This is a genomic window from Meiothermus sp. CFH 77666, from assembly GCF_017497985.1.
Classification (GTDB): domain Bacteria; phylum Deinococcota; class Deinococci; order Deinococcales; family Thermaceae; genus Meiothermus.
In genome coordinates, this window is record NZ_JAGDFV010000021.1 from 1 (window position 1) to 52,183 (window position 52,183).

Consider the following 52,183-nt stretch of genomic DNA (forward strand, 5'->3'; position numbering starts at 1 on the left):
CTGCAGGGTTCTGTAGCTGACAGCCCTGCTGGTTTTGCGGATTTGGGTCGTAGTTGTTCGATTAGCTCACGGATCCCTTCCTCATCATTACGATATTCAACCTCCACCTCCTTCGTCTCATACCTCATGGCTACTGCCAAGCTCCCCTTGCTCACATCTATCCCCACCCCCAACAGTCTTCCCTGCTGCTCCTTTCCCTGTTGCTCGCTGTTTCTCTTCATTTGGAGTCATCAGACCCTTGGCCGTACCAGTTTTAGCGGGGCTCCGCAAAGCATAAAGAGGAGGGACGGGTTGCATTGCGAGTGGCTTCTAGCCTTTGACGACTTCGTCTCTCCTCCTCTTTATTTTCCACCCCTTTCGGGGCTTTCCCTTTATATGACGGCTGCCACCTGAAAGATTGGTTGGCAAGCGCTCGAGCCAACGTTCGCCAGAGTGTACAGGCTCCTTTACGACGCTGTACTAACTGCAGAGTCGTATAAATACCCGTACAAAGTGTCCATTGCAGCACGAACTATGCAGTACGCTCTTGCAAAAGCCGTAGCAGAAACCTTTTCGTTCCACCCCTACCGTGTGGGGGAGGTTAGGTGGGGTTGCTGAGCAGCGACTTTGCGCACTCGGGCGGTTGAGGGCCTCACCCAATACCCTCCCCCACCCTCCCTAAGTGGTAGGGAGGGGGCTCTATTTCAATCCCTCCCGGAAACCCGGAGGTGTACGGACATCTCTACGACGATGTACTAACTGAGGGTGATGATTGTTATATCCAAATGGAATAGTCGGATGGTGAGGCGATGAAACCACGTTTAGCAAGCAAGGTTGACACCTCGAAAGCGAGCCAAAGGTTTGCTGATCTGTTGACGTGTATACCCTGGGGTAGTATAAAAGTAAAGGTACTGCAAAACCGCGCGTGCGTTATGATTCGGTTTTTTTATGCGACAGCAATGGTGGCTTTGATGATGGTCAAAGCCCAGGGGGTGGACTTTGACCGCTGGTATCCCTACGCCCAGGCCAGCCAATATGCCCAATCGTATGGGCGCATCCTGATGGTCTATTTCTGGGGCGAGACCTGCCCCTACTGCGACCAGATGAACACCCATGTCTTTTCCGATGCGGCGGTCTCGAGAACCCTCCTTCACCGCTTTGTGGTGGCCAGTGTGGATAGCCAGAGCCTCGAGGGCCGCGCTCTAAGCGCCCAGATGCGGGCTTTTGGCACCCCCAGTTTGGTTTTCTTCGTACCCCAGGGGGGTACGTGGAAAGAAGTGGGGCGGCTGTTTGGCAGCCGTACCCGCGCGCAGTTTCTGAAAGAGCTTCAGCAAATCTGTGCGAAAGCAGGAGGTGAAGGTTGTGGATAGAAGGACTTTTTTGAAAGCGTCGGCAGGGGCCGTCGCCGGAACGATGCTGGCCAACCAGCTGACTTCTGCGCTGGCTCAAACCCAGGCACCAGCAGCCCTCGAGGGCCAGGATCTGGCCAACTTAGAGAAGGGTTTGCAACAGGTGCTGGGCAAAGGCTTCAAAGACATGACCGTATCACAGCAGGTCAAGCTGGTCGCCCCCACCATCGCCGAGTCGGGCGCCAACGTGCCGGTGGAGATTGAAGCCAGCCTGCCCGCCGATCAGGTCAAGGCCATTCACTGCTTCAGCGACAAGAACGCCAACCCGCTGCTCTTCACGGTGATTCTCAATGGGGTTCTGCCCTACTACGCAACCCGCGTGCGGGTAGCCGAAACCGCGCCCGTACGGGCCATTGTTGAGACCAAAGACGGCAAGTTCTTGATGGCTTCGCAGTCGGTACGGGTCACCGTGGGTGGCTGCGGTTAGGAGGTGCGCAATGCCGATTAATTTACTGGTTCGTTTTAGTCCTGCTAAGCCCAAGGCGGGCGAGGAAGTGCGTATACAGATTGTCGCCCAGCACGCTATGGAACCCGGCACCCGTCGGGATGCCAGCGGTAAGGTGATTCCCGCCGACCACATCACCGAACTTAACGTTCTGATGGACAATCAACTTATTGCCCAGGTCAAGCCCGGCCCTGGCACCAGCGCCAACCCGCTGTTTGCCTTCAAGATGAAGGCCAGCAAAGCAGGTCAGATCAAGGTCACCTGCAAGGATCTCACAGGCCAAACCGGCGAGAAAACCGCAGACCTCACCCTGGCATAGGAGGTTTGCATGGGTCGCTTCTGGCGTTTGGTAGGGGCGGCAGTTCTGGCCCTCTTTAGTCTGGTGGTACTGGCCCAGGAAGAGGACGATCCGGTCAAGGAGGCCGAGAAGCAAAAGAAGCAGCTTCTGGAGCAGAGCGGGGGCATTCTGCCCAGTGACCTGTACGTAGAGCAAGGAGAGCAGCTTTTCAAGGCCAGGCGCGGCCCCAAAAACGCTTCCCTCGAGGCCTGCGACTTTGGTCGGGGGCCGGGGAAGCTTGAAGGGGTGGTAGGCCGGCTGCCCCGCTACTTCTTCGATACCCGTAAGGTAGAAGACCTCGACTCGCGCATCCGCACCTGCATGATTCGGCTCCAGGGCTTCCAGCCGCAGGACATCCGGCGCAGCGATGTGGTCGCGATTGCCTTCTACATAGCCTCCTTGTCGAACGAGCAACCCGTAACGGTGCGGCCCCTGATGCCCCAGGAGAAAAAGCTCTACGAACTTGGGGAGCAGCTTTTCTACCTGCGGGCCGGCCCCCGGGATATGGGCTGTGCGACCTGCCACGTCACCTACGTGGGTAAGCGGGCGGGGGTGCTTCCCTACTCGGACATCCTCAAGGACAAACGCGCCGCCAGCCACTGGCCGGCCTTCCGCTACTCCAACGACCAGGCCTGGACCATGGCCGACCGCATCCGAGCTTGCTACGCCAACCTGGGCATGCCGGCCCCCGACTTCTACTCCGAGCCCATCATCGCTCTGACCCTCTTCATGAACACCCAGGCCAGAGGGGCGCGGATGGACTTGCCCGGTTTCATACGCTAGGGAGGTCTTGTGCGGCGATTTTATCTACCCACCTTGCTGCTTATGCTCCTGGGCCTGGCCAGCGGTCAAACCAACCCGTCGTACATTAACGCCGAGCTCCAACGGCTAATCCAGGCCGGAGGCCAGAACTACGCCAACACGCTCCTCCGGCAGGCCCCCGATCAGGCGCTCTGCTCCATTCATCGCAACAAGCTACCCGCCGAGGTGCTGGGCCCCTTCATCGAAGAGCAGCGCAGGAGCATCAAGTACCCTGCCGATGGAAAGCTGATGGGCGACTGGAAGCAGGGCGAGCCCATCTTCAACACCCTGGCGCGGGGCAACTGCTTCTCCTGCCATGTGGGCTCGCCCCTCAACATTGGGGGGAATGTGGGGCCCAGCCTGGAGAAGTACGGCCAGCGGGGCACCTCTGAGGCCATGCAGAAATACACCTACGAGGTGATCTACAACACCTGGGCCTACTTCCCCTGCACGGTGATGTACCGCTTCGGACACAACGGCCTGCTCAAGCCGGAGGAGATCGCCCACGTGGTGGCCTACCTGCTCGACCCGGCCTCGGACTTCAACACCAAACCGGCGCTGAAGCGCTAACTTCTCGAATCTTATCGCTCCCCGGCGGGTATCTGGGCCTGGGAACGGAGGTGTTATGACCCGACGTGAACTGGTACAACTCTTGCTGGCTCTGGGCATGACCTCCCCCAAAGCCTTTGCCCAGGCTATGGAGCGTCCCGAGCAGTTGTACGACCTTCCCCCCTTTGGCAACGTTACCCTGCTCTTCAACACCGACCTGCACGCTCAACTACGGCCCCACTACTTTATGGAGCCGCCCAACCTACTGGCCGCCAAGGCGCTGGAGGGCAAACCCGGCTACCTGACCGGCGAGGCCTTTTTGCGCTATTACGGCCTCCGGCGGGGTAGCCTCGAGGCCTACGCATTCTCCTCGGTAGATTTTGCGACGCTGGCCCAGCGCTTTGGGCCCATGGGGGGTGGGGCTTATATCGGGGCCCTTATCAAGCAGCAAAAAGCCCAGGCGGGCGAGAAGCGCACCCTGGTACTGGATGGCGGCGACACCTGGACCAACTCCGGCATCTCGCTGCGCACCAGAGGGCAGGTGGTGGTGGACTGGATGAACCGGGTGGGCTTCGACCACATGGTCTTCCACTGGGAGTACACCCTGGGCCGGGAGCGCGTGGAGGAGCTGGTCAAGGAGCTAAAAGCCCGGGTGGTCAGCTTCAATATAGTGGACGACCTCTTTGGCGACCCCATCTACCCGCCCTATGCCATCCACGAGATCGGGGGCTACAGCCTGGGCATCATCGGCTCGAGCTTCCCCTATGTAAAGGTCTCGCACCCGGAGGAGTTCTCCGAGGGGCTTTCTTTTGGTGTTAGGGAAAACGAGCTGCAAAAATACGTGAACGAACTGCGCGGCAAGGGCGTGGATGCAGTGGTGATGCTCTCGCACAACGGCGTGCCACTGGATCTGGCGCTGGCAGCCCGCATCAAGGGGATTGACCTGATCCTCACCGGCCACACCCACGACTTCACCCCCGCCCCCATCCGGGTGGGCAACACCTGGCTGGTAGCCGGGGGGTCGGCCGGCAAGGCGGTGGTGCGGGTGGACTTGCAGATGAAGAAAGGCGGGATTGCCGACCTGCGAGCCCGCACCCTGCCGGTAGCCACCAACCTGATCAAGCCCGACCCGGCGCTCGAGGCCTTCATCCGCGAGACCTACGCACCACACCTGGATTACCTGGATCAGGTGCTGGGCACCACCGAGACCCTGCTCTACAAGCGCGACTCCACCTACTCCACCCTCGACGAGCTGGCCTGCCGGGCCGTGCAGGCAGCCTACCCCGAGGTCGAGGTGGCTTTCAGCACCGGCACCCGCTGGGGTACGGCCATCCTGCCGGGCCAGCCCATCACCATGGACAAAGTCCTGGCCTACACCGGCTACACCTACCCTGAGGTGTACGTGTTCCGGCTCAAGGGGGAGCGCTTGCAGGCGGTTCTCGAGGATGTGGCCGCCAACACCTTCAACCCCGACCCCTTCTATCAGCAGGGCGGGGACATGAGCCGGGTCTTCGGGCTCTCCTACGACCTGGCGGTAAATGCCCCCACCGGCCAGCGCGTCCGCAACGTAGCCATCCGGGGCCGCCGTCTCGACCCCAACCGGGAGTACACCCTGGCTTCGTTTGGCGGGCGCTTGCAGCGCAGCGGCACCCTGGTGGAAAAATACACCCCCCGGCCTATCTACGACATCATCGCCGAGTATCTGAAGCAGGTCAAAACCGTCAACATCCCCCCGCGCCCCAGCATGCGGGTATTGGATCAACGCTATGTGTTACCTGGATAAGAAGGAGGTCTATAGGTGAAAAGCAGACATTTGGTTGGTTTACTGGCCGTACTTCTGATGGGGCTTACCCTGTCTCAGCAGGGATCCTTCCAGCAGCGGGTTCAGCAGGCCATCAACAGCGGTGGCAGCAAGTTTGCCGAAACCATGAAACAAGACCCCGATCAAGCGCTTTGCTCACAGTACCGCGACAAAATACCCCCCGAGCTGGTAGGGGCCTTCCTCGAGCGTCAGCGCGCTCTTATCAAATACCCCGCCAACGGCAAGCTGATGGGCGACTGGAAACAGGGCGAGGCCCTGTTCACCAACCCCCGCAAGGGCAACTGCTACGCCTGCCACACCGGCGACCCCAGAGAGGCCGGAGCCGGGCGCATGGGGCCGGGGCTGGTGGGCTATGGGCAGCGCGGCACCAGCGAACCGGTGGTCAAGTACACCTACGACAAGATTTACAACGCCTGGGCCTCCATGCCCTGCTCGCTCATGTACCGGGCGGGCCACCACGGCATCCTTACCCCCGAAGAAACCGCCCACGTAACCGCTTTCCTGCTCGACCCGGCCTCGCCGGTGAACGCCAAGAGGTGATGCCATGCGCGACCGCAGCCTGTGGATTGGATTTTTGTTGGCGCTGGGGTTGGGCCTCGGTATTGCCCTCACCCAGCAGCAAGAGGTAGACCCCTACAAGGAAGCCGAGCGGCAGCGGGAGCTGTTCCGCCAGACCGCCGGCATCTTGCCCGGCGAGCTGTATGCCGCCCAGGGCGAGGAGCTTTTTGCCCAGAAGCGGGGCCCCAAGAATGTCTCCCTCGAGGCCTGCGATTTCGGCTTGGGGCCGGGGAAGCTCGAGGGGGCTCTGACCCAGCTGCCCCGCTACTTTGCCGATACCCGCAGGGTGGAAGACCTCGAGACCCGCATCGTGAGCTGCATGGTCAACCTTCAGGGCTTCCGCCCACAGGACATCAAGCGCGACGACGTGAAGGCCCTCACCGCTTTCGTGGCCTCCAAGTCCACCGAGATGCCCATCAACGTGGTGCCCAAAACCTCTCAGGAAATTGCCATGTACAACCTGGGCCGGGAGCTATGGTTCCACCGGGCGGGCGACCGCGACATGAACTGCGCCATCTGCCATGACAGCTACGCCGGGGGCAAGGTGCGGCTCTCGCCGGTGCGCAGCCCGCGCCAGGGCCTTTCCAACGAGTGGCCCGCCTACCGCTTCGAGGCCGACAAGCTCTACACCCTGCAAGACCGCATTGCATTCTGCTACGAGTCGGTGGGCATCCATCCGCCCGAGTACTACTCTGAACCCTACATCGCCCTTTCCATCTACATGCTGGCCGAGGCCACCAAGGGCAAGAACAAGTTCACCGAGTTGCCGGGTTTCACCCGCTAAAGGAGGAACACATGCGTAGAGTCTGGCCTGTGCTGATGCTGCTGGGCAGCCTGGGGTTCGCCCAGGAGATGACCCCAGGAGCCCTTCTACAGATGGGCAGCTTCCTCAAGAAAATCAACCCGGCCAGCTACCTGCTCTACGCCGCCGAAGCCCGGGATTTCGTAGAGGTCTTTGAGCCGTTCATCCTGGATGTGCGCACCAACGAGGAGCGGGCCAGGGGCTTCATACCGGGCTCAGTGCAAATCCACATCAGTCAGCTCCCCGACCGCCTGAGCGAACTTCCCAAACAAAAGGACAAGCCCATCCTGGTGTACTGTGGCACCGGGCACGTGAGCGCGGTAGCCGCAGCCTACCTGCGGGCCCTGGGCTACCGCGAAGTCAAAAATCTGAGTGGGGGGTTTAGAAGCTGGCTCGAGCTCAACCTGCCGGTGCAGAGACCCTGAAGGAGGGTTATGAAGAACAAATGGATCTTTATCGTAGGCTTTATCCTGTCGCTTTCAGCCCTGGCCCAATCGCTGGAAACCACCCTGCGCGGGGTCAGCGTGGCCGACGCCCAGGCCCGCGTCGAAGCGGCGGTGAACGCCCAAGGCCTTAAGGTAGCCCGCACCCTCAATCTGGGGGGGCAGGTCAAGAACTTCAAGTCTGACTTCCCGGACTACCTGCTGATGGTACTGGAGCCCGAAGCAGGCGTGCTGGCCGCTGTGCAGGAGAACTTCATGACCGCCATCATCCTGCCGCCGACCATCTATGTACACGCCGCTCGGCCCGGTGTGACCACTGTGGGCACCTTCGACCCCGATCTGATGTTTGGCATGCTGGGGGTCAAGAATACTAAAAGCCGCTTGCTGGGGGCCAAGCTCAAAGCAGTCATTGCCAGCCTGGGCCTGCCCCGCAAGATAGCCCCGGCCATGATGCCCGACCCCAGCTCCGGCATGATGCCTGCCCTGATGTACATGGTTGAGGGCGGCAATGCAGACGAGCTGACCCTGCTGATTGAGAGTGAGTTGGGTAATAACGGGCTCAATGTGCTGCCCTCGGTCAAAATGGGTAATGTGGTGGGTATTCAGCCCTGCAAGAGCGAGTGGGCCTATCAGATGTTCAAGACCCAACCCGCCGGGGGCTTTGCAGCACCCTGCCGGTTCTTTGTGGTGCCCATGCAGGGCGGTGTCCTGGTGGGGGCCATTGAGCCGATGTTAATGGGCATTATGCCTGGGGTTGCCCAGAGCCAAGCCACCATGGGTATGCTCCAGGAAGCCCGGCGGGTCATGAGCCAGATTCTGGAAGGGGTCGGGGGTCAACCATATCGCCCACAGCAATAAAGGACATAACCGCTGGTTATAGCTTTTGTGAGCTTGGACAAAATCTGATAATCTCATGGTCAAGCCCAAGCACACTAGTGCGACCGGAGGAGCACCCTCTGGAGTGGCTCGGGTTACGGGAGGGAATATGAGCAAAGTGACGCGTCGCAAGTTTCTCAAGGCCGGTGCATTAATCGGGGCCACGGCAGCCAGTAGCGGCTTTGCCCAGGAGTTTTTCAGCAAGCCCAGCAGTGTGCTGGGGCCGGCTCGTGGCAACCGAGTGGTGATTATCGGTGGGGGCTGGGGCGGCATCAGCACGGCCCGCCATCTGCGCCGCAAGAACCCCAACATCGAGGTGGTACTGATTGAGAAAAACCCGGCCTTCATGTCCTGCCCCATGAGCAACCTCTACCTGGGTGGGGTGAAGGATCTGGACTTCCTGGTCTTCGACTACACCAACGTGGTCAAGGCAGGGGTCACCTTCGTCAACGAGCGGGCCATCGAGGTCAACCGGGCCGGACGCTACGTGCGCACCACCAGCGGCATCATCTTTTACAACTACCTGGTGGTCTCGCCCGGCATTGACTATATGTACGAGGCCATCCAGGGCTATAGCGAGGTCAAGCAGTTCCTGCCGGTAGGCTTCAAGCCCTTCGAGCACATCGCCCTCAAACGCCAGCTCGATAACTTTGAAGGGGGGGATATCGTACTGGCCATTCCCCGCCCGCCCTACCGCTGCCCCCCCGGCCCCTACGAGCGGGCGGCCATGCTGGCCTACTTCCTCAAGACCAACCAGATCAAGGGCAAGGTGATCGTGCTGGATGCTAACCCCGGCCCCATCTCTAAGGCCCCCGGCTTCACGGCGGCCTTCAACGACCTCTACAAGGACTACATCCAGTACATCCCCCAGGCCGAAGTAACCGCCATTGACTACGCCAAGAAGACCGTCAAGACCAGTCTGGGTGAGTTCGAGTTCGACCTGGCCAACATCATCCCGCCCATGAAGGCCGGCGAGATTGTGCGCACCGCAGGCTTGGGCGACCGCTGGGCCAACGTACGCCTCCCCACCTTCCTCTCCGAGCGCGACGACCGAGTGTACGTGATTGGCGATGTGATGGGGAATGTCCCCTACCCCAAGAGCGGTCAGGTGGCCTACAACGACGGCAAGATCGTGGCCGAGCATATTGCCCAGCGCATCGCCGGTAAGCAACTGGCCGAGATTCCCAACCCGCTGCCCGACAACATCTGCTACAGCTTTGTGAACTCTGAGGAGTCCATCTGGGTCTCGCACAAACACAACTGGGACGAAGCGGCCCGGCAGGTGCGGCAGCAGGCTACGGTAGACAACCAGCGCTCCAAACAAAACGGCGCTCTGGCCCTCGAGTGGGCCCGGGGCCTGTGGGGCGATATGTTCGGGCCCGAAACCTAAAACCAGCGGGGGTGGGGCTTTGCACCCCACCTCCTTTTCACGGAGATTTGTAAGGCATGAACCGTAGAAAACTCCTCCAGTTATTGGGTAAGGGTGTGGCCGCCGGGGCTTTCGTGAAGCTCTCACCTGGGCTGGCCCAGGGCAAGATTCCCCCGGGCGCTACCGACACCATGAAGATTCTGGGAAACACCCTGCGCGAGTACGGGGAACGCAGCGAGTTTGAGAAAGACGTGATTCGCTACATCTCCCCCAACCTGCGCAGCCGCCACACGGGGGCCGACTTCACGCCGCTGGAGAAGCTCGAGGGCATCATCACCCCCAGCTCGCTGCACTTCGAGCGGCACCACGGTGGGGTGCCCAACGTGAACCCCGCCGACTACCGGCTGGTGATTCACGGCATGGTCGAGCGCCCCCTGATGTTCACCCTGCAAGACCTCAAGCGTTTCCCCTCGGTGACCCGCACCTACTTCATCGAGTGCGCCGGCAACGGGCAGAACGGCTACCGCAACCCCCCCGACATGACCCTGACCGCCACCCGCAGCCGGGGCCTGGTCTCGAACTCCTCCTGGACGGGCGTGCCCCTCTCCATCCTGCTCAAGGAGGCCGGCATCAAGGAGGGGGCCCGCTGGCTGATTCCCGAAGGCCAGGACGCCGCAGCCTACACCCGCAGCCTGCCGCTGGATAAGGCCCTGGACGACGTACTGGTGGCCTATGCCCAGAACGGCGAGGCCATCCGGCCCGAGCAGGGCTACCCGGTGCGGCTGGTGGTGCCGGGCTGGGAGGGGAGCATTCAGGTCAAGTGGCTGCGACGCATCCAGGTAACCGACACTCCGGTGATGAGCAAAGACGAGACCTCGGAGTACACCGATGTAATGGCCGACGGCAAAATCTGGGCCTTTACCTGGGTTATGGATCCCGAGTCCATCATCACCTACCCCTCGGGGTTGCAGCAGATTCAGCGAGGCTTCCACGAGATTCGCGGCCTGGCCTGGAGCGGGCACGGGCGCATTCGCCGGGTGGAAATTTCGCTGGACGGCGGCAAGACCTGGAAACGGGCCAACCTCGAGCCCGCCCCCGACGCCCTCTCGGTGGTACGCTTCAAATACAACTGGGTCTGGGACGGCAAGGAGACGGTCATCATGAGCCGGGCCTGGGACGAAAAAGGCAACACCCAGCCCACCCAGGAGGAGTTTTTTGCCAAGTGGGCCCGCAACAACCGCTACCACTACAACGCCATCCAGGCCTGGCGGATCGGGGCCGATGGCAAGGTGGTCAACGGCGACAAAACCCTGGCCGGAGCGCCCGAGCGGCTCGGCGCGGTGGGGCGGGGCGGCTGTGGAGGTGAGTCCTGATGCGGCGCAAGTGGTTCTACATCACCCTTTCGGCCCTGGCCCTGTCGGCTCTGGTGCTGGCCCAGGGGCGCTACCAGATCGGCACCCCGCTCTCCGAGCAGGAGGTGCAGGAGTGGAATATCCGGCCCTCCATCCTGGCCAATGGGGTGGGCCTGCCCCCCGGCCAGGGCACCGTAGACGAGGGGGCCAAGGTCTATGCCACCCACTGCGCCAGTTGCCACGGCGCAACCGGCGAGGGCGGGGCTTTTACCCGGCTGGTCTCCGAGCCCTTCCCCATCACGAAAGAGGTTGACTCGGTGGACTTTGCCATCGGGAACTACTGGCAGTACGCCACCACCCTCTTCGACTACACCCGCCGGGCCATGCCCTTTGCCACCCCCGGCATCCTCAGCAACGACGAGGTCTACGCAGTGGTGGCCTACATTCTCTACCAGAACGGCGTTATTGATGAAAGCGAGCCAATGAACGCTCAGACCCTGCCCAAAGTGCAGATGCCCGCCCGGGCTTTGCTGGAGCTCGACCCCAGCACCCAGAAGCGCTTCCCCTGGCTCAAGCTCCCCTGAGGTAACTGTATGGATCGTCGCAACTTTCTCGATTTACTGGCGAAGGGCGCTTCGCTGGGCCTATTGCTCAAGCTGTCGCCTTTGGGGATGCTCGAGTTCGTTCGAGCCCAGAGCAACGTCAATGCGTTTCAGAAGGCCCTGCTGGTAGACAAAGCCGGCAACCCCTTTAAGCTGAGCAGCCTGAAGCCCCACGAGCCGTATGTTTTTGCCTATCCGTTTGCGGCCACGCCAAACATTCTGGTAAATGTGGACGCCGAGCTGTCGCCGGTAGATGTAAAAATGCCCGATGGCAAGAACTACCGCTGGACGGGGGGAGTGGGCAAAGGCAAAAACATCGTGGCCTACACCAGCATCTGCCCCCATGCCTACAGCTACGCGGCCCCCAACCTGGGTGCGATGGGCTACTACAAGCCCGAAGGAAACAGGGGCCCCCGCATGGTCTGCTGCGCCCACCTCTCGGCCTTCGACGTAACCAAGGGCGGCGAGGTGAAGGGCGGCCCGGCCCCCCACGCCCTGGCTGCGGTGGCCCTGGAATACGACGCCGCCAAGGACGAAGCCTACGCCGTGGGCTTCCTGGGCAACCCCCAGTTCGACGCCTTCTTCCGCGCCCAGAACCAGGCCCTGCGCGACCTGTTCCGCACCACCGCCCGGGCCCGCGAGGAGGTGGCCAAAGCCACCGTGATACCCTACGCCGAACACACCAAAGCCCCCACCACCTGCCCGGTGCTGGGTTAAGCCACCGAGGCTGGCTGGCTTTTCCGCCAGGATTACAACATTGCTCTCCAGGAGGTTTCGGATGAGTGAAGTGAGCCGTCGCGATGTACTCAAGACACTTGGGGCGACAGCCGCAAGCCTGGCCGCCGCACAAGGCGTCCAACAGGCCGCGGCGCAACCCTCCTCGGTGGTCTGGTCAGACTACGTGGTCTTCCTAAACGCAAACGCGAAAGCGTTCATTGTGGACAGCCGTAACGACCAACTCGTAGCCAGTCTGGATACCGCTCGTGGGGCTACCCTGGGAAGCATGACGCCCGATGCGAAGAAGGTTTATGTGAGCGGCGCCGCCGAGGGTGAGACCCGGGTGGTGGTACTCGACATGCAAAACCTGCGGGTGGCCAAGGTACTCGAGACCGGCAACAGGCCCAAGCATGGTCTGGTAAGCCCAAACGGCCAGCGGGTCGGCGTGGATCACTGGGGTCTGAGCGATGGAAAACTACGGCTGGTATTCATCCGAACTCAGGATGACAGCATCGAAAAAACCCTTGAAATACCGGTGCAGAACCAGCCCAAGGGCGTAACCTCCATGCATAATGCCTGGAGCTGGGATAGCCGTTACTTCTACTCAATGGATCGGGTAGACGACCGGCTAATAGTGGTAGATACCACCGACTGGTCGGTACGCACCTACAAATCGCCCAGTGTACCTCACTACCCCTGCATCAGCCCGGATGGTAAAGAACTCTGGTTGATCCATGAGGGCAATGCCCAGGTCAAACCCGGCATTGTGGTCTACGACCTGACCCAGTCCGGGCTGCCTGTCCTGGCCCAGATGGACATGCCCCTCATTGGGGAGGAAGCTGTTGAGGCCCACCATGGTAACTTCACTCAAGATGGACGCTACTTCATGGCCCTCAACCGCGGGCCGGGCAACAATCTACGAGGCCGTGAGGTGGCCTTTTACAGCACTCGAACCAAGCGCCTTGTTCACCGCGTGAGCTGTGCCAGCACCGGCGTTGGGCATGCCTATAACACGCCAGACGGGCGCAGGGCCATTGCTACCAACTACGGCAACAATGTAATCACCGTGATTGACATCCCTGGCCTGCGCACCCTGAAGGATCTGGTCATCGGGAAAGGCAGGATGGGCCATGTGGTTTTCACCAGGGATGGCCGCTTTGGCTACCTCTCGAACGCCGATGGCAACCTCTACAAGCTGGACATGCGCTCTCTAACGGTGATCAAAGCCATCGAAACAGGCCAAACCAGCGGAGGCGGCCAGGTTATAAATGTATGGACAAACCTGTTCGAGGAACTGCCCAGAGCCTAGCTAGCAGGTAGATTCCAACCCTCGAGGTCTAACACGCCAACTCACCAGCCCATCAAGTATTGGAGGTATGTCCTCCTAAAAGCCGCACGGTATGACCCTGAGCCTACCCATAGCCTTCCTGGCGGGAGTTCTCTCCTTCCTCTCGCCCTGCGTACTCCCCCTGGTGCCCACCTACCTACTCTACCTGGGGGGGCAGCAGGGCCGTCCCATACGCAATGCGGTCTTCTTCGTGCTGGGCTTCTCGTCCATTTTCTTTCTGCTGGGGCTGCCCTTCACCCTGCTAGGGGGCTTGCTGTTTGAGCATCGCGATCTCCTGGGCCGCATTGGGGGCGGGGTGCTGATTCTGCTGGGGCTCTACATGCTGGGCCTCAAGCCCAAATGGGGCGTGAATCTGCGCTACGAAGGTGCGACCGACCGCCCCTGGGGAGCTTTCGTGCTGGGCATCGTGCTGGGGCTGGGCTGGACCCCCTGCATCGGCCCAATTCTGGGGGGCATCCTCACCCTTACCGCAACCGGCGGGGGGGTGCATCTGTTGGTGGCCTACATCCTGGGGCTGGCGGTGCCGTTCTTGCTGGTGGCTTTCTTTGCCGATAGGGCTCGAGCCTTCCTCAAACGTGCTGCGCGGCTTTCCCATGCGGTGGAGATCGCCGCAGGGTTGGTTCTGATTGCGGTAGGCATCCTGCTGCTAACCGGCACCTACACCCAGCTCAACAGCTTCTTCCTCAAGATCACCCCGGAGTGGCTGCAAGAGCGGCTCTGAGTGGAGAAAGAACATGAACGCAGGTAGGCCCAAGCTAGACGGCACCTTCAGCGACCCCGAAACCCTGGAGGGCATCCTTCGGCGTTTTAAGCGCATTGAAGGCCAGGTGCGGGGCCTGCAGCGCATGGCCGAGGAGGGTCGTCCCTTTAGCGAGCTACTCGACCAGATCAACGCCACCCGAAAGGCCATGGACTCTGTAGCCAGCGTGATTTTGGAAGAGTACTTAAGTGCCTGGGAGGCCCAGGCCGCTTCAGGCAATGTGGAGCTGGGCAAAGGGCAGATAGCCACGATACTCCGCAAAATAATCTAGCCAAAACATGCAGAAAGGCTCGGAACGAAGTGTCCGAGCCGTGTTTCACCGTAAAGCTACTTGAGGCCGAGCTTGTTGCGGGCTTCCAGCACCTGGGCCGCCGTCATGGTCTTGGCGCGCTGGGCCTTGACCTCCTCGGCGGTAAAGGCTTTCTGACCAGCGGGGAACTTGTTGCCCCACTGGGTCGAGATATGGTTGAGCAAGCCGGCTATCTCTTCGTCCTTGAGCTGGGCATAAGCGGGCATTACACCCTGGTACTTGGTGCCCTTAACGGTAATCTGGCCCTGCAGGCCGTACAGGAGGGTCTGGATCAGGAACTCGCGGCCCCCTTTGGCTTCCAGAATTTCGGGCACATGGCCTGCTAGCGGGGGGAAGACGCCGGGCACGCCTGCGCCGGTAGGCTGGTGGCAGCCCTGGCACTGGGCATAGAGGGGGCTGGCCTGGGCCACGGCGGTTTGAGCGCTGAACAGGTAGGCTCCCAGACCCAACAGAATCAGGGCCGAAGAAAAAAGTAAGGAAAGGTTACGCTTGGTCAAGTTGTGTCACCTCCAGCTTATAGTATGCCGCTAAAAAATCGGTTTGCAAGCCACTTTTTGTTATCTCAAGGATAACTAAAGGTTATTTGTCGGGTTTTTCCCGGGCCTGCACCAGCCACAAGGCCGCCCCCAGTAGGGCTACGGCTCCAGCATAGAATAGGAAATCCAGTGCCCCTTTGGGCGCAAAGGCCTGCGCCTTTTCAAAGAACTTCACCACCAGAATCATCAGGATGACCTGGCCCAGCTTGGTCTTGAGATCGTTGAGGCTGTGCACCCTGAGTACGTTATTCAGGCTACCCTCGAGCCGGGTGACCTCGGCAATAAAGAGTTCGTAGAGCCCCAGCGCAAAGATGATGAGCACCGAGGCCAAAAGGGCTAGGTCTACGGCCCCCACCATCAGGGGCAGGGCCTTTTCCAGGCTGTTCGAGCTGAGCGCCCGCCAGACCTCGAGGCCCGTTTGCAGGGCAAAGTACACCGCTCCTGCCAAAAGGCCCACCACCGGCAGTAGCATGACCCAGCGAGCCTGCCAGAGCACGGTCTGGATTATTTGCTCCACACGATGCATAAGAAATTCACTCAGCGGACATCTACTCTGGAAGCTCGATTTCGCCAAAACCCCCCACCCGGCCTCCCCCACAAGGGGGGAGGGGTCATTGACCGTGTTTGGCAGACAGAATGACTCGAATGTTCTCTTGCTACCACGGGACAACGTGCCCTCAAAACCATATCCGTGCAACCAGCGCTTAACGAACAATCCCAATCCCGTAATAAAAGGCTTCAGGAGGGGCCTAGGCCCGCCCCACCGTGCCCATCAGCTCGAACTTTTCCTTGATGACCTGCTTCAGGTACTCCCGCCCCTTGCCCAAAAGCTTCCGGGGGTCGAACTCCTTGGGGTTGCCCACCACCACCTCGCGGATTCCGGCGGTGAAGGCCAGGCGCAGATCGGTGTCTATGTTGATTTTGGCGATGCCGTTGGGAATGGCCTTGCGCACGTCTTCGTCGTGGATGCCGGTGGGGTCGCCCAGGTCGGCCCCGGTGGCGCTCATCTTGTCCTTGAGCCACTGGGGCACCCCCGAGGAGCCGTGCAGCACCAGGGGAATGGAGATCCGTGTGGCAATCTGCTCGAGCCTCGCGTGGTCAATGTAAGGCCGCCCCTTGCCCTTGTAGGCCCCGTGGGAAGTGCCGATGGCGATGGCCAGGTAGTCAATGCCGGTGGCCTCCACGAAGCGCTCAGCCTCGTCGGGGTCGGTGAGGAAGGCATCCTTGGCATCCACCACGATGTTGTCCTCGATGCCCTGCAGGCGGCCCAGCTCGGCCTCCACGCTCACCCCCACGGCGTGGGCGGCTTCCACGCACCGCTGGGTTTCGTGGACGTTCTCCTCGAAGGGGTGGTGCGAGGCATCGATCATCACGCTGGTAAAGCCTGCGCGCAGTGCCTGTAGCACCATCTTGTAATCGGCGCCGTGGTCGAGGTGCAGCACCACCGGCACACTCACTCGGCTGGCCATGTCGCGTACCAGGTTGGAGAGGTTCTCCAGCCCGGCGTACTTGCGGGCCCCATCCGAGACCTGAATAAAGACCGGGGCTCGCAGGGCTTCGGCGGTCTCGAGGATAGCCTGGGTAATCTCTAAGTTGTTGGTGTTGAAGCTGGGCACGGCATAGCCTTCGCGCCGCGCCTTGTCCAGTACGTCTTTACCGAGAGCCAGCGGCATACACTTCTCCTAACAGTTTCTTCATATTATCCGACACAGGTTGGTTGTTGAATAAGGCACTTCCAACCACCACCACGTCGGCCCCGGCCCGGTAAACCTCGGCCACGTTCTCGGGCTTGATGCCCCCGTCTACCTGGATCAGGCAGCCGGGGTTTAGCTCGTCGCGCATAGCCCGCAGGCGGCGGATGCGCTCGGTGCTGGTTGCGATGTACTTCTGCCCCCCAAAGCCGGGGTTCACGCTCATCAGGAGGGCCAGGTCGAGCTCGGGCAACAGGGGCAGCAGGGCCTCCAGGGGCGTGGCTGGGTTGATGGCCAGCCCGGCTTTCTTGCCCAGCTCCTTGATTTGTTGCACCGCCCGGTGGGCATGGGGGGTGGCTTCGGCGTGCACGGTAATCCAGTCGGCTCCGGCCTGGGCAAAGTCCTTCAGGTAGCGCTCGGGCTCCACAATCATCAGGTGCACGTCCAGCGGCAGCCCGGTCACCTTGCGGATAGCCTCCACCACCAGCGGGCCAAAGGTCAGGTTGGGCACAAAGCGCCCGTCCATCACATCCAGGTGAATCCAGTCCACCCCCGCCGCCTCGGCCTCCTGGATCTGCTCGCCCAGCCGGGCAAAATCGGCGGTGAGGATGGAGGGAGCCACCAAGAATTCAGGCATAGGCCAGGGCTCCCTTCTGGATGGCCTGCTCGCGCATATGTACCAGATAATACGCGATAACCAGTTGGGTGAGGGCCAGAGGGTAGCTCTGGCCGCCCTTGTCCCAGAAGGTGCCAATGAGTTCGGGGTTGAAGTGCTCGGCGTGGGAACCGAGCTGTTCCCAAATTAGGCGCTCAAACACGGCCGCCCGCTCGGGCTCCAGCCCCCCCGAGATGTCCAGGATGTCGGCCTCCTTGCGGGCCTCGAGGCGGATCACCGCCGGTTCGTCCTCGAAGGCCGAGTGGAGCACCTCGGTCAAGTCAAGCTTGGGCAGGCTGCGCCTGAGGGTTATCCGCACCGAAAGGGTGCTGGGCTTCTCGGGGTGATAGCCGGGAGGCCGGTAGAAGCGCACCACGATGTCGGCGTGCTCCTTTTGGGGCCAGATATAGGCCTTGGAATCGGGCATCCGCCGCTCGATGTCGGCCACCACCTGCTCGGGGGTGTAGCCCCGCTTGGCCACGTCGCGCTTGACCTTCCACTCCCGCCGCAGCTCTTCCTCGGGGTCGAGGTAGACCTTCAGGTGGTAGCGGTCGCGCATGGGCTGGGAGAACAGGGTGAGCAGCCCCTCGAGCACCACCGCCCGGGGAATCTGGCGGCTGCCTTCCTGAATGGCCCTGGGGGGCGGAATGTATACCGGCGGGTCGAAGGTGCCGGTGGCGTGGTTGTACACCGGCTTGAGGATGGGTTCCCCCATGGCCAAAAGCCGGACGTGCTGCTCCATGATGTCCATGTAGTTGCACTCGGGGTGGAGGGGGGTGATCTGGAGCTCAGCCCGCTGCTTACGGTCGTACCGGTGGTAGTCGTCCACGCAGATGTTGGTGGTTCGCTCTTGACCCAGAAGACGGGCTATCCCGCTTGAGATAGTGGTCTTACCCACCCCCGAGTCGCCCGCAATGCCGAGCATGAAGGGTCTATGGGGCATCTTGGCCTCCTGTATCGAGTTCCTCGCACTCCCGAAAAACCTCGCTGGCGCGGATGTCTTCTTCAGCGATGCGGCGCAGGTCGTCGGCGCTAACCTGGCCGGCCCGTTCGAAGAGGCGCTTGGCCTGGCGCAGCTTAAAACGGTCTATGGCGTTGCGGATGGAGCGGGCATTGGCGAAGTTGGGCAGCCGTTTGCGGCAGCGAACGTACTCCACAAAGGCCCGCTCGGCGGCCTCGTCGAGGTAGTAGTTCTGCTCGACGATCATCAGTCTGCCGATGGCCACCAGCTCCTCCTCAGTGTAGTCGGGAAAGCGGATGTGATGAGCGATGCGCGAGCGCATTCCGGGGTTGAGGGCAAAAAACTGCTCCATCTTGTCCTCGTAGCCCGCCAGGATCACCACCAGATCCTCGCGCTGGTTCTCCATCACCTGCAACAGGATCTCGATGGTCTCCTGGCCGTAGTCGCGCTCGTTCTCGGCCCGGTAGAGGCTGTAGGCCTCGTCGATAAACAAGACCCCTCCCATGGCCCGCTTCAAGACCTCTTTGGTCTTGGGGGCGGTGTGGCCGATGTACTGGCCCACCAGATCGTCGCGGCTGGCCACCACCAGGTGGTCGCGCCGGATATAGCCGAGCCGGTTGAGGATGGTAGCCATCCGCATGGCCACGGTGGTCTTGCCGGTGCCGGGGTTGCCAGTGAAGGCCATGTGCAGCACCGGACGGGTGGCCTCCAGGCCCAGCTCACGGCGCAGCTTGTCCACCACCAGATAGGCTGCAATCTCGTGGATGCGGGTCTTAACTGGCGCCAGGCCGATGAGCTCTCGGTCGAGGCGCTCCAGCACCTCGGGTACCCCCGTTTGTTGCAAAAGGGCCCGAAGATCGGCGGTGCTAACGGTCTCGGTCATGGCTCCCTCTCTTTAGGGCGACCCCGCCCCTGGCCCCAGGGCCAGGGGCGGGCCCAGAGGCCTAGTAACGTTCCCCTGAGGGCTTGTCGGTCACGTAGGGCTCGAGGCCGTACTTCTGCACCCGCCCGTCCGACCAAACCAGGCGCTTCAGACGGAAGCCAGGGTCTTCCGGGGTGGGGCGGTGGGCGATGAAGCTCACCCGCTGGGCCTGCCACATGGGGCTAGAGTCGTAACCGTTAATCTTGATGTAGTGGTTGGGAAAGGCCTCGCGGCACTTCCTGAACTCGTACATGGCCGCCGCCGGGTCTTCCAGGTCGAACATGGGCAGGCCCCACATGTTCCAGTAGGTGTTGTAGGGGTTGGGGTCGTCGGTGTACTCCACCGAGACCGCCCAGCCGTTTTGGATGATGTAGCGGATCTGCTTTTCGATCTGCTCGTCGGTCAGGTCAGGCAGGAAGGAAAAAGTTCCCTGATGGATGCGCATGGTTCACTCCTTTATCGGGGCCTTCACAGGCTGCTCACATGGTTGGGGTGGGCACAAAGTCCGGGGTGTCGGTGGAGGTGAAGTCGAAGGTGATGTCCTTCCAGATCTCCAGCGCGGCGGCCAGAGCGGGAGAGTGCTTGGCGGCCTGGCGGAGGATCTCCGGCCCCTCAGCCAGGATGTCGCGCCCCTCGTTGCGGGCCTGCACCATGGCCTCCACCGCCACCCGGTTGGCCGTGGCCCCGGCGGCGATGCCCATGGGGTGGCCGATAGTGCCGCCGCCAAACTGCAAGACCACGTCGTCGCCGAAGAGATCCAGAAGCTGGTGCATCTGCCCGGCATGAATACCCCCGGAAGCCACCGGCATAACCCCCGGCAGGTAGCCCCAGTCTTGGTCGAAGTAGATGCCCCGCACCGGATCGTAGTGGTTGTATTGCTCGCGCAGGATGGCGTAGTAGCCTTTGGTCAGGTTGGGGTCGCCCTCGAGCTTCCCCACCACCGTGCCGGCATGGATATGATCCACTCCCAGCATCCGCATCCACTTGGCCAGCACCCGGAAGTTGATGCCGTGGTTCTTCTGGCGGGTAAAGGTGGCGTGGGAGGCCCGGTGCAGGTGCAGGATCATTCCGTTGTTGCGACACCAGTTGGACAGGGTCTGGAGCGCGGTGTAGCCCATGGTCAGATCGGCCATGATGATGATGGAACCGATCTCCTTGGCGAACTCGGCCCGCCTCAAAACCTCCTCCATGTCGGCAGCGGTCACGTTGTGGTAGTGGCCCTTGCGCTCGCCGGACATCTGCTCGGCCCGCATCACCGCCTCCTGGGAGTAGAGGAAGCGGTCGCGCCAGCGCATAAAGGCCTGAGAGTTGATGTTCTCGTCGTCCTTGGTGAAGTCCAGACCGCCCATCAGGGCCTCGTATACCACTCGGCCATAGTTGCGCCCCGAAAGGCCCAGCTTGGGCTTCACAGTGGCCCCCAGGATAGGCCGACCGTACTTGTTAAGCATATCCCGCTCGACGGGAATGCCGTGGGGGGCGCCTTTGAAGGTCTTGAGGTAGGCCACCGGCACCCGCAGATCCTCCAGGCGCAGGGCCTTCACCGCCTTGAACCCAAAGACGTTACCGATGATGGAGGAGGTCATGTTGGCGATGGAGCCCTCTTCGAAAAGTGCGAGGTCGTAGGCAATGTAGGCAAAGACCTGATCGGGGTTGCCGGGCACTGGCTCAACCTTGTAGGCCTTGGCCTGGTAACGATCCAGGGTGGTCAGGCGGTCGGTCCAGACCACCGTCCATGTGGCGGTGCTGGACTCGCCCGCCACCGCCGCGGCGGCCTCCTCGGCGTCCACCCCAGGCTGAGGGGTGATGCGGAACAGGGCCAGGGTGTCGGTATCCTTGGGGACGTAGTCGGGCTGCCAGTAGCCCATCTCGCGGTACTCGCGCACGCCCGCTTTGGCGTACTTGCCGGTGCTCTTGCCAGCGTATCCAAGTGCCATACTTCCTCCTTTAGTAAAGCTCTCCACTTATCGCCCGCAGCTTCTCCAGGCGATGATAGGACTCGATGTAGCGCAGCGAGCCGGTGTGCCCTCTGATGACCAGGCTGTGGGTGATGGCGTACTCACCCCGGTAGCGCACCCCGCGCAAAAACTGCCCGTCGGTAATGCCGGTAGCGGCAAAGTGGGTGTCCTCGGCAGGGCACAGCTCCTCCAGGGTGTAGACCCGCTGGGTGTTGTAGTCGGTGTTAATCAGCGCCCAGCGCTCCTCCTCGCTCTGCGGGTCGAGGCGCATCTGCATCCCTCCGCCCAGGGCCTTGACCGCCACCGCCGCAATCACCCCCTCGGGGGTGCCGCCGGTGCCCATCAGTACGTCAATGCCGGTATCGGGCAGCACCGCCGCCAGGGCCCCGCCCACGTCGCCATCGGTGTGCAGGCTGACCCGCGCCCCGGCGTGGCGAATCTGGTCAATGAGCCTTGCGTGGCGGGGCTTGTCCAGCACAAACACCGTGAGTTCGCGCACCCGCTTGCCCAGGGCTTTGGCTATTGAGCGCAGGTTCTCCTCCGGGCTGGCCGAGAGGTCTATGGCCTCTTTGGCCTGCGGGCCCACCACCAGCTTGGCGGCATAAAAGCCGGGGCCGGGGTTGAAGAGCCCCCCCTTCTCGGCGGCGGCAATCACGCTGATGGCCCCAGGCCGCCCGTGGGCCACCAGCCGGGTACCCTCGATGGGATCCACCGCCAGGTCGGTCTCGGGGCCTTCGCCGGTGCCCAGTTCCTCGCCGTTGTAGAGCATGGGGGCCTTATCTTTTTCGCCCTCGCCTATCACCACCCGGGCCCGCATGGGGATGGTGGCCAGCAACAGGCGCATGGCATCCACGGCGGCCTGGTCGCCGTCGTTTTTGTTCCCCAGCCCCACCCACCGCGCCGCCGCCAGCGCAGCGGCCTCGGTGCTGCGCAACAGGTCGAGGGACAGGTTGCGCGTGGGGCGTTCGACTACCATCATGCTGCACCTCCTAGGTAGCCTCTACGGTAGGTGCTTGTGATAAATAGCGCAAGTTTGTTTTGGATATTTTTGATAATATATGCTTATGATTGAACGCCGCCCCTTCCCCAACCCCCAGGCCCTGCGGGTGTTTTTGTGCGTGGTGCAGGAGGGCAGCGTGGGCCGGGCAGCCCTGAGTCTGGGCATGACCCAGCCCGGCGTGAGCCAGCACCTGCGGGCCCTGGAAACCCAGATTGGCCGGCCCCTCTTCCACCGGCAGGGCCGCCGCCTGGTACTCAGCAAAACCGGCCAGGATCTGCTGCCCGAGGCCCGGCGGGCCGTGCAAGCGCTGGAGGAGTTCGTGCAAGCCGCACAGGCCCTGGAGCGCCTCGAGCGCGGGCGGGTGGAGATTGGCGCCTCCACCACCATGGCGGTGTATGTGCTGCCCCGCTACCTGACCGAGTTCAAGCGGCTTTATCCGGAAATCCGGATCAAGCTGGAAAGCGGCAGCTCCGAGCGCCTGACCCAGCGGCTCGTGCAGGGCGAGATTGAGCTGGCCGTGGTGGAGGCGGTGGAGCACCTCGAGGGCTTCGAGCGCAAGCTGTTTTACGAAGACGAACTGGTGGTGATTGTGCCCCCCGAGCACCCCTGGGCCAAAAAAGAGGAAATTGCCCCCGAGCGGCTGGCCGAGGTGCCGCTGATTGTGCGGGAGCCGGGGGCCATGACCTACCGGGTGTTTGGCTCGGCGCTGGAGCAGGCCGGGCTGGAAATTAACCCGGTTTTTTATACCGACAACCACGAGGTTACCAAGCGGCTGGTGCTCGAGGGGGCCGGGGTGGGCATTGTGTCGAACGTGGTGGTGCGGCCCAACGTGAAGGTGGGCAACCTGCGGGCCTTGCGCATACGGGGCATGGAACTGCGGCGGCTCTTCTGGCTCCTGTACCCCACCGAGGCCGGGAACCCGGCGGCCGAGGCGCTGCGGGCGATGCTGGCGTCCTGATTATCGCGCTCTTAGCGCTCTTCACAGACGTGGCCCCCATCCCGGTTGCGCCATTCAACCGAATGGCGACACCAGTACGGTAGCGTAAATCGGGATGTCGCTTCAGACGCAAATGCCCGCTCTCCCGGCGAGTATTGGTGTTGCGAGGTCGTCGTGGAAGGGTCAAGGCGGCCAGTGTTCTGTCCGGGCAAAACTCGATGGCTCAAAATATGTGAGGAGCGCGATGCAGCGCGCATGAAAATCACTCATAAAGGACAGCAGGTGGCTTCCAAATGGGGCAAAAACTAAATCTCAAGCCCTTCCTCCAGGAAACCCAGCGCTCCTTTAGCCCATAGCTGGGCGAACTCCGCAGGCAGCAGACCCCGGGCCTCGAGCCGCCCCCAGGCCAGGGCGGTCAGGAGGTATTGCCGCTCCAGGGGGTCTGGGGGCAGGTGAGGTGAGACCACCAGCAGGTCTACATCGCTCCCCAGGTTGAAGTCGCCCCGCGCCACCGAGCCGTACACCCACACCCGAGCCTCGCCCAGCCGCCCGCGCACCCGCCGGGCAAAGCGACGGGCCTGCTCCAGCAGGGCCTCGCGCTCGGCGTATCGCCGCGCCAGGGCGGCCTCAAGCACGGCTTCGAACCTCCTCTACCCAGTCCAGCACGCCCTGGGCAGCTTCCAGGGCGGCCTCGGCCCGCTTGCGTGAGTAAAACTGAAATGGGCTCCCGGATGGAAAGGCATCGGGGTAGCGGGCCGGGATGTAGTGCGGATCCAGCTCCCGTGCAGCCTCCCAGACGGCCTCGGGCAGCGCCACGCCCACCTCCGCCAACGCCTCCAGCAAGCGCAGCAGGGCATGGCCGTAGGCAGGCTGCCCCAGCCCCCGCAGCAAGCCTTTGAGGGCGTACTCACCCGCCTGCTGGGCTTTGAAGCTGGCCCAGTCGAAATCGCCCGCCTGGGCATCGCGCCGGGCCGAAGCCAGGGTGTGCTGGGCCTGGCCCCACCAGCGGGCGTACTCCTCCTGGTCGAAGAGCTTCACCCCCCGATTCTAGCGCACGCCCGCTGGCCTGCTGCGCCCTGCCCCGGATAGGCAAAACCAGCAGCGCTGAGGGTGCTCTGAACCCGGCTGCTCGGGTTCAGGTTGGGCAACGAACTGCTGTGGCTTGCTTTAAAATGCGTAGCCAAACATGCCGCGCATTTTCGACAACATTCACCTCGAGCTTCTCCCCTCGCTCCGGGAAACCCTGAAGGTATCGCACCAGGCCGACTTTTGCGTGGGTTACTTCAACCTGCGGGGTTGGTCGCAGCTTGAAGATCTGCTGGGCGAGGGCCTGAAGTGTCGGCTGATGGTGGGCATGTCCGTGCCACCCGAGGAGGAGCTGCGCCAGGCCCTGCGCAGTTCGGGTGAACCCGAACTCATGGATCAGCAGACCGCCATCCGCCTGAAGCGCCGGGTGGCCGAGCATTTCCGTGAGCAACTCACCTACGGCAGCCCCACCAACCAGGACGAAGCCGCCCTGCGCCGGCTTTCCCGGCAGCTCAAGAATCAGCAGGTGCAGGTAAAGCTATTTCTGAGGCACCCCCTGCACGCCAAGCTCTACCTGCTCCACCGCCAGGACGTGGCAGCGCCCCTGGTGGGGTTCGTGGGCTCGAGCAACCTCACCCTGGCGGGCCTGGCCAAGCAAGGAGAGCTAAATGTAGACGTGGTCGAGCAGGATGCGGCCCGAAAGCTGGCCGACTGGTTCGAGGAACGCTGGCAGGATCGCTGGTGCTGGGATATTTCGGCGGAACTGGCCCAGATTATTGACGAAAGCTGGGCCCGGGAAGTGCCCCCCAGCCTGCACCGCCGTCTGGCTGAAGGGGCCGAGGCCGAGGGGGTGAGCCTGAATCAGCATATTGTGGCTTTGCTTTCGGAGGCCAGTGCTCTGCGTGTGGTGCAAAACGAACTTAGAGGTTTGCGGGAGTGCGTGCTCACCCTTCAACAGCGCATGGACGACTGGGACGCCTACCGCTTTGAATACCAAAGTCAGCAGTCGGGGTTTTTTGCGGAGTACTCACGTGTGGAAGTGAACGGCTATGCCATCCAAGGTTAGCAAATCCAAACTACCTACCCCCGAGCAGTACAACCATTTTGTGAACGGCCTGGAGCTGCGGAGGGTACGGCTAATAGAGGCCAGGGTACAAGCCTTGGAAGCCAGCCCTAACCCGGCCCGTAGCCAGGTAGGGCTCGAGGAAAGTTATAGCTACCGGCCAGAGGAGGATGGTTTCGAGGCAGTAGGCAAGTTCAGGTTGGTTGTAGTAGACCAGGATAGTCTGGCAGAGCAGGGTAGCATTGAGGTTAGTTTTGGTTTTTGGTACTCGAGCGAGCTCCAACCCGAAACCGAAGGCTTTGCTGGCTACTTCGAGGTGTTCAAAGAAATCAACCTGCCCATTAACATGTGGCCCTTTGCCAGAGAATTTATCCACAACACCATGGCCCGCATGGACTGGCCGCCCTTCACCTTGCCTCTGCGAAAGCTTGCATCAGAAGGCCGCAGGAAAGCCCCCGTAAAAACCCGCTCAAAGTAGAGTGCTTTTATAAAGCTTGAGTTAGGCAGGGTTGAGAATCCTCCTGACCTTCCTCCACTCCAGACTGAACTCGCTCGTGGCGTAGAACTTCCGCCCTCTGCGATAGACCCTGACCTCGAGGCCTCCCCTGAGCCGGGTCACAAACTGCCAGCCCAGACCAAGCACCGTCTTCAAGCCTTTCTGGCTGGCATATCAGGCATCGAACAGAGGGCTAGGTCTTATTTGCTTTTCCCCGAGGATGGGCTCCCTTGTTAAGATACGTGTGGTAGTAACCATGGTTGGGTTGGATTGAATGGGTGCATGATGGAAGCTCTATCCGAACAAACGCGAACTGCCCTGGCGGAGTTGTGCCGTGAATACGGAGTGGTGAGGCTCGAGATGTTTGGCTCTGCCGCCAGAGGCGATGCAGGGCCCGGCTCGGACGTGGACTTGCTAGTGCGTTTTGCGCCCGGTGTGAGCCTGGGCCCCTGGCTAAGCCGGTACTTTGAGCTAAAGGAGCGCCTGGAGGCCCTGCTGGGCCGCAAGGTAGACCTGATTACCGACGGAGGCCAGCTCAAGCCCCGTTTTCTGGAGGCTATTCAGCGCGACCGGGTGCTTTTGTATGGCGAAAGCCAGGCTGTGGCTTGAAGATATTCTGGAGGCCCTGGGGCACATCAAGCAGTTTGTGGTGGGTCGGGGCCGCGACGACTACCTGCAAAGCGAACTCCTGCGTGCGGCGGTGGAACGCAAACTAATCATCATTGGCGAGGCCACAGGCCGCCTGGCTAAGCACGCTCCCGAGATAGCCCAGCACATCAGCGCCTCCCGACAGATCGTTGGCTTCAGGAACCTGCTGGCCCACGAGTAGGACCAGGTAAGCCCTGAACTGGTCTGGGAAATCGTGCAGAAAGACCTGCCCACCTTGCGGCAGGAAGTGACGGCTCTCCTCGAGCGGTTGGGAGTGGAGGAAGGCTAGAGCGCCATACCGGCTGATTAATCCCCCTGGTAACGCCCCAGCAGCCGGTGGTGAATCTGCCGGGTGAGCCACCACACCCCCAGCACCACCGCCGGAATGGCCAGCCCGGCGGCCAGCTCGGGCGAGAGGGGCAGGCCCGCTTCCTTACCTGCTTTGAACAGGTAGTACAGCAGGCCCACCACGTAGTAGGAGATGGCCGCTATGGAGAGGCCCTCCACGGTGCGCTGGAGCTGGTACTGCATCTCCTGGCCGCGCCGGAGCTTGTTCAATAGTTCCTGGTTCTGGGTTTCCAGGGCAATGTCCACGCGGGTACGCAGCAGCGCCCCGGCCCGCTCGATGCGCTGGGAGAGGGCCGCCAGGCGGTTTGCGGTGGACTCTACGGTGGCCATGGCCGGGCTGAAGCGGCGCTGCAAGAACTCCCCCAGGGTCTGGGTGCCGGGGATGGGGGTCTCGCGCAGCTCGGCCAGGCGGGCCTGCACCAGGGCGTGGTAGGCGGCGCTGGCGCTGAAGCGGTAGCTGTGCTCGGCGATAGCGTGCTCGACGCGGGCGGCCAGGGCCTCGAGCTCGTCCAGTAGCTCGGCATCGGCCTTGCTGGCGTCGCGGATGCGGGCGGTAATCTGGGCCAGGGCCTGCTCCGACTCCAGCAGCATGGCCCGCAGGCCCCGCGCTACCGGAAAGCCCAGCAGGGCCATCATGCGGTAGGACTCGATTTCCAGCAGCCGGGCGGCAATGCGGCCTGCGCGGGTCTCGCTGGTGTCCGGGGGGGCCACCACCACCATACGCTCGAAACCGTTTGGGCGCAGGCGAAAGTCGGTCACGGCGCAGCTATGCCCGCCCCGGCCCATCACCGAGGCCACCACCGGCCCGCCGCCGAACCAGGGGCGGGCCATCTCCAGGGCTTTTTCCACCGGCCCCTCGAGCATCACCAGCTTGACCGCCGAGAGGGTGCGGCCCGGAATCCCCCGCAGCCAGGCGGCGTCCACCACCAGGTGGCCCAGCAGGTCGGTCTCGGGGGTGACCTCGAGGTTCGGCAGGTTCTGCACCAGGGTATAGGTGCTGAACTCGGTGTGCCGCTCCCAGCGCAAGGAACCTCCGCTCAGGCGCAGCCGCAGGTAGGTACCGGCGAGCTGGTCGAGCTCGAGCTCCCCCAGGCCCGCCAGACGGCGGAGATGTTCCAGTTCTTCCTCACGGCTTACCCCTTCGTGCCGCACCGCCACCTGCAACACCAGGGCGGGCAGGCGGATGCGAGGGGTAGGCCGGGCGTGCAGCTCGTTGTGAAGCTGCACGCGCAGGGGGTCGTCGGGGGGTAGTACCCCCGTTTCCCGGTAGACCTCGAGCGTTGACTGCGACATATACCCCCCTACCATTATGCCAGCCTGGGCTCAAGAAGCCGCTGAGTAAGCCCGCAGCACCTTTAGAGCCGACTCCGGGGTGGCTCCTTGGTGCAGGAGGGCCATCAGAGCCTCCACCATTCCCTTGGGGTTGGAGTGCTGCACGATGTTCCGCCCATACACCACGCCACGGGCCCCCTGAAGCACCACCCGGTAGGTGCGCTCCAAAAGGGTGCGGTCGTCCACTCGGCCTCCGCCTCGCACCAGCACCGGCTTCCCCGAGGCCGCCTCCACCACCCTGTGGTACTCCTCAAGCTCCTGGGTGAAGTCGGCCTTGATCACATCGGCCCCCAGCTCCACCGCCTGGCGCACCAACGGGACGATCTTGTTCACGTCGCCATCCACCTCGTAGCCCCCTCGGCCCGGTTGCATCACTAGAGGCTCCACCATCAGCGGCATCCCGTAGCGCTCCGCCTCCACCTTGAGCCGCTGGACGTTGCGGAGGCTATCGCGGTAGAGCCCGGCCTCCCCCGGCAGCCAGAGCAGGTTCACCACCACACAGGCCGCGTCCAGCCGCAGGGCCGCCTCCACCGCGCCTTCCATCAGCTCGGCGAAGCGCAGGGGGGGGAGGCTCTGACCATAGACGTTGGTGGTGTCGGCCCGTAGAACCAAGGCGGGCTTGTGTTTCCCCGGGGTGCGCTGCAAAAGGTGGGCCTGGCCGGAGGCCAGCTGGAGGGCGTCGGGGCCTGCCTCGACGAGGGTCTGCACCGCTTGTGGCAGATTCTCGATACCAGCGAGAAAATTCGGCTCACCAAAAATACCGTGATCCACTGCTACGTCCAGGCAGCGGCCATCAGGGGCGAAGAGGCGGTTGAGGCGGGCTTCGGTCATGGCGGCTAGTCCAGGTCGTTTTGGAAGCTCTCGTAGCCGTTTTCTTCCATCCAGGTCTTGACCACGTAGGGGGGGCGGAAGCTCGAGGGGTCTTGCACCGGCCCTTCCATCCAGTGGGGCTTAGCTCCGGGCGGAGGTTCCTGGCTCCAGTAGAAGTAGTAAAGCACCCAGTAGCCGTGCTCATCCTGGAGCACCAAAGCCTCGCCAAAGCCGTCTGTCATCTGGCGCTTGGCTCGGGCGCGGGCCTCGTGGTAGGGAAGTTCGTCGTATTCGCGGGTGGTCATGGGCGTTCTCCTACTTACTCTCGTTGATAAAGAGATTGTAGCCGTTTTCCTCGAGCCAGTGGGCCATCCGATAGGGCTCCATAAACGCCGTAAGGCTCGCTTTGGGACCCTCCACCCAGTCCGGGGGATGGGAGGGTACCGGCCCCCGTAGTCCCAGCACCCCGAAGAGGTAGTAAAGCCCGTAGTAGCCCCCCGCCCCCTCGAGCAGAATCCCCTCTCCATAGCCGTCCACCAGCACCTTCAGGGCCTTGGGCTCGGCCTCGGCGTAGGGCAGGCGGCGGAAGTGTTCGCCAGTCATGGGGCCTCCGGGTAGAGCCGCACGAAGTCGGTGGTCAGGCGGTCTTGGGCCATCGGGCGGAACACGCTGTTGGCGAAGACCTGGTGGACGGGGTGGTTGCGGTAGAGGGGGATCACGCTCTCATCGGCAAAGTCCACCACCAGCAGATAACGGTAGCGCGGCGAGTCTCCCAGTGCTTTGCCGAACTCAAAGCCCATCACCCCAGGGATCTGGCCCAGCACCGCGCGGGCCTGCTCGAACATGCCCCGTACCTCCTCTTCAGAGGCTTCGGCGTTAAAGACAATCAGGTGCCGCACCATCTCATACCTTGAGTAAATAGGCTTGACGCCAATCCTCCAGTACCTCGAGGGTGACCACCGTGGCACAGCTGCGCGGCCCGGCCACCACCCGGGCGGGCAGTTCGGGCTCGCCGAGGTGCTCCATCACCGCAAGGGCCCCCTCGAAGCGCTGCTCGCGGGTGTAGTGGCTGTAGGTGATCAGGGTGGGAATCCCGGCCCGCTGGGCGGCAATCAGGCCATTCTGGGAGTCCTCGATGGCCACCGCTTCTTCCGGCGCAATGCCCAGGTTCTCCAGGGCCCGGATATACACGTCGGGTGCGGGCTTTTTCTGGGCCACCATATCGCCCGCCACAATGGTCTCGAACCAGCCCAGTACCTCGGCCCCGGCCTGGCGCAACAGCACCTCCACGTTGGGCAGCGAGGTGGTGGTAGCGATAGCGAGCTTTACGCCCTGCGCCCGCGCCTCCCGCCAGAGCCTTTGCACGCCGGGGCGGAAGGGCACCTCGCCCGAGGCCACAATCTGGTTGTATAGCTCGGTTTTGCGCTTGTGCAGCCGGGCAATGTCGGCGTCCAGCAGCTTGGGGCACTCGGGGCAGTGGTAGAGGTAGTGGGCGATGCGCTCCTTGCCCCCGGTTACCCACAAGAGGCGCTCGTACAGCTCCGGGCTCCATTCAATGTCCAGGCCGGCCTCGGCAAAGGCCCGGTTGAAGGCCAGCCGGTGGCCTTCCTCGGTCTCGGCGATGACCCCGTCTACGTCGAAGATGAGTGCTTGCATGCGAACCTCGGCTTGTGGCAAGTGGCAGGGGGTAGGGCTTCTTCAGGCGAAGACCAGCGCGGCGCCGCGCCGCTCCAGGAGCCGGGGCACCCGTTCGGAGAGGCCCAGTTGGGCGCAGAAATCCACGTCCTGGCCCAGCCCCTCGTGTACCAGGGCTAAGGCGGCCTCGGAGGCCTTTAGCACCGGCAGGGCGGGCTTCTGGGCCAGGTGGAGGGCCATCTGCACGCCGTCGCCCACCGGCTCAAAGCCCTCGGCCAAAAGCCCCTGGGCCAGCACCCCGGCGGTGTAGAGGTCGTCCATGCCCACCTGGCCCTCCTTGCCCGCGCACAGGATGGCCACGTCCGAGCCCAGCCGACCCGCAAGCTGGGTGGCCGCGGGGGCGTTCAAGAGCGAGGCCAGGAGCACCTCGCGGGCCGCCCCGGCGGCCTTGTGGGCGGCTTTGGTGCCGTTGGTGGTGGCGTGGATGACGGTGCGGCCTGTGAGCTCGGCCAGGGCGGCCTCGCGGGGGCTGTTGCCAAAGTCGAAGCCCTCCGGGCGCAGCCCCCCCACCTCGCCGGCCAGCAGCTCGCCGTTTTGCTTGAGGGCGCGGGCCGGCTCGAGGCCTGCGGTAAGCCAGAGGGCCTGGGCCCCAGCCTCCAGGAACATCACGGCGGTGCTGGTGGCCCGGATCACGTCCACCACCAGCATCACCTCGGCCTGGGGCAGGGCCTCCGAGGGCAATGGAAACACACGCACTTTCTTCATGGCAATGGGGCTTCCTCCTGGGGGGTTATATTCAGATCCCTTCCCCATCCTAAGCGGGGTTTGTAAGGTTACTGCAGCAGCTCGAGCACCGCCCGCACTACCGCACCGGGCCGGAAGCCCAGGTTTTCGTAAACCGCCGGGTAGGGGGCGCTGGCGCCAAAGTGATCCAGGCCCAGCACGGCATCAGCGTAGCGCTCCCAGCCAAAGCTGCTGCCCGCCTCCACCGCCAGGGTGGGCAGGTGCCGGGGCAGCACGGCCTCGCGGTAGGCGCGGGGCTGGGCCTCGAAGGCTTCCCAGCAGGGCAGGCTCACCACCCGCACCGGTACCCCCTCGGCCAGCAGTTGCTGCTGGGCCTCGAGCGCCAGGGCTACCTCGCTGCCGGTGGCCACCAGGGTGGCCCTGGCATCGGGGCGCTCGAACAGCACATACCCACCTTTGAGCGTGCCCTCGGCAGGGGCCAGGCTGCTGCGATCCAGCACCGGCACGGCCTGCCGGGTGAGCACCAGGGCGGTGGGGCCCTCCTGGCGCTCCAGGGCCATCCGCCAGGCGTAGGCGGTCTCGAGGGCATCCGCCGGGCGCACCACCCAGAGGCCTGGCATGGCCCGGAGGCTGGCCAGGTGCTCGATGGGCTGGTGGGTGGGGCCATCCTCGCCGATGGCAACCGAGTCGTGGGTGAGCACGAAAACGGTGGGGGTGCCCATCAGGGCCGCCAGGCGAATCGCGGGGCGCATGTAGTCCGAAAACACGAAAAAGGTGCCCCCATACGCCCGGTAGCCCCCGTGCAGGTTGAGCCCGTTCAGGATGGCCCCCATGCCGTGCTCGCGCACCCCGTAGTGTAGGTAGCGCCCGGTGGGGTTCTCGCGCGAGAAGGACTGCATCCCCTGGGCCTGGGTGTTGTTGGAGGGGGTCAGGTCGGCGCTGCCGCCCAAGAGCTCCGGCAGGGCCGGGGCCAGCGCATCGAGCACCTTGCCGGAGGCGGCTCGGGTGGCTATCTTGCCGCTAAAGCTGGGGATGAGCTCTTCCCAGTCGAGGGGCGGCAGTTCGCCCTTCAGGCGGCGCTCTAGTTCCCTGGCCTCGGCGGGGTAGGCCTTGGCGTAGCGCTCGAGGCGAACCTTCCAGTCGGCCTCGAGGCGCTGCCCCCTGGCAATGGCCTCGCGGAAATGCTCGTACACCTCGCGGGGAATCTCGAAGGGGGGGTGGGGCCAGTTCAGGTTTTCCCGCGTGGCGGCCAGGGCCTCGGGCCCTAAAGGTTCGCCATGCACTTTGTGACTGCCGGCCTTGGGCGAGCCCGCACCAATCACCGTCCGCATCGCAATAATGGAGGGCCTGGCGTCTACCTGTGCCGCCCGTATGGCTGCCCGCACCGCCGAAAGGTCTTCGCCGTCTACCCGCTGGGTGTGCCAGCCGTAAGCCCGGTAGCGCTCCAGAACATCCTCGCCGAAGGAAAGCCCGGTCTGGCCGTCAATGGAAATATGGTTGTCGTCCCAGAGCACAATCAGTTTGGAAAGCCCCCAGTGCCCGGCCAGGCTGCAGGCTTCGCTCGAGACCCCCTCCATCAGGTCGCCGTCCGAGGCCAGCACGTAGGTGTAGTGATCCACCACGGTGTGCCCTTCACGGTTGAACTCGGCGGCCAGCTTGCGCTCGGCCAGGGCCAGCCCCACCGCCGTGCTGATGCCCTGGCCCAAAGGCCCGGTGGTCACCTCCACGCCGGGGGTGTGGCCGTACTCGGGGTGGCCGGGGGTTTTGGAGCCCCACTGACGGAAGCGCTTGAGCTCCTCGAGGGGCAGGTCGTAGCCGGTCAGGTGTAAGAGGGCGTACAGGAGCATGGAGCCATGCCCCGCCGAGAGCACAAAGCGGTCGCGGTCAGGCCAGTGCGGATTGGTGGGGTTGTGCTTTAGAAAGTCGATCCAGAGCACGTAAGCCGCCGGCGCCATGCCCAGCGGCATGCCGGGGTGGCCGCTTCGGGCCTGCTCCACCGCGTCGGCGGCCAGCATCCGCAGGGCGGTGATGGCCTGGGTCTCGATTGCGCTGAGGGTGGTGGTCATGTGTCTCCTTTCACAAGGCAGGACTTGGGGCTAGTGTAGACAGAGCAAACCAAAACCATCAAGTCTGGTTTTGGTTATTTTGATAAATGACGCTTATGGAAGCATTGGAGCGCTCTTCACCTATTTTGCGCCATCCGACTTCAAAAAAGCCTTGTACTGAACAAAACAGTGTCCGCCCGGATGAGCGGCCTAGTCAGTGAAGAGCGCAATAATAAGCGCTCCCCCAAAGGGAGTCGGGTGGTAATCTCTCCTGGAGACGGGGATAATCAGGCTATTCGAGTTCCATCCTCCACCGGCAGCACCAGTCTGCGCCCCCGGTGCTCCAGCAGTTCGAAGGGAACCCCGTAAACTGCCTCCAACAAGGCAGGCTGAATGAGCTTCTCTGGCGCACCCTGGGCCAGCAGGCGGCCTTCCTTTAGGAGCAGAAGACCATCGGCATAAAGTGCGGCCAGATTGAGGTCATGCAGGGCCGCCAGCACCAGCCGCCCTTCCCGTCCAAGCCGGCGGGCCAGCGCCAGCACCTCGAGCTGCTGGCGGGGGTCTAAGTGGTTGGTGGGTTCGTCCAGCAGCAAAAGGGGGGTTTCCTGGGCCAGTACCCGGGCCAGATCCACTCGAGCCCGCTCGCCTCCGGATAGGGAAAAATATGGCCGCTCGGCCAGCGCCAGGGCTCCGGTTTCGCGCAGGGCCCCTTCGATGCGTTCTCGGTCGAGGGCGTTCTCCGGGCGACCTTTTTGGTGGGGCAGACGGCCCAGGGCCACTACCTCGCGGGCGGTGTAGGGGAAAGCCAGGCTGCGTTGCTGCGGCAAAAAGGCCCGCTTGAGGGCCAGCTCGGCGGGGGAGTACGCCTCGATGGGCCGCCCCAGCAGCCGCACTGTACCCACCGAGGGCCGCCACTCGCCCGACAAGAGGCGCAGCAGGGTGCTCTTGCCCGCTCCGTTGGGGCCTAACAGCACCCAGAAGCCGGGTTCTAGGGTGAGCGACGCCCCCCGCAAAAGCCAGCACCCCCCGCGCTGAAAGCCCAGGTTTTGGGCCTCGAGCCAGCTAGCCACGCCAGCCCTCCCGAACCAACAGATATAAAAAAAGCGGCCCGCCCACCAGGGTGGTCAGGAGCCCCACCGGCAGCTCCGACGGGGTGAAGAGGGTGCGGGCGGCCAGGTCGGCCAGCACGGTCAGGCTGGCCCCCAAAAGCCAGGCTGCGGGCAGCACAAAGCGGTGGTCGGCCCCCCCCAACGCCCGCAGCAGCCAGGGCACCAGCAGCCCCACAAAGGCAATATTGCCCGCTGCCCCCACCACCGCCCCCACCCCCAGGGCCACCAGGAGCAAGGCCCGCCGCTTAAGGGGCCCCACCGCGATGCCCAGGTGATAGGCCTCCTCCTCGCCCAGGGTGAGGGCGTTGAGGGCGCGGCTCTGGCCCAGGAGCAACAGGCCGCTCAGCAGGGCCAAAGGCGCGGTAAGGGTGAGCAACTCCCAGCCAGCCCCGCCCAGGCCGCCCAGCGTCCAGAAGGTGAGGCTGCGGCCCTGGGGGTCGCCCACGCGAAACTGCAAAAAGCCGATAAAGGCGCTCAGAACAGAGCTGAGCAAAAGGCCCACCAGCAAGAGCCGCGCCCCCGGCTGCTCGCTACCCTCGGGCACCAGGCGCAAAAGCAGAAAAAGCACCCCCAGCACCCCTACGGCCGCGGCCAGGGGCAGGCCCCAGGCGGCCAGGGGGAAGAAGGCCAGCCAGAGCACCGCCCCGGCGGCGGCCCCCAGCCCCAGCCCGACCAGCCCCGGCTCGACCAGGGGGGTGCGCAACAGCCCCTGCAAGACTGCACCACTCAGGGCTAGCGTGCCCCCGACCAAAGCCGCCAGCAAGACCCGGGGAAAGCGGATGCTGAGGAGCACCGAGGCCCCCTCGAGGCCCTCCCGGAGTACCCTCGGAATCTCCAGCGGGGGGATGTAATAAGCCCCGCTGGCCGCCCCCCACAGGAGGCTTAGCGGCAGCAACAAGGCCAAAGCCAGTAACACCCCTGGGCGGCGTCGCTGGACTGGGGGAAGGGGGTCTGGGGTCATCTTGGCAGCAGAGCCCCCGCACCTCGGGGGCCGGGTGGGGGGCCGGGGTTATGAAGCGCTGGGCTCAGGGGTTAAATCCTGGGTGATTGATGCGTACCGAGCCGGTCTTTTCGTAGAGGGCCTGGTGGAGCTCGAGGGCCGCCCGGCCTGCGGTGTAGCCATAGCCGGAGATGTAGGTCACGTCCATGGCCACAATGCGGCGGTTACGGCCTGCGGGGGTCTCGGCCACGCCGGGCAGGCGCAGGATGTTTTCAAAGCTGAAGGGCTGGTCGGGGAAGAAGGGTACCACAATGGCCTCGGGCCGGGCCGCCACCACCGCTTCAGCGGTCAGGTTCACGCAGCCGCGCACCGCACCGGCTCCCTGAACGGTTTTGACCGCGTTCTGGGCCCCGGCCAGGGTGATGAGGCCTGCCCCGCTGGCCTCTTCGCCACACACAAAGGTGTTGCGGGGGTCGCGGGGGTAGATGTACAGCACCCGCAGGGGCTCGCCGCGCCGTACCCGGGTTTTGGAGCGCAGGGCCAGCAGGTCGCGCTCCAGGGCCCGTACCAGTTCCTCAGCCCGCCCCGGCTGGCCCACCGCCGCCCCAATGGTGCGGATCTTCTTTTTCACACCCTCGGGGGTAGGCTCGTCGGGCACCAGCACCACACTCACCCCGGCCTGACGGAGCTGGGCCAGCACCGGCGGGGGGCCTGCCTCGGAAACGGTCAGGATCAGGGTAGGCCGCTGGGCCAGGATGGCCTCGGCGTTCAGGCGGAAGAAGAGGCCCACGTCGGGCTTCTTGAGGAGCGAAGCCGGGATGTACGAACCGGTGTCGCGCCCCACGATGCGCTCACTGAGGCCAAACTTATCGAGAATCTCGGAGATGGAACCCCCCACGCTCACGATGCGCTCGGCGCTGCGTACCTCCACCTCGCGGCCCGTGGCATCGGTCACCCGGAAGGGTTGGGCCAGGGCCAGGCTTAGGAGTACGGGAATTGCGAACAACCAGGGTCTCATAGCAACTGAACAAAATAGCAAGCCCGCCGGAGGCAAAGTGTCACAAAAGTGTCATTGGCCGATTGAATCCACACATAACGACCCATCCGGCGCTACCCGATGGAAGCCGAATCTGGCGCCTATTTTTACCTCCCTTACAGCATAAAGGAGTTTAAAAGGGGTTTTTGAAAAGCGCCTTCACACAGCCGGTTCAGTTTAGAGCCTTGCCCAATACCCTCCCCCACCCTCCCTACGTTGTAGGGAGGGGACTCGAGGTCAATCCCTCCCTGAAACCTGGAGGTGTAAATAACATCCCCTTCACAGACGTAGCCGCCCATCCAGGCGGCCACGGTTCTGCTCAGGATTAAGCTTTTTTGAAGTTGGATAGTTCAAAACACGTGAATAAGGCTCTATGGCTTAGGAGGCCGCAGCGCCCCCAGGGTGGCCCAGGCCCTCAGCGAGTAAAGCATCACCCAGAGCCAGAACACCCCAAGTAGCAGTAGCAGCACCCAGGCCAGGGCCGCCAGGAAAGCCGATTCCAGCCCTCTGGACAGGGCCAGCGTGGAGAGGGTGAAGGCCCCCAGCGGAAACACAAACCCCCACCAGCCCGGCGCAAAGTGAAACTGCACGCGGCGACACTCCACCAGCAGCGTATCGAGGAGCAGGGCCAGGCTGTACACCAGCCACCACAGGCCCAGGCCCCAGATGGCCAGCCCAACCACCGGCCAGGCCGAAACCCAGCCCTCGGGTACCAGGCCCACCCGCGCCCCGCCCTCGAGCCAGCGCCAGGGGGCCAGCACCAGCAGCCCTACCGGAGCCAGCCCAATAAAGACCGAGGGGAGAAAGTGCGGCTCGAGCCGCCCGTGCGCGTACATGCGCTGCAAGAAGCTCACCAACACAAACAGGTAGAGGAAAAACCCAATCCCCAAAAAGAGCCCGCTCACCACCCAGATTTCCTTCTGCCAGACCTTGGGGAAGGCGCTGAGCCAGAGCCCGCCCGCCATCGGCACCAGCAACGCCGAAACCGGCGGAATGAACCAGGCCCCGTTGGCGACCTCGAGGGGTAGCCGGAGCTGGGTACTCACCGTAAACACCACCAGCAGACCCACCCCAAAGATGAGCACCAGGCCTACCCAGAAAAGCGCCTGGCCCAGGGGCAGCGACCAGTCTCCCAACGGCAGGAGACGGGTGGCCAGGCTCATCACCATCAGGGCGATGGGCAAGGTGGGCAGCATCTGCGAGAACAGCGGGTGTTGCAGATCGGCCAGCACGGCTTGCGGATAACGCACCAGTTTGGCCAGATACAGCCCCAGAAGCCCCACCAGGGCCAACAAAGCCAGGAAGTAAATCGGCAGGGCCCACCCGACCAGGCCAAACTGGGCCAGGGCCATGGCCACCACCCCGGTACCCATCACCGAGGCAAACCAGGCCGGGTTCAGGAAACGCACGCTGGGCTGCGCCGGAACAGCGGCTTCCATCCCGTGCCCTCCTTTAGTGGGCCACCGCGTGCTCTTGCTCGGCCAGGTAGCGCTCGGCCATCATGGCCGCGCGGGTTCCGGCTCCCACGCTGGTGGAGAGCTGGCGGTAGATGGGGTCGGCCACGTCGCCGGCGGCAAAAAGCCCGGGCACCGAGGTAAAGATTTCGTCCCGCACCGCCACGTAGCCATCCGGGCGCAACTCCACCAGGCCGTTCAGGAAGCCGGTGTTGGGCACGTGCCCGATGAAGACAAAGACCCCGTCGGTAGGGTAGTCGTAGACCTCGCCGGTCTTGAGGTTCTTCAGGCGTACCCCGCTGACGGTTTCCTCACCCAGCACCTCCTCTACCACGGTGTCCCAGATGAAGTGCATCCTGGGGTTGGCAAAAGCCCGGGCCTGGGCGGTCTTGTTGGCTCGCAGTTCGTCGCGCCGGTGCACCAGGGTCACCTTGCGGGCGAACTTGGTCAGGAACAGTCCCTCTTCCACGGCGGCATCGCCCCCGCCCACCACCACCACTTCTTTATCGCGGTAGAAGAAGCCGTCGCAGGTCGCACAGGTGCTCACCCCGCGCCCGTAGAACTTTTCCTCGCCGGGTACGCCCAATTTTTTGGGATTGGCGCCGGTGGCCAGGATGACCGTGCGGCTCCGGTAGTCTCCTTCGTAGCCCCGCACCACAAAACCCTCGGGGGTTTTCTCGAGGCCCTGCACCTCGTCCATCACGATCTGGGCCCCGAAGCGCTTAGCCTGCTGCACCATGCGCTCGGAAAGCTCCGGCCCGCTGATGGGCTCGGGGAAGCCGGGGTAGTTCTCAACCTCGTCGGTCTGGGCAATCTGGCCGCCGGGCAGCCCTTTTTCCAGAATGAGGGTCTTAAGGTTGGCGCGGCCTGCATAGATACCTGAGGTGAGGCCCGCCGGCCCCCCTCCAATGATGATCACGTCGTAGCTCTGGCTCATGGTTCGCTCTCCTGAAGCACCAGCTTACCGCCGGTCGGTCAGCCTCGAGTATAGCATACCCCCTGGGGATATGTGAGCCGGGACGTTTGCCCCTGGGGGGGTCAATACTATACTGGTTCCAATATGTTGGTCATTCGTGACCACCACCGCCTTTCCTGGGCTTTGTTCTTGGTGGGTCTGGTGTTTTTGGTCTCGAGCCAGCATGCGCTGCGCGACCCCCGCACACAGGTACTTCCGGTCAGTTTTCTGCCTGGCGCCGATATTTGCAGCTCTCATCCGGGGTCGGCCCCCAGTGCCCCCTCCAACCACGGCACCCATACCCCCCAACAACACTGTCCCCTCTGCATCCTGGGCGGCTTCAGCGACGGAGCCGTGGGGCCACTGGTCGCGTTGCCTGCACCCAACCCCCTACCCCTTGGCACAAGAGGCCTGCAACAGCCACAAAAACTTCATCTGAGCGCGGTTTTTCCCCTACTGAACCGGGGGCCGCCCCAGGTTGCCTGAAAGTGGTTGAATCCGACCTTCGCAGGTTACGAAGGTCGCGGCTAGATTGAACCTGCGGCCACCCGAGTACCCCATTCCAACCCCTCCCTTCGCTGAACACGCAGCGTCTTTATGCTGGTGCTTTACCCCCCTGCCCCTTTGCCCCCCCTGTACCCCGGCCAGACCGTGGTGCTGGAAGCCGGTGTGCACCAGGGCCCCTGGAGCATCACCACCCCCGGTGTGCGCCTGGTAGCCCGGCCCGGCGCGGTGCTGGACGGCGGGGGCCAGGGCACCGCCCTCACCCTCTCGGCGCCGGGAGTTGTGGTGGAGAACCTGGAGATCCGAAACACCGGCAAGGGAGACGACTTCTACGAGCCCGATGCGGCCGTGGCGCTGCACCAGTGCGAGGGCTGCGTGGTGCGGGGCCTGCGGGCTCGAGGGGTCACGGGCGGTATCCGGGTCGAGCAATCCAACCGAGCGGTGGTGGAAAACTGCGATTTGGGGGGCACTCAAGCAGCCCCCGGCCTGCAAACCTACCGCAGCGACGAGGTGGTGCTGCGGGGCAACCGGATTCAGGGCTTCCTGGACAACCTGTATGTGGAGTACGGCGAACGGGTGGTGGTGGAGGGCAACCGGGTGGAAGCCGGGGAACGCTACGGGCTGCACCTGATGTTTACCTACCAGGCCCAGGTTCGGGGCAACCACAGCCAGGGCAACCGGGTGGGCTCGGCCCTCATGCACGGGGCCGAGAACCGGGTGAAGCACAACACCTTTGCCCGGGAGGTGGGGCCTTTGCGCTACGGGCTGTTGCTGCAAGAGGAATGGAAAGCGGTGCTCAAGAACAATCGCTTCGTAGAGAGTACCATCGGGCTTTTGTCGCTGGACTCGAGGGATACCCTCCTCGAGCAGAATCACTTTGACCGCAACGGCACCGCCCTCTTTTTCGCCCGCGACACCGACCAGAACAGCCTTTTGGCGACAGAGAACGTCTTTGTGGGCAATCTGCAAGATGTGGCGGTAGACGACCCCAAGGCCAGGGTGAGCCTCCGGGGCAACGCCTTCGACCGGGCCGCCCCGCTGCCGGTGCCGCATCTGCCCAGCAGCAGTTTCTCGCTTTTGAGCACCCGCCAGCCCGACCTGAGCCTTTTTGCCCTTTCACCGGGGGTGATGCTCTGGGAGGCCGCCGAGGCCAAGGTGCCGGGGCTTCGGCTCCTGGCCCTGGCCGACCCGGAAGCCCGACCCGTCACACCGCCTGCTATATCTGTGGCCCCCGGCCTGTTGGGGCTGGCCCTGTTGAGCCTGTTGGGAGGTTTATGGTTGAGGTGGTAGCGCTGCACAAAAAAGGTCGTCTGGCGGATGTCCACCTGCGCCTGGCGGCGGGCAGCCTGGCCCTCCTGGGCCCCAACGGGGCCGGCAAGAGCACCCTGCTGGGCCTGCTGGCCGGGCGGCTCAAAGCCGATGGCGGTACGGTACGGCTCTTCGGGCACGACCCCCGCAGCCTGGGGGCCGCGCGTGCGCGGGCCTACATCCCCCAGCACCTGACCTTTCCCGCCACTCTGCGGGTGGAAGAGGTGCTGGAAGCGGCCCGCCAGCTCAAAGGCGCAACCCTCGAGGACAAAGCCGAGGTCGCCGAGCGCATGGGCCTGGGGGCCCACCTCAAGCGCCCCGTAGCCCAGCTCTCGGGTGGCTGGCGGCAGCGGCTGGCGCTGGCCGCCGGGCTGATGGGCTATCCCCCGCTGTGGCTGCTGGACGAGCCCGCCTCGGCCCTGGATACCGAGGGTCTGGAGCGTTTGCAAGACTGGATGGCCACCCACCTCGCCATGGGCGGGCTGGTGATCTTATCGGCCCACCGACAAGAAGAAATCTCGCGCCTGGCCGATCAGTTTGTACGGCTGGAACACGGCCAGGTGGTTGAACAAGGCAGTGTGAACTATGTACAAGAACCGTCGTGAAGTGATCAAGATGCTTTCGGCTTTAGGCGCCTCGGCTGGGCTCTCGCAGGCCCTGGCCCAGCAGATGCAGCCCACGCAGCCCGCAGCTCCGGCGAGCCTCGAGACCATCCCGGCCAAAACCATCCCCTGGGAGAAGGGCACCTGCGCCTTCTGCGAGATGCCCCTCAAGACCCCGGCCCCCGGTGCCTGGATGGGCCGCACCTTCAACCCGGGCTTCTTCGAACAGACCTACAGCCAGATTGCCCTTAAGGAACCGCAAAAGGGGATGGACGCCATCCACTTTGAGTCCATTGCCTGCATGGTCAACTACGCCTGGGTCTACGGCCTGCGCGACGGGGTGGGCACCACCTTCTACGTGGCCGACCGGGGCCTTTACGACCCCGCCAAAGGCTCCGAGGCCGTGCGGCTGCTACCCGCCCGCCAGGCCGTCTATCTGTGGGGCGAGAAGCGCGGCTGGGTGGTGATGGATGCCAAGGTGGCCGCGTTCAGCTCAAAGGTAGAGGCCGAGGTCTTTATCCGCCGGAACCCCGACTTAGGCCGCACCCGCATCCTGGACTGGCAGACCCTCTTGGATCTGGCCCCCTTGCCCGAAATGAACCTGGTAAGCCTGCTGGCCAAGCACGCGGGCTTGCTCAAGTAAACCCGGACTCCTGGGCCGGGGGTTGATGCGCTCCCGGCCCTGCAAGGAACCCCTATGAAGCGACGCACCGTCATCAAAGGACTGCTGGCCCTGCCCCTGGGCTTTGGCGTGCTGCAACCGGCGCTGGCTGCGGCCCGGCCCCTGCGGGTGGGCGTGGATGCCTGCCCCTACTGCAACATGACCATTCTGGACGCCCGCTACGCCGCGCAAATGGTCTCCACCACCGGCAAGGTGTTCCAGTACGACGACGTGGGCTGCCTGCTCGACCACGTGCTGGGTTATGGCGGCCCCCAGGCCACCCCCAAAGAGATGTATGTGGCCGACTTTGCCGCCTCCGAGCGCAGAGAGGCCCGTTTTTTGCAGGCGGAACAGGCCCACTTCCTCTTCAATGAGCGTATCCGCACCCCCATGGGGGTGGGGCTCCTGGCCTTCAAGAGTGCCAGGGAACTCGAGGATTACCTGAAGGAGCGGCCCCAGCACGCCGGCGAGAAGCTGCGCTGGAACGAGCTGCTGGCTCGAGGGCGCAAGCAGGCCTGGGTGCCGGGTTACGGACGATGAACGCCCTTTTGCCGCTTTACGCCAAGGCCCTCCTGCGCAACCCCTGGGCCTTTGCGCCGGTGGGCCTGCTGCCCCTGCTGGCCCTGGCGTTTGCAGGCCGGGGCGAAGCGGTGGCGGTGGTCTCGCTCTTTGCTTCGCTGGCGCTGCTGCTACCTCCCTTTGTGCTGGCCCTGACGCTGCCCCTGCTCACCCCCCGAGAGGACTGGGCCTTCTGGGCTGGCATGCCCCAGAGCCCGGCCCGGCTCTACCTGGCGGGGGTCTGGGGGGTGGGGCTGGGCCTGAGTCTGCCCGTTCTGACCGGGCTGGCGCTGGCAGCGGGGCTCCTGGGGCTGGGGTGGCCGGCGGCAGGGCTCCTGCTGCTCTCTGGGTTGGGCCTGCTGTGGCTCTGGGTGGCGTGGGCGGGCTGGGTGGGGGCGGGCCTCGAGCCCTCCCGGGCCCTGGGCCTGGGGCTCTTGCTCTGGGGCGTTCTGGTACTGGCTTACGACCCCCTGGTGATCGGGCTGGCGGTGGCCCTGCGGGCGTATCCCCTGGAACGCTTCCTGCTGCCTGCGGTGCTCCTGAACCCCCTGGAACTCTTTCGGGTGGGGCTTCTGTACGCCCTTCAGGCCCCGGTGCTGGTGGGATCGACAGGCTACCTGCTCAAGGAGTTTCTGGGTTACACGGGGGGGCTTCTGCCGGTGGCGGCGGGCCTGCTGGCGGTGGGGCTGGGGTTTTTGGGGGCCGCTTGGCGCTTTGCGAGGAGGGATAGATAATGAGCTGGATGCGTGCGTTAGTCGCTGTTCTGTTTGCCGGTCTGGCCCTGGCCCAGCCCACGCTAAGGCTCGAGGAAGGCTGGGTACGGCGGGTGCCGGGGAACATCACCGCCGCTTATATGGTGCTCTACAACCCCACCGACAAGCCCTTGAAGATTGTGGGGGCCAGCACCCCCATCGCCACCCGGGTCGAGTTTCACCAGACTACCCACAGCGGCCACGACGAGCACCTCGACCTTTCGGCCATGCGGCGGGTAGAGGCCCTGACCGTACCGGCCAGGGGCCGCCTCAAGATTCTGCCCGGTGGCTACCACCTGATGCTCTACGGCTTACGCGAAAAGAACCCCAGGCCCCTGGCCGAAGGGCAGAAAGTGCCCATTACCTTGCGGCTCGAGGGTGGGGCCAGCCTGACCTTCACCCTGACCGCGCAGATGCGCTAAAGAGTCCATCAGGCAGGGCCGAGGGCCAACAATCCGATACCCCCATTGCCCTTTGGCTTTTGACTATTGGCAAATGCATACCCCCCACCATTACAAGCAAAACAGGGCGCATATCTACCCCTGAAGCACAGTTTGCGCTTTATATCCCCCTGGGGTATAATATCCAGCGTGGATATGCTGCGAACAACCAGGGCCGGAATGGAGCGCCTGTGCGGCTGGTTGTCCTGCCGGTTGCGCGGGGTCTCGTTGTGCAAGCTGATGCCCTGGCTGGTGCTGATTCTTCTGGGATGGATGGTGTATAGCCGATGAAACTGACCCCGGATGCTCTGTTATTGGGCCCTCTGGCCCTGAGCTGGCCCAACCTGGCCCTGCTGCTCGGCATTCTGGCCTTTACCTGGCTGGCCGCGCGTCAGGGGGTGGAGGGGAAAGCCTGGTGGGTGTTGCTGGTGGCGGTGCTGGCGGCTCGAGTGGGCTACGCCGTAGAACATCTGTCTACCTGGCCCAATGTTGGAGCCGCTTTGCTCGGCGTTCTAGACATCCGCAGCGGAGGCTGGAACTGGTGGGTGGGGTTTCCAGCCGGGGCCCTGGCAGCGCTTTTCCTGCTCAAGCGGGAAGCAACCCGCTTGCTGGTTCCGGGGGCGGCCTCGCTGGCCGTGGCTTTTTTACCGCTGGGACTGCAGTATGGCCTCACCCGTCCGGCCCCATCGGCCAGCAAACCGGCCCTCGAGACCCAGGTGCTACAGTACCTCGAGGCCGGCCAGTCCCACCCCAGCGAGGTGCGTTTTGCAGACCTGCCCAGGCCCATGTTGGTCAACCTCTGGGCTACCTGGTGCCCTCCCTGCCGGGCCGAGATGCCCCTGCTGGTGGAGTACCAGCAGAAGGGCTATCCCATCGTGCTCCTGAACGCAGGGGAAGACCCAGGGGCCATTCAAAGCTTCCTGCAGCAGAACGGGCTAAAGGCGCGGGTCTTCCTGGACACTGCCGGTTTGCAAAGGGCCTTTCAGGTGAGTGGGCTGCCCACCACCTTGCTGATTGGCTCCGATGGGCAGGTCATGGCCCGTCACCTGGGGCCTGTCAACCGGGCTCAGCTCGAGCAGCTTTTGCAGCAGCTCAACTAGCGCTTACGCACCTGGCTGATGGCTGATAGCAGGTCACCAGAGACCTCTTCTGCTTCGGGCCGTGGATTCCATACGCCCATCGCGTTTCCCACATTTACGCTACACGCGATGCAGCGTAAATTACCCCACACGCCATAGCTTCCAAAGGATGCTGTGTGGGGTATTCGTGGGAACCGCTCCAGGAGAACGTTGGAAGAAAAGCGGTCTTGGTGTACGATACCCCCTGGGGATACGCTATGAGCGCTGCCAGCAGCAAAAAACACAACCTCGAGGCCCGTGCCCGTGTGCTGAACCGCCTCAAGCGGCTCGAGGGGCAGGTACGGGGCCTGCAAAAGATGGTTGAGGAAGACCGCGACTGCCGCGAGATTCTGACCCTGCTCTCAGGTATCAAAAGCGCCCTGGAAGCCACCGGCGACCTGATCTTCGAGACCTATCTGGAGGAGTGCCGAGCCGACCTTGCCAAAGGCCAGGGCGATACCAAGGCCATTGTGGAGGTTGTGCGCCTGCTGCGGCACTGATCTCCTGCTCTTCTGCAAAAAACAGAGATGTGTTGCTTCAGGCTTCTGGACAGGGCACCACCAACACTGGGGTCTGGCAGCGGCGCACCACCCCTTCTGCCACCGAGCCCATCATCCAGCGCCTCAGGCTGCTGCGCCCGTGGCTGCCCAAGGCAATCAGGTCGAAGTCCGGGGCTTTCTGCATGATGAGCTGCTCGGGCAAGCCGGTGGGCTGGAGGGCCTTGCGCGCGACCCCAAGCTTCCGGGCCAGGGCGGTGGCTTGCTCGAGGGCCAGCTTGCCGTGGTGGCGGTCAATATCGCGCAACATGGGCAGTCGGGTTCGCAAGCCAGGGTCGGCGGGTTCTTCGCCGTGCTCGAGGACGTTGACGAGTTCAACTGCCTTGGCCTCGGCTCCATAGACTTGAAGGCCGCCCCACATCAAAGCACCTGGTCAGGTGCTCGAGCGCAACCCTGGCCATCAGGCTCTTATCATTTGCTTGGAAGCATTGGTTGCAGCCCCCTCACCCGGCAACACCGGGTTGCTATCAGAAGTGTCCTGTTCGGCAAAATGAGCGCCAAGCTAAGTACCTCCCGCCTGTGTTTTGGCTAATGGGATGATCGAAAATCACTCGGGTATTGCGCCCGGAGCATGGTTTTCTGGCGCAGTCTGAATTCATCTCTAAACCTCATACTGGCGCAACTTAACCGACGGTGTCGCCACCCTCTCCCACAGGGGGAGAGGGAAAGGGGAAAACGATAAAAGCCTGGCCTGGCCATAACCACCCCCTCCAGCGCTCACCCTGGTGGGCGGGCATTAGCGGGTGATTACTGCCCTCCCCGGGGTAATGCCCTGGTAATCCTGGAAAGCTAGCTTGAGGGTGAGCCATGAGGGGTTTGGGAGGGAGTCATGCGTGCGCTGGTCGCTCTATTCAGCTTGCTCTCGCTGGCCTGGGCCGAACTCGAGGCAGTTTTGGTGGTGCGGGAACAGGTGCTGGAGAAGGGACAAGTGGTGGAGTACATCGGAACCCGGCACTACCCCATCCCAAGCGAGGCCGCCCTCGAGCCGTTGATTAGTCAACTGAGCCGCCCGGCACGCCCAGCGCGTTTTATCTTCGAGCCTCACAAGGGCTGGATGGCCGTCCAGAAACTGGGGTATCGCCTGGATGCCGATGCTGTTCGGCGGGCCTACCGGGCTGCGCTCGAGGCGGGCAAGTCCTCTTTTATATTGCCCGTGACGGTAGAGCAGCCCAGACCTAGCGTCCACGACCTGTGGCAGCGCGGCATCGTGGAGCTGGTGGGCGAGGGAACCACCAACTTTGCGGGTTCGCTGCCCAGCCGGGTTCACAACATTCGGCTGGCTTCTGCCCGGTTCGATGGCGTCCAAATACCTCCTGGCACGGTGTTTTCGTTCAACCGGGCGCTGGGGCCGGTCACGCCCGCCACCGGCTACCAGAAAGCCTGGGTGATCCGGGGCGACCGAACCGTGTGGGATGTGGGGGGTGGGGTCTGCCAGGTCTGCACCACGCTCTTTCGGGCGGCTTATTTTAGCGGCCTGCCCATCGTGGAACGCCACCCCCACAGCTATCAGGTGGGCTACTACAAACCCACCGGCCTCGACGCCACCACCGCCCCGCCCAAGGATCTGCGCTTCAAAAACGATACCCCGGCCCACCTGCTCATCCAGACCTCTATCCAGGGCCAGAACCTGACCTTTCGCTTCTTTGGCACAAAAGACCGCGAAGTCAGTTGGCGGGGGCCGGTGATACTCTGGCGCACCCCTCCCCTGCCCACCCGCTACATCTACGACGCCACCCTGCCCGCCGGATACCGTCGGCAGATTGACTTTGCCGCCGAGGGGGCGCTGGTACGGGTGTACCGAACCGTCCGGCTGCAAAGCGGGGCGGTGCGGCAGGATGTGCTCGAGAGCCGCTACAAGGCCTGGGGGGCGGTATATCTGGTAGGCCTCCGTCGCTAGAGGATTACCAGCGGGGCATACCGGCCAGACCGCCCAGCTCCTGCTGCAAGCGCTCCGCAACTTCGGCATGGACAAACTCGAGCCTGGTGCTATAGCGGGCGGCCAGCTCGGGCAGCACCCGCTTGAGTTCAACTTCTTCTACTGGCTGGCCGGGGCCGTGGGCCTGGGCGGCCTGGGGGCTGCTGCCAACCCAGCCATCGGCAGAGCGCCAGGCCTTTTCCTGCAGATGCCAGGGCACCAGCAGGTACTGCAAGCGCCCTTCCTGCAGCAGGCTCAGCACCTGCTCGAGGCCCCCCACCCCTTTCTCCCGCACCTGCGAGAGGAGGGCTTCTTCTTCTTGTCGCTCCACCGCTTCGATGGTCGCCGAGACGGTTTTGAGCACCTCTGCCGGGCTGGGGGTCGCGGTGTGCAGCGGGGGCAGCAGGGCCACTACCTTTTCGGCTACCGGCCTGGGGAGGGCCTGCCGGGCTTCCTCGGGCATCCCCAGCAGAATCAGCCGCTCCAGGCCACGCTCGGCCATCTGCTGCTGCAGGATGATACCGGCCTCGCGGAAGAAGCGCTGGCTCCACTCGTCCACCCGCCGCTGGTAATGATCTTTGCCCGAACCGCCCCGCGCCGCTACCCCTACCGGGCTGCTGGCCGGAGCCGCGCTGCGCCCGGGGGTGCCAGTGCGGTCTTCGCCCAGGTAGCGCCAGTTGTGGGTGTCCAGCAGCCGGAAGGCATCGGCCACTTCTTCAATCTCGCCCAGGAATACCTCGAACAGCCGCAGGCGCTCCTGATCCATGTGCACCACGCCGTAGCGCTGGTACTCCTCGAGGGCAAAGAGCAACGGGGCCAAATAAGGCGGCCCCCAGTGGGCTTCCACCCCCGCGCGGGACTCGAGCAGGGGCAGCTCGACCTGCAGGTGGTAGTCTTCAAACAAATCCTCGGCCACAAAGAGCGCCCGGGTACGGCCCTGGGGGATGTAGTGTTGCAGGCGCTCGAGCACTTTTTTGCTAAGGGCTGGCGGCACCTCGAGGCGCTCGAGGGCCTCCCGGGCCCGCAGCACGTAGGCCTTGCCGCTGTTGTCGGGGTTGGCCGGGTTCACCCCCAGGTACAAGGAGAGCAGCGGGGCCGGATGCGGCGCAATGGTCGCTCTGAGGTAATCAATTTGCGCTTTGCTGAGCATAAGTCTCCTTTCTACAAGTCAAGGGCGGAAGATAGGTTCATTGGAGGCATCCCGGTTACCTGCTTACCAGTCCACCAATCGCAGAGCGGCAACTTCAAAAATCAGTCGTTCGGGACGATAGCTCTGGCGCTTTGCACTTTGTGTTCGGCTCATGTGGCGTGCTCCTGTTGCATCACCCGGAGCAGGTCGTAGCGGGAGATGATGCCCACCACCTTGCCCCGGCGCACCACCGGGATACGGTTGATGTCGTGCTTGAGGATCAGGGCCAGCACCCGCTTGAGCGAAGCCTCGGGCGAGACCGTGACCACCGGGGCGTGCATGATGTCCTGGGCCCGCAGGTTGCGGGCTGCCTTGTAAACCCGCTCCACCTGGTCGGGGTAGAGCCAGTTGCTCAGTACATTGGCGCTCTCGAACAGGGAAAAAGGCACCATCCGCCCAGGGTGGCGGCAAAAATCGCCCTGGGTGATGATGCCCCTCAATCGGCCTTCGCCATCCACCACCAGCACGGAGCCTATGCGGTGCTCGAGCATTTTCTGGGCCACCTCCACCAAGGGCGTCTGGGGCGAGACAGTAACGATGGATCTGGCCATAATCTCCCTGGCTTTCATGGGGCACCTCCCACCTGCCTCGCCTCCCACCGGTGTTCTCTCTCATGACGGCGTAACCAGGCCACCATGAGCATGGCAAAAGCCCAGCTCAACGAGAGCGCTACCGCTACCAGAGCCCAGGCCACCCAGGGCAAGGGGGTCAGGCCCAGCACGGTACGCAGCGGTTCCAGAACCGGGGTGAGCAGCAACCCCGCACTGGCCAGAAGAATCCACAAGAGTGTAGATCAGCGGGCTTCTAAACTGGCGCAAAAAGTGCCGCCAGAGGGGTTCTGGCGGCTGCTCAGGCAGGGTGTTGGGGCCGTAGCGAGCCAGCCGATTCACCGCCTCCTGGGTGGATAGTCCGCGCTTGTTCATGTGGCCTCCTCCCCAGGGTGGCGCACCACCAGCACCGGCTTGGGGCTGCGCTGCAAGACCTTCTGGGTGACCGAACCGAGCAGAAGCCGATCCAGCCCGCTGCGCCCGTGGGTGCCCATCACCACCAGGTCGTGCCCGGCGGCCTCTTCCACAATCACCTGAGCGGCGTTGCCCTGCTTGAGCTCGGTTCTGGCCGAAACCCCCAGGTACTGAGCAAACCCTTCGGCCCGTTCCAGGGCCTGCTTGCCCGCCACCTCGAGGTCGCGGGAGAGCTCGGGGTAGTAGGGAATGGTTTCAGGCCCAATCAGGATGCGGGCCACCACCGGCTCCACCACGTACAGCAAGGTAGCTTCGGCGCCCAGGCTTTTGGCCAACTCGAGGCCTATCTTGACCGCAGCCTCACTGGGGGCGCTTCCATCGGTGGGAATCAGGATTCGGCGATACATGGCTCCTCCTTGTTCGTTTCAAAGCAGGTTTGCCGTGAGGTCACTCAGCGTTCCCCTGGCGGGGGCAGGTGGGCCTCGTCGGGGTGGGTCAGGGCCGCCGGGTTGCGTACCAGCAGAATCGGCTGGCGGGCCTGCTGGGCCACATCCTCGGCCACGCTGCCCAGCAAGAGCTTGCGCAGCCCGGTGCGTCCGTGGGTGCCCATCACGATCAGTTCGGCCTTCTCTTCCTCGGCCACCTCGCGGATGCGCTCGCCAATCAGGTGACGTCCGGCCTCACGCAGCACCGCGTGGGCCTGTTTGCAGTGCTCACAGCGCTGGATGGCTTCTTGCAAGATGAACTCGCCCTGCTCGCGCAGGCGGGCCTGTTCCTGGGCCAGTTGGGCCTGGAGCTGGGTCTGGTCGGTAAACATCCAGGCCCGTCCCGCACTCACATAGAGCTGGGTCAGGTCGGGCACCACATACACCACCGAGAGTCGGGCCTTCAGCGCTCCGGCCAGTGCATCGGCATGTTGCAGGGCCAGATCGCTGTAAGAGCTGCCGTCAATAGCCACCAGAATGCGCTTGAACAGGGTGGGTTTGGCATCATCCCCCTGCGTCAACAAGAGGGGCATCGGGGCCAGGCGGGCCATCCGCTCGGCCACGCTATCCAGCAAGACGCGGGGCAGCCCCGTGCGGCCATGCGTGCCCATCACCACCAGGTCGCAGCCGTGGGCCACCCCGGCATCCACCAGGGCTTCGGCCACGCCGGGCCTGCTCTCGGGTTCGGTGCTGGTGAGCTGGGTGGCACAGGACACCTGGGCCCGGCTGGCCTTGCGCTCCCACTGCTCGAGCAAAGCCCGACCCACCGTGCGGGCCCGCTCGAGGGCTTCCTGCACATCGCGCAGCTCACGGTATCGCTGCGGCTCAATGACGTGCACCAGCACCACCGAGGCCCCCAGCCGCTTGGCCAGGGCCAGCCCCACTGCCGCCGCGTGCTCGCTAGGGGGTGAGCCATCTATGGGCAACAGAATGCGTTGATACATAGCCACCTCCACTCGCCTCAAGCAAACACCTCAGCGACCTTTCCCTTGAGAAGAGGCTGCTGAGGTGGGAAGAAGGAAAGCCGTTGCCGACTTACCTCCTTGCATCCTCAGGGTAGCCCTGTGTGGCAACCCCGCCAAGGGGTGTTTGTCCCCAGGCACCATTCGGCAGGCCGGGTAACTACAAGGCCACCTGACCACGGCTACCTCCAGCAGGCCCGCCCACGGCAGGATGGGTGGGGGCGAAATCGGTCTCGGTGATGGTGAGGCCATATCCTCTGGCCTCCTGCTGGAGCCACAATGCCAGCAGCTCGTCGGAACAGGGGTCGAGTTCAACTGCATGGGCACCGGGAACCAGCCAGACCAGCGGGCCACATCCATACACCAGGCTGACCAGTTCTCGCCGCAGATGCTCGGCAAAAGGGCTTCCCCCCTCCACCCGTGCATGGCTGTACACGGTGGTTCCGTCGCTAAACTTCCAGAAGAACATGGCCACCTCCTTTCCCGAATATCCGAGTGAGACGAAGCCACCGGGCTATCAGAGCCCCGAACTGATCTGAATCTCGAGCAAACCGCTCGAGCTGCGGTATCCGGCACTTTCAGTATAGCCCGCCGAGGAAGGGTTACGTGTCCCTTACCTTGAACACCCGGGAAGGGATTGTTGTGCGCCTCGGCAGACGCACCTGTTTAGCACAGCCATCCCGGCCAGAAGCTCAACCAACCTGTAGGCAGCCTCGGGAAAGAACCCCAGGAGGTATGCAAGGTCAACTGAGTTTGTCCTGAAGTAGATGTCACCAGGGCATTACCTACTACCCGTCCAATCTCGAGCCACTCGGGACACCTGCCCCATAGCGTTAGGAGTAGGTTTAAGTTTGCAAAGAAAGCCCATCAAGGAGGTGGTTATGGCCATCATGGAACCCAACGTGACTAGAGAGTTGCAAGATATCCGCAACGACCTGACCTTGCTTCGCAAAGACTTGAGTGAGCTGGCCCAGGCCATGCGCGTCAACCTGAAAGACGAGAGCAAGCACCTGCGCGAAGAGATGTTCCATACCTTTGATACCGTCCGCGAACGGGGCGACAAGATCATTCACAATGTGGAACATCGCATCGAAGAACGTCCCTTCCTGAGCGTGCTGGCGGCTTTTGGTGTAGGTCTCCTGGCGGGCTGGTTCACCGAGCGGCGGGCGCTGATGGGGCGCCGGGTGTGGCGGGAATAGTTGAGGTCTTGCTGAGCCTCCTGGATGTGCTGGAGGCCGAGGCGCGCTCACTGCGGATGGGCTTTCTGCGCGTGGTGAGCGCGCTTCTTGTGTTGGTAGTGGCTGGCCTGCTGGTACTGGGCGGGTTGCTGGTTCTTCTGTGGGCGGCTTATCTGTGGTTCAGCAGCCTGATAGCCCCACCCCTGGCGGCTTTG

General features: G+C 63.5%; 68 protein-coding genes (1 of these 68 cut by a window edge). 35 read left to right on the forward strand and 33 right to left on the reverse strand.

Annotated elements, in window-relative coordinates:
- Positions 1–221: hypothetical protein (locus J3L12_RS11260; RefSeq protein ID WP_208015160.1), on the reverse strand; the 221-nt coding region annotated here is incomplete at its 3' end.
- Between the two features lie 717 nt (positions 222–938).
- Here J3L12_RS11260 and J3L12_RS11265 point away from each other — a divergent pair.
- The 17 genes from J3L12_RS11265 to J3L12_RS11345 all read left to right on the forward strand — a co-directional run bounded on the left by J3L12_RS11265 (position 939) and on the right by J3L12_RS11345 (position 14,440).
- Positions 939–1,349, forward strand: coding sequence for a thioredoxin fold domain-containing protein (locus J3L12_RS11265; protein ID WP_208015231.1), 411 nt, complete (start codon positions 939–941; stop codon positions 1,347–1,349).
- Positions 1,342–1,815, forward strand: a complete 474-nt coding sequence (gene soxY, locus J3L12_RS11270; protein WP_208015161.1) for a thiosulfate oxidation carrier protein SoxY — start codon at positions 1,342–1,344, stop codon at positions 1,813–1,815. The genes J3L12_RS11265 and soxY overlap by 8 nt, the downstream gene beginning before the upstream one ends.
- A gap of 10 nt (positions 1,816–1,825) precedes the next feature.
- The gene (gene soxZ / locus J3L12_RS11275) at positions 1,826–2,152 is read left to right on the forward strand and encodes a thiosulfate oxidation carrier complex protein SoxZ (RefSeq protein WP_208015162.1); all 327 of its coding nucleotides are present in this window, start codon (positions 1,826–1,828) and stop codon (positions 2,150–2,152) included.
- 9 nt (positions 2,153–2,161) lie between these two features.
- Entirely contained in the window at positions 2,162–2,953 is a 792-nt protein-coding gene (soxA, locus tag J3L12_RS11280; protein WP_208015163.1) for a sulfur oxidation c-type cytochrome SoxA, read from the forward strand.
- A gap of 9 nt (positions 2,954–2,962) precedes the next feature.
- Entirely contained in the window at positions 2,963–3,541 is a 579-nt protein-coding gene (soxX, locus tag J3L12_RS11285; protein ID WP_347708888.1) for a sulfur oxidation c-type cytochrome SoxX, read from the forward strand.
- Positions 3,542–3,596: 55 nt separating this feature from the next.
- The gene (gene soxB / locus J3L12_RS11290; protein ID WP_208015164.1) at positions 3,597–5,303 is read left to right on the forward strand and encodes a thiosulfohydrolase SoxB; all 1,707 of its coding nucleotides are present in this window, start codon (positions 3,597–3,599) and stop codon (positions 5,301–5,303) included.
- A gap of 57 nt (positions 5,304–5,360) precedes the next feature.
- Positions 5,361–5,882, forward strand: coding sequence for a sulfur oxidation c-type cytochrome SoxX (gene soxX / locus J3L12_RS11295; RefSeq protein WP_208015233.1), 522 nt, complete (start codon positions 5,361–5,363; stop codon positions 5,880–5,882).
- A gap of 4 nt (positions 5,883–5,886) precedes the next feature.
- Entirely contained in the window at positions 5,887–6,684 is a 798-nt protein-coding gene (gene soxA / locus J3L12_RS11300; RefSeq protein ID WP_208015165.1) for a sulfur oxidation c-type cytochrome SoxA, read from the forward strand.
- An 11-nt stretch (positions 6,685–6,695) separates the two neighbouring features.
- The gene (locus J3L12_RS11305) at positions 6,696–7,127 is read left to right on the forward strand and encodes a rhodanese-like domain-containing protein (RefSeq protein ID WP_208015166.1); all 432 of its coding nucleotides are present in this window, start codon (positions 6,696–6,698) and stop codon (positions 7,125–7,127) included.
- Positions 7,128–7,136: 9 nt separating this feature from the next.
- The gene (locus J3L12_RS11310) at positions 7,137–8,003 is read left to right on the forward strand and encodes a translation initiation factor 2 (protein WP_208015167.1); all 867 of its coding nucleotides are present in this window, start codon (positions 7,137–7,139) and stop codon (positions 8,001–8,003) included.
- A 127-nt stretch (positions 8,004–8,130) separates the two neighbouring features.
- On the forward strand, positions 8,131–9,411 hold the full coding sequence (locus J3L12_RS11315) for an FAD-dependent oxidoreductase (RefSeq protein WP_208015168.1): 1,281 nt from the start codon (positions 8,131–8,133) through the stop codon (positions 9,409–9,411).
- Between the two features lie 56 nt (positions 9,412–9,467).
- Positions 9,468–10,763: a sulfite dehydrogenase gene (gene soxC, locus J3L12_RS11320; protein WP_208015169.1), complete on the forward strand. Its 1,296-nt coding sequence runs from the start codon at positions 9,468–9,470 to the stop codon at positions 10,761–10,763.
- Entirely contained in the window at positions 10,763–11,326 is a 564-nt protein-coding gene (locus tag J3L12_RS11325) for a cytochrome c (RefSeq protein ID WP_208015170.1), read from the forward strand. The genes soxC and J3L12_RS11325 overlap by 1 nt, the downstream gene beginning before the upstream one ends.
- Before the next feature lie 9 nt (positions 11,327–11,335).
- Complete coding sequence (locus J3L12_RS11330) at positions 11,336–12,061, forward strand: Rieske 2Fe-2S domain-containing protein (RefSeq protein ID WP_208015171.1); 726 nt, start codon at positions 11,336–11,338, stop codon at positions 12,059–12,061.
- 61 nt (positions 12,062–12,122) lie between these two features.
- Positions 12,123–13,370 (forward strand): twin-arginine translocation signal domain-containing protein, encoded by a 1,248-nt coding sequence (locus J3L12_RS11335; protein WP_208015172.1) that lies wholly within the window; start codon positions 12,123–12,125, stop codon positions 13,368–13,370.
- Between the two features lie 91 nt (positions 13,371–13,461).
- Positions 13,462–14,130, forward strand: coding sequence for a cytochrome c biogenesis CcdA family protein (locus J3L12_RS11340; RefSeq protein ID WP_208015173.1), 669 nt, complete (start codon positions 13,462–13,464; stop codon positions 14,128–14,130).
- Positions 14,131–14,143: 13 nt separating this feature from the next.
- Positions 14,144–14,440 carry a metal-sensitive transcriptional regulator gene (locus J3L12_RS11345; RefSeq protein ID WP_208015174.1) on the forward strand — a complete coding sequence of 99 codons (297 nt, stop codon included), beginning with the start codon at positions 14,144–14,146 and terminating at the stop codon, positions 14,438–14,440.
- Between the two features lie 56 nt (positions 14,441–14,496).
- Here the strand turns inward: J3L12_RS11345 and J3L12_RS11350 are convergent, their stop codons facing one another.
- The 9 genes from J3L12_RS11350 to glpX form a co-directional block, all read right to left on the reverse strand.
- Complete coding sequence (locus J3L12_RS11350; RefSeq protein WP_243455178.1) at positions 14,497–14,931, reverse strand: cytochrome c; 435 nt, start codon at positions 14,929–14,931, stop codon at positions 14,497–14,499.
- Between the two features lie 127 nt (positions 14,932–15,058).
- The gene (locus tag J3L12_RS11355; protein WP_208015176.1) at positions 15,059–15,541 is read right to left on the reverse strand and encodes a YqhA family protein; all 483 of its coding nucleotides are present in this window, start codon (positions 15,539–15,541) and stop codon (positions 15,059–15,061) included.
- A 223-nt stretch (positions 15,542–15,764) separates the two neighbouring features.
- Entirely contained in the window at positions 15,765–16,688 is a 924-nt protein-coding gene (gene fba, locus J3L12_RS11360) for a class II fructose-1,6-bisphosphate aldolase (protein ID WP_208015177.1), read from the reverse strand.
- Complete coding sequence (gene rpe, locus J3L12_RS11365; RefSeq protein ID WP_208015178.1) at positions 16,669–17,343, reverse strand: ribulose-phosphate 3-epimerase; 675 nt, start codon at positions 17,341–17,343, stop codon at positions 16,669–16,671. The genes fba and rpe overlap by 20 nt, the downstream gene beginning before the upstream one ends.
- Entirely contained in the window at positions 17,336–18,304 is a 969-nt protein-coding gene (locus J3L12_RS11370) for a phosphoribulokinase (RefSeq protein ID WP_208015179.1), read from the reverse strand. Before J3L12_RS11370 ends, rpe begins: the two co-directional genes overlap by 8 nt.
- A complete protein-coding gene (gene cbbX / locus J3L12_RS11375) occupies positions 18,294–19,205 on the reverse strand; it encodes a CbbX protein (protein ID WP_208015180.1) in 912 nt (303 codons plus the stop codon). Before cbbX ends, J3L12_RS11370 begins: the two co-directional genes overlap by 11 nt.
- A 61-nt stretch (positions 19,206–19,266) precedes the next feature.
- Positions 19,267–19,689 (reverse strand): ribulose bisphosphate carboxylase small subunit, encoded by a 423-nt coding sequence (locus J3L12_RS11380; protein WP_208015181.1) that lies wholly within the window; start codon positions 19,687–19,689, stop codon positions 19,267–19,269.
- Positions 19,690–19,723: 34 nt separating this feature from the next.
- Positions 19,724–21,178: a form I ribulose bisphosphate carboxylase large subunit gene (locus J3L12_RS11385; RefSeq protein ID WP_208015182.1), complete on the reverse strand. Its 1,455-nt coding sequence runs from the start codon at positions 21,176–21,178 to the stop codon at positions 19,724–19,726.
- Positions 21,179–21,188: 10 nt separating this feature from the next.
- Complete coding sequence (glpX, locus tag J3L12_RS11390) at positions 21,189–22,178, reverse strand: class II fructose-bisphosphatase (RefSeq protein WP_208015183.1); 990 nt, start codon at positions 22,176–22,178, stop codon at positions 21,189–21,191.
- Between the two features lie 85 nt (positions 22,179–22,263).
- Here glpX and J3L12_RS11395 point away from each other — a divergent pair, with 85 nt between their 5' ends.
- Positions 22,264–23,157: a LysR family transcriptional regulator gene (locus tag J3L12_RS11395; RefSeq protein WP_208015184.1), complete on the forward strand. Its 894-nt coding sequence runs from the start codon at positions 22,264–22,266 to the stop codon at positions 23,155–23,157.
- A gap of 284 nt (positions 23,158–23,441) precedes the next feature.
- Here the strand turns inward: J3L12_RS11395 and J3L12_RS11400 are convergent, their stop codons facing one another.
- On the reverse strand, positions 23,442–23,771 hold the full coding sequence (locus J3L12_RS11400; protein WP_208015185.1) for a nucleotidyltransferase domain-containing protein: 330 nt from the start codon (positions 23,769–23,771) through the stop codon (positions 23,442–23,444).
- On the reverse strand, positions 23,764–24,174 hold the full coding sequence (locus J3L12_RS11405; protein WP_208015186.1) for a HEPN domain-containing protein: 411 nt from the start codon (positions 24,172–24,174) through the stop codon (positions 23,764–23,766). The genes J3L12_RS11400 and J3L12_RS11405 overlap by 8 nt, the downstream gene beginning before the upstream one ends.
- Before the next feature lie 148 nt (positions 24,175–24,322).
- Between J3L12_RS11405 and J3L12_RS16755 the strand changes: the two genes are divergently transcribed.
- Together J3L12_RS16755 and J3L12_RS11415 are read left to right on the forward strand one after the other, a co-directional pair.
- On the forward strand, positions 24,323–25,228 hold the full coding sequence (locus tag J3L12_RS16755; RefSeq protein WP_243455175.1) for a phospholipase D-like domain-containing protein: 906 nt from the start codon (positions 24,323–24,325) through the stop codon (positions 25,226–25,228).
- Positions 25,212–25,703 carry a hypothetical protein gene (locus J3L12_RS11415; protein ID WP_208015187.1) on the forward strand — a complete coding sequence of 164 codons (492 nt, stop codon included), beginning with the start codon at positions 25,212–25,214 and terminating at the stop codon, positions 25,701–25,703. The genes J3L12_RS16755 and J3L12_RS11415 overlap by 17 nt, the downstream gene beginning before the upstream one ends.
- A gap of 21 nt (positions 25,704–25,724) precedes the next feature.
- Here J3L12_RS11415 and J3L12_RS11420 read toward each other — a convergent pair whose 3' ends face one another.
- Positions 25,725–25,877, reverse strand: coding sequence for a hypothetical protein (locus J3L12_RS11420; protein ID WP_208015188.1), 153 nt, complete (start codon positions 25,875–25,877; stop codon positions 25,725–25,727).
- A gap of 126 nt (positions 25,878–26,003) precedes the next feature.
- Here J3L12_RS11420 and J3L12_RS11425 point away from each other — a divergent pair, with 126 nt between their 5' ends.
- Together J3L12_RS11425 and J3L12_RS11430 are read left to right on the forward strand one after the other, a co-directional pair.
- A complete protein-coding gene (locus tag J3L12_RS11425; RefSeq protein ID WP_208015189.1) occupies positions 26,004–26,330 on the forward strand; it encodes a nucleotidyltransferase family protein in 327 nt (108 codons plus the stop codon).
- Entirely contained in the window at positions 26,305–26,550 is a 246-nt protein-coding gene (locus J3L12_RS11430) for a HepT-like ribonuclease domain-containing protein (RefSeq protein WP_208015190.1), read from the forward strand. The genes J3L12_RS11425 and J3L12_RS11430 overlap by 26 nt, the downstream gene beginning before the upstream one ends.
- Before the next feature lie 125 nt (positions 26,551–26,675).
- On the opposite strand, the gene J3L12_RS11435 is transcribed toward J3L12_RS11430, so the two are convergent.
- The 13 genes from J3L12_RS11435 to trxB form a co-directional block, all read right to left on the reverse strand.
- Positions 26,676–28,010 (reverse strand): DUF3422 domain-containing protein, encoded by a 1,335-nt coding sequence (locus tag J3L12_RS11435; RefSeq protein WP_208015191.1) that lies wholly within the window; start codon positions 28,008–28,010, stop codon positions 26,676–26,678.
- A 30-nt stretch (positions 28,011–28,040) separates the two neighbouring features.
- The gene (locus J3L12_RS11440; protein WP_208015192.1) at positions 28,041–28,880 is read right to left on the reverse strand and encodes a hypothetical protein; all 840 of its coding nucleotides are present in this window, start codon (positions 28,878–28,880) and stop codon (positions 28,041–28,043) included.
- A 5-nt stretch (positions 28,881–28,885) separates the two neighbouring features.
- A complete protein-coding gene (locus tag J3L12_RS11445) occupies positions 28,886–29,164 on the reverse strand; it encodes a hypothetical protein (RefSeq protein WP_208015193.1) in 279 nt (92 codons plus the stop codon).
- A 10-nt stretch (positions 29,165–29,174) separates the two neighbouring features.
- The gene (locus J3L12_RS11450) at positions 29,175–29,462 is read right to left on the reverse strand and encodes an annexin VII (protein ID WP_208015194.1); all 288 of its coding nucleotides are present in this window, start codon (positions 29,460–29,462) and stop codon (positions 29,175–29,177) included.
- On the reverse strand, positions 29,459–29,761 hold the full coding sequence (locus J3L12_RS11455) for a Dabb family protein (protein WP_208015195.1): 303 nt from the start codon (positions 29,759–29,761) through the stop codon (positions 29,459–29,461). The genes J3L12_RS11450 and J3L12_RS11455 overlap by 4 nt, the downstream gene beginning before the upstream one ends.
- A 1-nt stretch (position 29,762) precedes the next feature.
- Positions 29,763–30,515 (reverse strand): HAD family hydrolase, encoded by a 753-nt coding sequence (locus J3L12_RS11460; RefSeq protein ID WP_208015196.1) that lies wholly within the window; start codon positions 30,513–30,515, stop codon positions 29,763–29,765.
- A 42-nt stretch (positions 30,516–30,557) separates the two neighbouring features.
- A complete protein-coding gene (locus tag J3L12_RS11465) occupies positions 30,558–31,259 on the reverse strand; it encodes a 2-phosphosulfolactate phosphatase (RefSeq protein WP_208015197.1) in 702 nt (233 codons plus the stop codon).
- A gap of 68 nt (positions 31,260–31,327) precedes the next feature.
- Positions 31,328–33,304 carry a transketolase gene (gene tkt, locus J3L12_RS11470; protein ID WP_208015198.1) on the reverse strand — a complete coding sequence of 659 codons (1,977 nt, stop codon included), beginning with the start codon at positions 33,302–33,304 and terminating at the stop codon, positions 31,328–31,330.
- A 266-nt stretch (positions 33,305–33,570) separates the two neighbouring features.
- Complete coding sequence (locus J3L12_RS11475; protein ID WP_208015199.1) at positions 33,571–34,353, reverse strand: heme ABC transporter ATP-binding protein; 783 nt, start codon at positions 34,351–34,353, stop codon at positions 33,571–33,573.
- Entirely contained in the window at positions 34,346–35,353 is a 1,008-nt protein-coding gene (locus J3L12_RS11480; protein ID WP_208015200.1) for an iron ABC transporter permease, read from the reverse strand. Before J3L12_RS11480 ends, J3L12_RS11475 begins: the two co-directional genes overlap by 8 nt.
- A gap of 64 nt (positions 35,354–35,417) precedes the next feature.
- Positions 35,418–36,350: an ABC transporter substrate-binding protein gene (locus tag J3L12_RS11485; protein ID WP_208015201.1), complete on the reverse strand. Its 933-nt coding sequence runs from the start codon at positions 36,348–36,350 to the stop codon at positions 35,418–35,420.
- Positions 36,351–36,739: 389 nt separating this feature from the next.
- Entirely contained in the window at positions 36,740–37,807 is a 1,068-nt protein-coding gene (locus J3L12_RS11490) for a C4-dicarboxylate transporter (RefSeq protein ID WP_208015202.1), read from the reverse strand.
- Positions 37,808–37,820: 13 nt separating this feature from the next.
- On the reverse strand, positions 37,821–38,759 hold the full coding sequence (gene trxB / locus J3L12_RS11495) for a thioredoxin-disulfide reductase (RefSeq protein WP_208015203.1): 939 nt from the start codon (positions 38,757–38,759) through the stop codon (positions 37,821–37,823).
- A gap of 123 nt (positions 38,760–38,882) precedes the next feature.
- On the opposite strand from trxB, the gene J3L12_RS16760 reads away from it, so the two are divergent.
- From J3L12_RS16760 to J3L12_RS11540, 10 genes are all read left to right on the forward strand, one after another.
- A complete protein-coding gene (locus J3L12_RS16760) occupies positions 38,883–39,263 on the forward strand; it encodes a hypothetical protein (RefSeq protein WP_243455176.1) in 381 nt (126 codons plus the stop codon).
- 111 nt (positions 39,264–39,374) lie between these two features.
- Positions 39,375–40,571 carry a NosD domain-containing protein gene (locus J3L12_RS11505; protein WP_208015204.1) on the forward strand — a complete coding sequence of 399 codons (1,197 nt, stop codon included), beginning with the start codon at positions 39,375–39,377 and terminating at the stop codon, positions 40,569–40,571.
- Positions 40,556–41,194, forward strand: coding sequence for an ABC transporter ATP-binding protein (locus J3L12_RS11510; protein ID WP_208015205.1), 639 nt, complete (start codon positions 40,556–40,558; stop codon positions 41,192–41,194). Before J3L12_RS11505 ends, J3L12_RS11510 begins: the two co-directional genes overlap by 16 nt.
- Positions 41,175–41,834, forward strand: coding sequence for a nitrous oxide reductase accessory protein NosL (locus J3L12_RS11515; RefSeq protein ID WP_208015206.1), 660 nt, complete (start codon positions 41,175–41,177; stop codon positions 41,832–41,834). The genes J3L12_RS11510 and J3L12_RS11515 overlap by 20 nt, the downstream gene beginning before the upstream one ends.
- 54 nt (positions 41,835–41,888) lie before the next feature.
- Positions 41,889–42,392, forward strand: a complete 504-nt coding sequence (locus J3L12_RS11520) for a nitrous oxide reductase accessory protein NosL (RefSeq protein ID WP_208015207.1) — start codon at positions 41,889–41,891, stop codon at positions 42,390–42,392.
- A complete protein-coding gene (locus J3L12_RS11525; protein WP_208015208.1) occupies positions 42,389–43,144 on the forward strand; it encodes a hypothetical protein in 756 nt (251 codons plus the stop codon). Before J3L12_RS11520 ends, J3L12_RS11525 begins: the two co-directional genes overlap by 4 nt.
- 8 nt (positions 43,145–43,152) lie before the next feature.
- On the forward strand, positions 43,153–43,584 hold the full coding sequence (locus J3L12_RS11530; RefSeq protein ID WP_208015209.1) for a copper chaperone PCu(A)C: 432 nt from the start codon (positions 43,153–43,155) through the stop codon (positions 43,582–43,584).
- A 174-nt stretch (positions 43,585–43,758) separates the two neighbouring features.
- Positions 43,759–43,893 (forward strand): hypothetical protein, encoded by a 135-nt coding sequence (locus J3L12_RS16975; RefSeq protein WP_279381127.1) that lies wholly within the window; start codon positions 43,759–43,761, stop codon positions 43,891–43,893.
- Complete coding sequence (locus tag J3L12_RS11535; protein ID WP_208015210.1) at positions 43,890–44,702, forward strand: TlpA family protein disulfide reductase; 813 nt, start codon at positions 43,890–43,892, stop codon at positions 44,700–44,702. The genes J3L12_RS16975 and J3L12_RS11535 overlap by 4 nt, the downstream gene beginning before the upstream one ends.
- A gap of 236 nt (positions 44,703–44,938) precedes the next feature.
- Positions 44,939–45,220, forward strand: coding sequence for a metal-sensitive transcriptional regulator (locus tag J3L12_RS11540; RefSeq protein ID WP_208015211.1), 282 nt, complete (start codon positions 44,939–44,941; stop codon positions 45,218–45,220).
- Between the two features lie 37 nt (positions 45,221–45,257).
- Here the strand turns inward: J3L12_RS11540 and J3L12_RS11545 are convergent, their stop codons facing one another.
- Positions 45,258–45,638, reverse strand: coding sequence for a universal stress protein (locus tag J3L12_RS11545; protein ID WP_208015212.1), 381 nt, complete (start codon positions 45,636–45,638; stop codon positions 45,258–45,260).
- A gap of 468 nt (positions 45,639–46,106) precedes the next feature.
- On the opposite strand from J3L12_RS11545, the gene J3L12_RS11550 reads away from it, so the two are divergent.
- Complete coding sequence (locus tag J3L12_RS11550) at positions 46,107–47,174, forward strand: VanW family protein (RefSeq protein WP_208015213.1); 1,068 nt, start codon at positions 46,107–46,109, stop codon at positions 47,172–47,174.
- Between the two features lie 4 nt (positions 47,175–47,178).
- Here the strand turns inward: J3L12_RS11550 and J3L12_RS11555 are convergent, their stop codons facing one another.
- The 6 genes from J3L12_RS11555 to J3L12_RS11580 all read right to left on the reverse strand — a co-directional run bounded on the left by J3L12_RS11555 (position 47,179) and on the right by J3L12_RS11580 (position 51,259).
- The gene (locus J3L12_RS11555; protein WP_208015214.1) at positions 47,179–48,342 is read right to left on the reverse strand and encodes a VLRF1 family aeRF1-type release factor; all 1,164 of its coding nucleotides are present in this window, start codon (positions 48,340–48,342) and stop codon (positions 47,179–47,181) included.
- A gap of 149 nt (positions 48,343–48,491) precedes the next feature.
- On the reverse strand, positions 48,492–48,950 hold the full coding sequence (locus J3L12_RS11560; RefSeq protein ID WP_208015215.1) for a CBS domain-containing protein: 459 nt from the start codon (positions 48,948–48,950) through the stop codon (positions 48,492–48,494).
- A 42-nt stretch (positions 48,951–48,992) separates the two neighbouring features.
- Entirely contained in the window at positions 48,993–49,304 is a 312-nt protein-coding gene (locus J3L12_RS17095; RefSeq protein WP_208015216.1) for a cation-transporting P-type ATPase, read from the reverse strand.
- Complete coding sequence (locus J3L12_RS11570; protein WP_208015217.1) at positions 49,301–49,750, reverse strand: universal stress protein; 450 nt, start codon at positions 49,748–49,750, stop codon at positions 49,301–49,303. The genes J3L12_RS17095 and J3L12_RS11570 overlap by 4 nt, the downstream gene beginning before the upstream one ends.
- A gap of 44 nt (positions 49,751–49,794) precedes the next feature.
- Entirely contained in the window at positions 49,795–50,772 is a 978-nt protein-coding gene (locus J3L12_RS11575; protein WP_208015218.1) for a universal stress protein, read from the reverse strand.
- Between the two features lie 178 nt (positions 50,773–50,950).
- Positions 50,951–51,259, reverse strand: a complete 309-nt coding sequence (locus J3L12_RS11580; RefSeq protein WP_208015219.1) for a hypothetical protein — start codon at positions 51,257–51,259, stop codon at positions 50,951–50,953.
- 412 nt (positions 51,260–51,671) lie between these two features.
- Between J3L12_RS11580 and J3L12_RS11585 the strand changes: the two genes are divergently transcribed.
- The gene (locus J3L12_RS11585; protein ID WP_208015220.1) at positions 51,672–51,989 is read left to right on the forward strand and encodes a DUF883 family protein; all 318 of its coding nucleotides are present in this window, start codon (positions 51,672–51,674) and stop codon (positions 51,987–51,989) included.
- A protein-coding gene (locus tag J3L12_RS11590) for a hypothetical protein (protein WP_208015221.1) crosses the window boundary here: on the forward strand, positions 51,977–52,183 show its 5' portion. 69 nt of this gene lie beyond the right edge of the window; 207 of the gene's 276 nt are visible here — the first part of the coding sequence; its start codon is at positions 51,977–51,979; the stop codon falls past the right edge of the window. Before J3L12_RS11585 ends, J3L12_RS11590 begins: the two co-directional genes overlap by 13 nt.

Excerpts from the sequence above, each read along its gene's own strand:
- J3L12_RS11265 (WP_208015231.1), top strand. The coding sequence starts at position 939 with ATGGTGGCTTTGATGATGGTCAAAGCCCAGGGGGTGGACTTTGACCGC.
- soxZ (WP_208015162.1), top strand. The coding sequence starts at position 1,826 with ATGCCGATTAATTTACTGGTTCGTTTTAGTCCTGCTAAGCCCAAGGCG.
- soxA (WP_208015163.1), top strand. The coding sequence starts at position 2,162 with ATGGGTCGCTTCTGGCGTTTGGTAGGGGCGGCAGTTCTGGCCCTCTTT.
- soxB (WP_208015164.1), top strand. The coding sequence starts at position 3,597 with ATGACCCGACGTGAACTGGTACAACTCTTGCTGGCTCTGGGCATGACC.
- soxX (WP_208015233.1), top strand. The coding sequence starts at position 5,361 with ATGGGGCTTACCCTGTCTCAGCAGGGATCCTTCCAGCAGCGGGTTCAG.
- soxA (WP_208015165.1), top strand. The coding sequence starts at position 5,887 with ATGCGCGACCGCAGCCTGTGGATTGGATTTTTGTTGGCGCTGGGGTTG.
- J3L12_RS11305 (WP_208015166.1), top strand. The coding sequence starts at position 6,696 with ATGCGTAGAGTCTGGCCTGTGCTGATGCTGCTGGGCAGCCTGGGGTTC.
- J3L12_RS11310 (WP_208015167.1), top strand. The coding sequence starts at position 7,137 with ATGAAGAACAAATGGATCTTTATCGTAGGCTTTATCCTGTCGCTTTCA.
- J3L12_RS11315 (WP_208015168.1), top strand. The coding sequence starts at position 8,131 with ATGAGCAAAGTGACGCGTCGCAAGTTTCTCAAGGCCGGTGCATTAATC.
- soxC (WP_208015169.1), top strand. The coding sequence starts at position 9,468 with ATGAACCGTAGAAAACTCCTCCAGTTATTGGGTAAGGGTGTGGCCGCC.
- J3L12_RS11325 (WP_208015170.1), top strand. The coding sequence starts at position 10,763 with ATGCGGCGCAAGTGGTTCTACATCACCCTTTCGGCCCTGGCCCTGTCG.
- J3L12_RS11330 (WP_208015171.1), top strand. The coding sequence starts at position 11,336 with ATGGATCGTCGCAACTTTCTCGATTTACTGGCGAAGGGCGCTTCGCTG.
- J3L12_RS11335 (WP_208015172.1), top strand. The coding sequence starts at position 12,123 with ATGAGTGAAGTGAGCCGTCGCGATGTACTCAAGACACTTGGGGCGACA.
- J3L12_RS11340 (WP_208015173.1), top strand. The coding sequence starts at position 13,462 with ATGACCCTGAGCCTACCCATAGCCTTCCTGGCGGGAGTTCTCTCCTTC.
- J3L12_RS11345 (WP_208015174.1), top strand. The coding sequence starts at position 14,144 with ATGAACGCAGGTAGGCCCAAGCTAGACGGCACCTTCAGCGACCCCGAA.
- J3L12_RS11355 (WP_208015176.1), bottom strand. The coding sequence starts at position 15,541 with ATGCATCGTGTGGAGCAAATAATCCAGACCGTGCTCTGGCAGGCTCGC.
- fba (WP_208015177.1), bottom strand. The coding sequence starts at position 16,688 with ATGCCGCTGGCTCTCGGTAAAGACGTACTGGACAAGGCGCGGCGCGAA.
- rpe (WP_208015178.1), bottom strand. The coding sequence starts at position 17,343 with ATGCCTGAATTCTTGGTGGCTCCCTCCATCCTCACCGCCGATTTTGCC.
- J3L12_RS11370 (WP_208015179.1), bottom strand. The coding sequence starts at position 18,304 with ATGCCCCATAGACCCTTCATGCTCGGCATTGCGGGCGACTCGGGGGTG.
- cbbX (WP_208015180.1), bottom strand. The coding sequence starts at position 19,205 with ATGACCGAGACCGTTAGCACCGCCGATCTTCGGGCCCTTTTGCAACAA.
- J3L12_RS11380 (WP_208015181.1), bottom strand. The coding sequence starts at position 19,689 with ATGCGCATCCATCAGGGAACTTTTTCCTTCCTGCCTGACCTGACCGAC.
- J3L12_RS11385 (WP_208015182.1), bottom strand. The coding sequence starts at position 21,178 with ATGGCACTTGGATACGCTGGCAAGAGCACCGGCAAGTACGCCAAAGCG.
- glpX (WP_208015183.1), bottom strand. The coding sequence starts at position 22,178 with ATGATGGTAGTCGAACGCCCCACGCGCAACCTGTCCCTCGACCTGTTG.
- J3L12_RS11395 (WP_208015184.1), top strand. The coding sequence starts at position 22,264 with ATGATTGAACGCCGCCCCTTCCCCAACCCCCAGGCCCTGCGGGTGTTT.
- J3L12_RS16755 (WP_243455175.1), top strand. The coding sequence starts at position 24,323 with ATGCCGCGCATTTTCGACAACATTCACCTCGAGCTTCTCCCCTCGCTC.
- J3L12_RS11415 (WP_208015187.1), top strand. The coding sequence starts at position 25,212 with ATGCCATCCAAGGTTAGCAAATCCAAACTACCTACCCCCGAGCAGTAC.
- J3L12_RS11425 (WP_208015189.1), top strand. The coding sequence starts at position 26,004 with ATGATGGAAGCTCTATCCGAACAAACGCGAACTGCCCTGGCGGAGTTG.
- J3L12_RS11430 (WP_208015190.1), top strand. The coding sequence starts at position 26,305 with ATGGCGAAAGCCAGGCTGTGGCTTGAAGATATTCTGGAGGCCCTGGGG.
- J3L12_RS11435 (WP_208015191.1), bottom strand. The coding sequence starts at position 28,010 with ATGTCGCAGTCAACGCTCGAGGTCTACCGGGAAACGGGGGTACTACCC.
- J3L12_RS11440 (WP_208015192.1), bottom strand. The coding sequence starts at position 28,880 with ATGACCGAAGCCCGCCTCAACCGCCTCTTCGCCCCTGATGGCCGCTGC.
- J3L12_RS11445 (WP_208015193.1), bottom strand. The coding sequence starts at position 29,164 with ATGACCACCCGCGAATACGACGAACTTCCCTACCACGAGGCCCGCGCC.
- J3L12_RS11450 (WP_208015194.1), bottom strand. The coding sequence starts at position 29,462 with ATGACTGGCGAACACTTCCGCCGCCTGCCCTACGCCGAGGCCGAGCCC.
- J3L12_RS11455 (WP_208015195.1), bottom strand. The coding sequence starts at position 29,761 with ATGGTGCGGCACCTGATTGTCTTTAACGCCGAAGCCTCTGAAGAGGAG.
- J3L12_RS11460 (WP_208015196.1), bottom strand. The coding sequence starts at position 30,515 with ATGCAAGCACTCATCTTCGACGTAGACGGGGTCATCGCCGAGACCGAG.
- J3L12_RS11465 (WP_208015197.1), bottom strand. The coding sequence starts at position 31,259 with ATGAAGAAAGTGCGTGTGTTTCCATTGCCCTCGGAGGCCCTGCCCCAG.
- tkt (WP_208015198.1), bottom strand. The coding sequence starts at position 33,304 with ATGACCACCACCCTCAGCGCAATCGAGACCCAGGCCATCACCGCCCTG.
- J3L12_RS11480 (WP_208015200.1), bottom strand. The coding sequence starts at position 35,353 with ATGACCCCAGACCCCCTTCCCCCAGTCCAGCGACGCCGCCCAGGGGTG.
- J3L12_RS11485 (WP_208015201.1), bottom strand. The coding sequence starts at position 36,350 with ATGAGACCCTGGTTGTTCGCAATTCCCGTACTCCTAAGCCTGGCCCTG.
- J3L12_RS11490 (WP_208015202.1), bottom strand. The coding sequence starts at position 37,807 with ATGGAAGCCGCTGTTCCGGCGCAGCCCAGCGTGCGTTTCCTGAACCCG.
- trxB (WP_208015203.1), bottom strand. The coding sequence starts at position 38,759 with ATGAGCCAGAGCTACGACGTGATCATCATTGGAGGGGGGCCGGCGGGC.
- J3L12_RS16760 (WP_243455176.1), top strand. The coding sequence starts at position 38,883 with ATGTTGGTCATTCGTGACCACCACCGCCTTTCCTGGGCTTTGTTCTTG.
- J3L12_RS11505 (WP_208015204.1), top strand. The coding sequence starts at position 39,375 with ATGCTGGTGCTTTACCCCCCTGCCCCTTTGCCCCCCCTGTACCCCGGC.
- J3L12_RS11510 (WP_208015205.1), top strand. The coding sequence starts at position 40,556 with ATGGTTGAGGTGGTAGCGCTGCACAAAAAAGGTCGTCTGGCGGATGTC.
- J3L12_RS11515 (WP_208015206.1), top strand. The coding sequence starts at position 41,175 with ATGTACAAGAACCGTCGTGAAGTGATCAAGATGCTTTCGGCTTTAGGC.
- J3L12_RS11520 (WP_208015207.1), top strand. The coding sequence starts at position 41,889 with ATGAAGCGACGCACCGTCATCAAAGGACTGCTGGCCCTGCCCCTGGGC.
- J3L12_RS11525 (WP_208015208.1), top strand. The coding sequence starts at position 42,389 with ATGAACGCCCTTTTGCCGCTTTACGCCAAGGCCCTCCTGCGCAACCCC.
- J3L12_RS11530 (WP_208015209.1), top strand. The coding sequence starts at position 43,153 with ATGCGTGCGTTAGTCGCTGTTCTGTTTGCCGGTCTGGCCCTGGCCCAG.
- J3L12_RS16975 (WP_279381127.1), top strand. The coding sequence starts at position 43,759 with ATGCTGCGAACAACCAGGGCCGGAATGGAGCGCCTGTGCGGCTGGTTG.
- J3L12_RS11535 (WP_208015210.1), top strand. The coding sequence starts at position 43,890 with ATGAAACTGACCCCGGATGCTCTGTTATTGGGCCCTCTGGCCCTGAGC.
- J3L12_RS11540 (WP_208015211.1), top strand. The coding sequence starts at position 44,939 with ATGAGCGCTGCCAGCAGCAAAAAACACAACCTCGAGGCCCGTGCCCGT.
- J3L12_RS11545 (WP_208015212.1), bottom strand. The coding sequence starts at position 45,638 with ATGTGGGGCGGCCTTCAAGTCTATGGAGCCGAGGCCAAGGCAGTTGAA.
- J3L12_RS11550 (WP_208015213.1), top strand. The coding sequence starts at position 46,107 with ATGCGTGCGCTGGTCGCTCTATTCAGCTTGCTCTCGCTGGCCTGGGCC.
- J3L12_RS11555 (WP_208015214.1), bottom strand. The coding sequence starts at position 48,342 with ATGCTCAGCAAAGCGCAAATTGATTACCTCAGAGCGACCATTGCGCCG.
- J3L12_RS11560 (WP_208015215.1), bottom strand. The coding sequence starts at position 48,950 with ATGAAAGCCAGGGAGATTATGGCCAGATCCATCGTTACTGTCTCGCCC.
- J3L12_RS17095 (WP_208015216.1), bottom strand. The coding sequence starts at position 49,304 with ATGAACAAGCGCGGACTATCCACCCAGGAGGCGGTGAATCGGCTGGCT.
- J3L12_RS11570 (WP_208015217.1), bottom strand. The coding sequence starts at position 49,750 with ATGTATCGCCGAATCCTGATTCCCACCGATGGAAGCGCCCCCAGTGAG.
- J3L12_RS11575 (WP_208015218.1), bottom strand. The coding sequence starts at position 50,772 with ATGTATCAACGCATTCTGTTGCCCATAGATGGCTCACCCCCTAGCGAG.
- J3L12_RS11580 (WP_208015219.1), bottom strand. The coding sequence starts at position 51,259 with ATGTTCTTCTGGAAGTTTAGCGACGGAACCACCGTGTACAGCCATGCA.
- J3L12_RS11585 (WP_208015220.1), top strand. The coding sequence starts at position 51,672 with ATGGCCATCATGGAACCCAACGTGACTAGAGAGTTGCAAGATATCCGC.